The organism is Bdellovibrio sp. (assembly GCF_036384735.1).
In the GTDB taxonomy this organism is placed as follows: Bacteria; Bdellovibrionota; Bdellovibrionia; order Bdellovibrionales; family Bdellovibrionaceae; genus Bdellovibrio.
This window is the reverse complement of sequence record NZ_DASVLT010000007.1, coordinates 1-57,671: the sequence shown is the minus strand read 5'-3', so window position 1 is coordinate 57,671 and position 57,671 is coordinate 1. Positions and strand designations below refer to the sequence as shown.

Annotated in this window: 49 protein-coding genes (1 of these 49 running past the window's edge); 19 read left to right on the top strand and 30 right to left on the bottom strand. The window is 44.6% G+C overall.

Annotated elements, in window-relative coordinates:
• Positions 1-612, top strand: partial view of an ABC transporter ATP-binding protein gene (locus tag VF412_RS00910; RefSeq protein ID WP_331337308.1) — the 3' portion only. The gene continues 102 nt to the left of window position 1, outside the view; the window shows 612 of its 714 coding nt (coding positions 103-714); its start codon lies off the left edge, out of view; the stop codon is at positions 610-612.
• 67 nt (positions 613-679) lie between these two features.
• Here the strand turns inward: VF412_RS00910 and VF412_RS00905 are convergent, their stop codons facing one another.
• The 17 genes from VF412_RS00905 to VF412_RS00825 all read right to left on the bottom strand — a co-directional run bounded on the left by VF412_RS00905 (position 680) and on the right by VF412_RS00825 (position 19,333).
• Positions 680-2,095, bottom strand: a complete 1,416-nt coding sequence (locus tag VF412_RS00905) for an ATP-binding protein (RefSeq protein WP_331337307.1) — start codon at positions 2,093-2,095, stop codon at positions 680-682.
• The gene (locus VF412_RS00900) at positions 2,076-2,750 is read right to left on the bottom strand and encodes a response regulator transcription factor (RefSeq protein WP_142697640.1); all 675 of its coding nucleotides are present in this window, start codon (positions 2,748-2,750) and stop codon (positions 2,076-2,078) included. Before VF412_RS00900 ends, VF412_RS00905 begins: the two co-directional genes overlap by 20 nt.
• 350 nt (positions 2,751-3,100) lie before the next feature.
• Positions 3,101-4,384, bottom strand: coding sequence for a flagellar hook protein FlgE (locus tag VF412_RS00895; protein ID WP_331337306.1), 1,284 nt, complete (start codon positions 4,382-4,384; stop codon positions 3,101-3,103).
• A gap of 167 nt (positions 4,385-4,551) precedes the next feature.
• On the bottom strand, positions 4,552-4,989 hold the full coding sequence (locus VF412_RS00890) for a TIGR02530 family flagellar biosynthesis protein (protein ID WP_331337305.1): 438 nt from the start codon (positions 4,987-4,989) through the stop codon (positions 4,552-4,554).
• 1 nt (position 4,990) lies between these two features.
• A complete protein-coding gene (locus VF412_RS00885; RefSeq protein WP_331337304.1) occupies positions 4,991-6,001 on the bottom strand; it encodes a flagellar hook assembly protein FlgD in 1,011 nt (336 codons plus the stop codon).
• A 108-nt stretch (positions 6,002-6,109) separates the two neighbouring features.
• Positions 6,110-7,987, bottom strand: coding sequence for a flagellar hook-length control protein FliK (locus VF412_RS00880; protein WP_331337303.1), 1,878 nt, complete (start codon positions 7,985-7,987; stop codon positions 6,110-6,112).
• 69 nt (positions 7,988-8,056) lie between these two features.
• The gene (locus VF412_RS00875) at positions 8,057-8,896 is read right to left on the bottom strand and encodes a hypothetical protein (RefSeq protein ID WP_331337302.1); all 840 of its coding nucleotides are present in this window, start codon (positions 8,894-8,896) and stop codon (positions 8,057-8,059) included.
• 4 nt (positions 8,897-8,900) lie between these two features.
• The gene (gene fliJ / locus VF412_RS00870) at positions 8,901-9,350 is read right to left on the bottom strand and encodes a flagellar export protein FliJ (protein ID WP_331337301.1); all 450 of its coding nucleotides are present in this window, start codon (positions 9,348-9,350) and stop codon (positions 8,901-8,903) included.
• A 59-nt stretch (positions 9,351-9,409) separates the two neighbouring features.
• Positions 9,410-10,738 carry a FliI/YscN family ATPase gene (locus VF412_RS00865; protein WP_331337300.1) on the bottom strand — a complete coding sequence of 443 codons (1,329 nt, stop codon included), beginning with the start codon at positions 10,736-10,738 and terminating at the stop codon, positions 9,410-9,412.
• Positions 10,738-11,547 carry a FliH/SctL family protein gene (locus VF412_RS00860; RefSeq protein WP_331337299.1) on the bottom strand — a complete coding sequence of 270 codons (810 nt, stop codon included), beginning with the start codon at positions 11,545-11,547 and terminating at the stop codon, positions 10,738-10,740. Before VF412_RS00860 ends, VF412_RS00865 begins: the two co-directional genes overlap by 1 nt.
• On the bottom strand, positions 11,534-12,568 hold the full coding sequence (fliG, locus tag VF412_RS00855) for a flagellar motor switch protein FliG (RefSeq protein WP_331337298.1): 1,035 nt from the start codon (positions 12,566-12,568) through the stop codon (positions 11,534-11,536). The genes VF412_RS00860 and fliG overlap by 14 nt, the downstream gene beginning before the upstream one ends.
• Complete coding sequence (gene fliF, locus VF412_RS00850; RefSeq protein WP_331337297.1) at positions 12,568-14,220, bottom strand: flagellar basal-body MS-ring/collar protein FliF; 1,653 nt, start codon at positions 14,218-14,220, stop codon at positions 12,568-12,570. The genes fliG and fliF overlap by 1 nt, the downstream gene beginning before the upstream one ends.
• Before the next feature lie 115 nt (positions 14,221-14,335).
• Positions 14,336-14,677 carry a flagellar hook-basal body complex protein FliE gene (fliE, locus tag VF412_RS00845; protein ID WP_331337296.1) on the bottom strand — a complete coding sequence of 114 codons (342 nt, stop codon included), beginning with the start codon at positions 14,675-14,677 and terminating at the stop codon, positions 14,336-14,338.
• A 123-nt stretch (positions 14,678-14,800) separates the two neighbouring features.
• On the bottom strand, positions 14,801-15,244 hold the full coding sequence (gene flgC / locus VF412_RS00840; protein ID WP_331337295.1) for a flagellar basal body rod protein FlgC: 444 nt from the start codon (positions 15,242-15,244) through the stop codon (positions 14,801-14,803).
• A 47-nt stretch (positions 15,245-15,291) separates the two neighbouring features.
• On the bottom strand, positions 15,292-15,705 hold the full coding sequence (gene flgB, locus VF412_RS00835; RefSeq protein WP_331337294.1) for a flagellar basal body rod protein FlgB: 414 nt from the start codon (positions 15,703-15,705) through the stop codon (positions 15,292-15,294).
• Complete coding sequence (locus VF412_RS00830) at positions 15,702-16,541, bottom strand: sigma 54-interacting transcriptional regulator (protein WP_331337293.1); 840 nt, start codon at positions 16,539-16,541, stop codon at positions 15,702-15,704. Before VF412_RS00830 ends, flgB begins: the two co-directional genes overlap by 4 nt.
• Before the next feature lie 8 nt (positions 16,542-16,549).
• Positions 16,550-19,333, bottom strand: a complete 2,784-nt coding sequence (locus VF412_RS00825) for a tetratricopeptide repeat protein (protein ID WP_331337292.1) — start codon at positions 19,331-19,333, stop codon at positions 16,550-16,552.
• A 205-nt stretch (positions 19,334-19,538) separates the two neighbouring features.
• Between VF412_RS00825 and VF412_RS00820 the strand changes: the two genes are divergently transcribed.
• From VF412_RS00820 to VF412_RS00790, 7 genes are all read left to right on the top strand, one after another.
• Positions 19,539-20,030, top strand: coding sequence for a hypothetical protein (locus VF412_RS00820; RefSeq protein ID WP_331337291.1), 492 nt, complete (start codon positions 19,539-19,541; stop codon positions 20,028-20,030).
• Positions 20,030-20,818, top strand: a complete 789-nt coding sequence (locus tag VF412_RS00815) for an ABC transporter permease (protein WP_331337290.1) — start codon at positions 20,030-20,032, stop codon at positions 20,816-20,818. Before VF412_RS00820 ends, VF412_RS00815 begins: the two co-directional genes overlap by 1 nt.
• Positions 20,815-21,567 (top strand): ABC transporter ATP-binding protein, encoded by a 753-nt coding sequence (locus VF412_RS00810; protein WP_331337289.1) that lies wholly within the window; start codon positions 20,815-20,817, stop codon positions 21,565-21,567. Before VF412_RS00815 ends, VF412_RS00810 begins: the two co-directional genes overlap by 4 nt.
• Positions 21,567-22,379: an MlaD family protein gene (locus VF412_RS00805; RefSeq protein WP_331337288.1), complete on the top strand. Its 813-nt coding sequence runs from the start codon at positions 21,567-21,569 to the stop codon at positions 22,377-22,379. Before VF412_RS00810 ends, VF412_RS00805 begins: the two co-directional genes overlap by 1 nt.
• Positions 22,380-22,454: 75 nt before the next feature.
• Positions 22,455-22,976 carry a hypothetical protein gene (locus tag VF412_RS00800; protein WP_331337287.1) on the top strand — a complete coding sequence of 174 codons (522 nt, stop codon included), beginning with the start codon at positions 22,455-22,457 and terminating at the stop codon, positions 22,974-22,976.
• Between the two features lie 7 nt (positions 22,977-22,983).
• The gene (locus VF412_RS00795) at positions 22,984-23,883 is read left to right on the top strand and encodes a hypothetical protein (RefSeq protein ID WP_331337286.1); all 900 of its coding nucleotides are present in this window, start codon (positions 22,984-22,986) and stop codon (positions 23,881-23,883) included.
• A complete protein-coding gene (locus VF412_RS00790) occupies positions 23,883-25,787 on the top strand; it encodes a hypothetical protein (protein WP_331337285.1) in 1,905 nt (634 codons plus the stop codon). Before VF412_RS00795 ends, VF412_RS00790 begins: the two co-directional genes overlap by 1 nt.
• Before the next feature lie 36 nt (positions 25,788-25,823).
• On the opposite strand, the gene VF412_RS00785 is transcribed toward VF412_RS00790, so the two are convergent.
• The 3 genes from VF412_RS00785 to VF412_RS00775 all read right to left on the bottom strand — a co-directional run bounded on the left by VF412_RS00785 (position 25,824) and on the right by VF412_RS00775 (position 29,177).
• Positions 25,824-26,567, bottom strand: a complete 744-nt coding sequence (locus tag VF412_RS00785) for a YiiX/YebB-like N1pC/P60 family cysteine hydrolase (RefSeq protein ID WP_331337284.1) — start codon at positions 26,565-26,567, stop codon at positions 25,824-25,826.
• A gap of 92 nt (positions 26,568-26,659) precedes the next feature.
• Positions 26,660-28,603, bottom strand: a complete 1,944-nt coding sequence (locus VF412_RS00780) for a hypothetical protein (RefSeq protein WP_331337283.1) — start codon at positions 28,601-28,603, stop codon at positions 26,660-26,662.
• A gap of 172 nt (positions 28,604-28,775) precedes the next feature.
• Positions 28,776-29,177 (bottom strand): DUF721 domain-containing protein, encoded by a 402-nt coding sequence (locus VF412_RS00775; protein ID WP_331337282.1) that lies wholly within the window; start codon positions 29,175-29,177, stop codon positions 28,776-28,778.
• Between the two features lie 37 nt (positions 29,178-29,214).
• Here VF412_RS00775 and trmFO point away from each other — a divergent pair, with 37 nt between their 5' ends.
• Positions 29,215-30,537: a methylenetetrahydrofolate--tRNA-(uracil(54)-C(5))-methyltransferase (FADH(2)-oxidizing) TrmFO gene (gene trmFO, locus VF412_RS00770; protein WP_331337281.1), complete on the top strand. Its 1,323-nt coding sequence runs from the start codon at positions 29,215-29,217 to the stop codon at positions 30,535-30,537.
• Positions 30,538-30,635: 98 nt separating this feature from the next.
• Positions 30,636-31,175, top strand: coding sequence for a hypothetical protein (locus VF412_RS00765; RefSeq protein WP_414640825.1), 540 nt, complete (start codon positions 30,636-30,638; stop codon positions 31,173-31,175).
• A gap of 1 nt (position 31,176) precedes the next feature.
• Here VF412_RS00765 and VF412_RS00760 read toward each other — a convergent pair whose 3' ends face one another.
• The gene (locus tag VF412_RS00760; RefSeq protein WP_331337280.1) at positions 31,177-31,791 is read right to left on the bottom strand and encodes a thymidine kinase; all 615 of its coding nucleotides are present in this window, start codon (positions 31,789-31,791) and stop codon (positions 31,177-31,179) included.
• A 411-nt stretch (positions 31,792-32,202) separates the two neighbouring features.
• Between VF412_RS00760 and mltF the strand changes: the two genes are divergently transcribed.
• Positions 32,203-33,525, top strand: a complete 1,323-nt coding sequence (mltF, locus tag VF412_RS00755; RefSeq protein ID WP_331337279.1) for a membrane-bound lytic murein transglycosylase MltF — start codon at positions 32,203-32,205, stop codon at positions 33,523-33,525.
• On the opposite strand, the gene VF412_RS00750 is transcribed toward mltF, so the two are convergent.
• The 3 genes from VF412_RS00750 to glmU form a co-directional block, all read right to left on the bottom strand.
• A complete protein-coding gene (locus VF412_RS00750) occupies positions 33,522-34,529 on the bottom strand; it encodes a hypothetical protein (protein ID WP_331337278.1) in 1,008 nt (335 codons plus the stop codon). The two genes, mltF and VF412_RS00750, sit on opposite strands and share 4 nt — an antisense overlap.
• A 116-nt stretch (positions 34,530-34,645) precedes the next feature.
• On the bottom strand, positions 34,646-36,532 hold the full coding sequence (gene glmS, locus VF412_RS00745; protein WP_331337277.1) for a glutamine--fructose-6-phosphate transaminase (isomerizing): 1,887 nt from the start codon (positions 36,530-36,532) through the stop codon (positions 34,646-34,648).
• A gap of 8 nt (positions 36,533-36,540) precedes the next feature.
• A complete protein-coding gene (gene glmU, locus VF412_RS00740; protein WP_331337276.1) occupies positions 36,541-37,938 on the bottom strand; it encodes a bifunctional UDP-N-acetylglucosamine diphosphorylase/glucosamine-1-phosphate N-acetyltransferase GlmU in 1,398 nt (465 codons plus the stop codon).
• Between the two features lie 57 nt (positions 37,939-37,995).
• On the opposite strand from glmU, the gene VF412_RS00735 reads away from it, so the two are divergent.
• From VF412_RS00735 to VF412_RS00715, 5 genes are all read left to right on the top strand, one after another.
• The gene (locus VF412_RS00735; protein ID WP_331337275.1) at positions 37,996-38,688 is read left to right on the top strand and encodes a DUF2817 domain-containing protein; all 693 of its coding nucleotides are present in this window, start codon (positions 37,996-37,998) and stop codon (positions 38,686-38,688) included.
• Positions 38,685-39,368 (top strand): HAD hydrolase-like protein, encoded by a 684-nt coding sequence (locus VF412_RS00730; protein ID WP_331337274.1) that lies wholly within the window; start codon positions 38,685-38,687, stop codon positions 39,366-39,368. Before VF412_RS00735 ends, VF412_RS00730 begins: the two co-directional genes overlap by 4 nt.
• A complete protein-coding gene (locus VF412_RS00725) occupies positions 39,356-41,212 on the top strand; it encodes a histidine kinase dimerization/phospho-acceptor domain-containing protein (protein ID WP_331337273.1) in 1,857 nt (618 codons plus the stop codon). The genes VF412_RS00730 and VF412_RS00725 overlap by 13 nt, the downstream gene beginning before the upstream one ends.
• 155 nt (positions 41,213-41,367) lie before the next feature.
• Positions 41,368-42,771, top strand: a complete 1,404-nt coding sequence (locus VF412_RS00720) for a sigma-54 dependent transcriptional regulator (RefSeq protein ID WP_331337272.1) — start codon at positions 41,368-41,370, stop codon at positions 42,769-42,771.
• 206 nt (positions 42,772-42,977) lie between these two features.
• Positions 42,978-43,463 (top strand): hypothetical protein, encoded by a 486-nt coding sequence (locus tag VF412_RS00715; protein ID WP_331337271.1) that lies wholly within the window; start codon positions 42,978-42,980, stop codon positions 43,461-43,463.
• A gap of 35 nt (positions 43,464-43,498) precedes the next feature.
• On the opposite strand, the gene VF412_RS00710 is transcribed toward VF412_RS00715, so the two are convergent.
• Together VF412_RS00710 and VF412_RS00705 are read right to left on the bottom strand one after the other, a co-directional pair.
• Positions 43,499-44,542: a hypothetical protein gene (locus tag VF412_RS00710; protein WP_331337270.1), complete on the bottom strand. Its 1,044-nt coding sequence runs from the start codon at positions 44,540-44,542 to the stop codon at positions 43,499-43,501.
• On the bottom strand, positions 44,539-45,354 hold the full coding sequence (locus tag VF412_RS00705; RefSeq protein ID WP_331337269.1) for a TIGR02147 family protein: 816 nt from the start codon (positions 45,352-45,354) through the stop codon (positions 44,539-44,541). Before VF412_RS00705 ends, VF412_RS00710 begins: the two co-directional genes overlap by 4 nt.
• 278 nt (positions 45,355-45,632) lie before the next feature.
• Here VF412_RS00705 and VF412_RS00700 point away from each other — a divergent pair, with 278 nt between their 5' ends.
• Positions 45,633-46,718 carry a hypothetical protein gene (locus VF412_RS00700; protein ID WP_331337268.1) on the top strand — a complete coding sequence of 362 codons (1,086 nt, stop codon included), beginning with the start codon at positions 45,633-45,635 and terminating at the stop codon, positions 46,716-46,718.
• A complete protein-coding gene (locus tag VF412_RS00695; protein ID WP_331337267.1) occupies positions 46,715-48,061 on the top strand; it encodes a vWA domain-containing protein in 1,347 nt (448 codons plus the stop codon). The genes VF412_RS00700 and VF412_RS00695 overlap by 4 nt, the downstream gene beginning before the upstream one ends.
• On the opposite strand, the gene VF412_RS00690 is transcribed toward VF412_RS00695, so the two are convergent.
• The gene (locus tag VF412_RS00690) at positions 48,058-49,767 is read right to left on the bottom strand and encodes a SpoIIE family protein phosphatase (protein WP_331337266.1); all 1,710 of its coding nucleotides are present in this window, start codon (positions 49,765-49,767) and stop codon (positions 48,058-48,060) included. The genes VF412_RS00695 and VF412_RS00690 overlap by 4 nt on opposite strands.
• 54 nt (positions 49,768-49,821) lie before the next feature.
• Here VF412_RS00690 and VF412_RS00685 point away from each other — a divergent pair, with 54 nt between their 5' ends.
• Positions 49,822-50,586: a FecR domain-containing protein gene (locus VF412_RS00685; protein WP_331337265.1), complete on the top strand. Its 765-nt coding sequence runs from the start codon at positions 49,822-49,824 to the stop codon at positions 50,584-50,586.
• A gap of 17 nt (positions 50,587-50,603) precedes the next feature.
• Here VF412_RS00685 and VF412_RS00680 read toward each other — a convergent pair whose 3' ends face one another.
• The 3 genes from VF412_RS00680 to VF412_RS00670 all read right to left on the bottom strand — a co-directional run.
• Positions 50,604-53,171, bottom strand: a complete 2,568-nt coding sequence (locus tag VF412_RS00680; RefSeq protein ID WP_331337264.1) for a hypothetical protein — start codon at positions 53,169-53,171, stop codon at positions 50,604-50,606.
• The gene (locus VF412_RS00675; RefSeq protein ID WP_331337263.1) at positions 53,171-55,678 is read right to left on the bottom strand and encodes a fibronectin type III domain-containing protein; all 2,508 of its coding nucleotides are present in this window, start codon (positions 55,676-55,678) and stop codon (positions 53,171-53,173) included. Before VF412_RS00675 ends, VF412_RS00680 begins: the two co-directional genes overlap by 1 nt.
• 220 nt (positions 55,679-55,898) lie before the next feature.
• The coding region (locus tag VF412_RS00670) for a hypothetical protein (protein ID WP_331337262.1) at positions 55,899-57,671 on the bottom strand (1,773 nt) is incomplete at its 5' end.

Below are 57,671 nucleotides of genomic sequence, written 5' to 3'. Positions count from 1 at the left end.
AGTTTGATTGGAGCCAATGGCGCCGGAAAAACAACGACGTTACGGGCTCTTTCAGGTTTGATACCTAGTACAGGGAAAATCTATTTTCAGGAACAGGATCTATCGAAAGTTCCTACGTTCAAACGCGTCGGACTTGGTATTGCACAGTCTCCAGAAGGTCGCGGCGTCTTTCCACTTATGAGTGTAGAAGAGAACCTTGAAATGGGCGCCTACTCGCGCAAGGACAAGGTCGAAATCAAACGTGACAGAGACATGTGCTTGGAACTTTTTCCACGCCTAAAAGAGCGTTTATGGCAAATGGCTGGCACTATGTCAGGCGGCGAGCAGCAGATGCTTGCGATTAGCCGTGCGTTAATGTCTCGTCCTAAAATCTTGCTTTTAGACGAGCCGTCATTGGGACTTGCTCCACTAATCGTTGCGCAGATTTTCGATATCGTAAAAAAGCTTAATCAAGATGGAATGACGATCTTGTTGGTCGAGCAAAATGCTCGTATGGCTTTGAAGATTTCGCATCGTGCTTATGTGTTGGAAACTGGCAAGATTGTGATGCAAGATTCCGGTTCGAATCTTTTGAATAACGATGAAGTTCGCAAAAGCTATTTGGGCGTTTAGTATTCGCGAGTCGCTTTAAAAGCTATTAATGAAATAAAAAAGCCCCTGCACGAGGGGCTTTTTCTTTTTAGGCCATTTTTTGAAGCGTCACTTCAAACTCTGTTCCGTGCCCGTCTTTGACAGGAGACTTCACTGATACCGTTCCGTCATGGGCTTCGACAACTGCTTTTACAAAGGTCAGGCCCAATCCCATTCCATATTCAGAGCGGCTTTTGTCACTGCGATATAGTTTTTGCCAAATCATCGAGTGTTCATCCGCTGCGATCCCCGGGCCCGAATCAGTCACTCGAAGAATGACATGTTCAGTTTGGTTGATCGTTTCTATTGTTACAACACCACCGGCGGGTGTGTACTTATGCGCATTATCCAGCAAGTTCGCGATCACTCGGCTAATCAGACGAGCATCCACCATGGCCCAGTCATGATTATCCAGCTTTTGTACGACACGGATGTCTTTTTCTTCAAAAGCCATCTCGTATAAACTCATGATCTCGCGAACCAAATCACTGATAAATTTCTTTTCAAGCTTCAATCTTTTACTGCGGTTTTCTGCCTCAGTAATATCAGTCAATACCTGTAGGAAATTAAGAATCTTATCCGAGTTTTCAAAGCAGCTTTGCAAAGCTTCACGGTAAGACTCGATGTCCCCTTCACTTGTCAGAGCAATTTCCGCACGACCACGTAAGCGAGTCACTGGAGTACGAATATCATGGGCCAAGTGATCGAAGGCTTCTTTAAGTCCATTCACCAGGTTTTCGATCTTATCCAGCATCTTATTGAATAGGATTTTTAGTTCTTCCAACTCATCGTCACTGCCACCGATCGGAACGCGAGTATTGAAAGCACCAGCATCGATCTTTTTCATCGAGTTGATGATCTCACGGACCGGGCTTAGCGTAGAGTTCGAAAGCAACAAACCACCTAGGAATCCAATAAAAGCCACCGGAATCAAAGACCACCAGAAAATTTTTTGTAAATTACGAAGCTGGGCCGCCAAGCCCTCGGTGCTTTTTGCAACTACGACACGGCTACCGTCTTTCAAACTCTTACCAAGAATCATAATGGCTTCGTGACCATGTTGTTCAGGCAAAGAAAGAGCAAAACTGCTATGTGCGTTTTGCAGACTCATCTCTTTTTTCAAAGAGTTCATATCGACTTTAAAGCTTGGGAAAGGCTCGTGAAAAAACAGGGTCTCTTCTCGAGGCGAGAAAACACCTACTAGCAAAGCCGCATCTCGATCGTAGTTCGGGATGTACTTAAAGTATTCGTCGAACTCCTTGAGTCCACGAATCTCGATGCGGTTGCTATATTCTTCGAGTTTACTTTGAAGAACCGTGCGCTCCTGTTCTTGAAGCGCGCGGGTAATTTGAAAGTATAGATAACTGAAAATCAGCGTAGAACTAAGAATCAGTACTAAAGAATACGCGAACGTTAATTTAGTACTGATTCGGAACAGCGTCGGCTTAAGACGACTTAAGAACATATCCTACACCTCTGACTGTATAGATTAGGCGTGTAGGGAAATCTTTTTCCAGCTTGTTTCTGAGACGGCATACCAATACGTCTACCACATTTGTTTGTGGATCAAAATCATAATTCCAAACTTCCTTCAGGATAGTCTGTTTACCGATTATCTTGTTTGGATTGCTCATGAAAAGATCAAGAAGAACGAATTCACGCTCTTGAAGATCCAATTTTCTTCCCGCACGGACCACATCACGGTTCAAGCGGTTCAATTTCAAATCTTGGAAAACCAATTGAGTCACTTCGGAAGCTTTTTGAGCGCGCTTCAAAAGATTCTTCACGCGAATTTGCAATTCAGCCATCGCGAAAGGTTTCGTAAGATAATCATCGCCACCCATGCTTAAGCCTTTAAGGCGATCATCAAGCTCACGCAGAGCACTCAAGATGAGGATTGGAGTGTTCACTTCTTTTTCACGAAGAGACTTTGCGAATGTGTAACCATCCATTTCAGGCAGCATCAAATCCAACACGATGATATCGTAATGATTAGTCAAAGCTCTTTCGAAAGCGCGACGGCCGTTGGATTCAACTTCCACTTCGCCTTCAAGCTCGCCAAGGCCTTGTTTTACAATCGTTGCAATCTCATTATCGTCTTCAACAACTAAGCATCTCATTCGGAGTCACCTTTGTTACGTGCGTTTAATTTCTGGCGCCAGTGTATATCAGGAATGTTTCTAAACAAAAGGCCGATTTTTAATTAATATGGCAAAAAGCCCCATTATTACAGACATTTAATCGCTGTGCCGAGTAAGATTGCCGAGAAGAAATCTGAAACCAAACGAAAGGTGATTGCCAAATAAAAAAAAACAGGCTCCGGGTCAGAGAGCCTGTTTCGACATGGTTTGGTTTAGATCTACTAGAGCCTCACAGCGGGAGCTGTGAAGACCCCATTAAAAGCTTACTTAAAATTACTTATCTCAGTTAAAGCTCATCCAATTACAGATGAGCTATTTAACTAATGCAATTATCGTTTCAATTGGATTACTTCGTTAAGAAGCTCATCCGTTGTTGTGATTGTCTTCGCATTGGCTTGGAAACCACGTTGATTTTGGATCATGTTTACGAACTCAGTTGCTAGATCCACAGTAGATCTCTCAAGGGATTTCGCGAACAATTTGCCGCGACCTGCAGTGCCCGGGCCACCGATAGAAGGAGTTCCAGAATCTCTAGATTCTTTCAAACGGTTGTTACCAACTTTAAACATCGCTTCTGGATTTTCGAATTTCGCAAGAGCGATTTGCGCCAAGTCTTGTGCTTGACCGTTAGAGTAAACTGCCGTCAACACGCCTTCGTCAGAGAATGACAAGTTCGTGATTGTACCTGCAGCTGCTCCATCTTGATGCCAAGAGATAAGGTCAGAGTTCTTACCATATTGCTTAGTACCGTCGATACCTTTACCGCCGTCTTTAATAGCGTCACCGAAGTTGATTTTAATTTCTTGTCCTTGAAGAGCACCGCCCTTGAAGTTGAAATTAGATGAAGTCATTGTGTTGCTATCAAGTTTACCGTCAACGGTGAACTCCAACTTACCAGAACATACTTGAGACAGTTTGCCTTCTTCGCCGCCAGTAACTTCTTTACCGTCAACCAGGCCTTTGTATTCCCATTGTCTGTCTGCTGTCTTATTGAAGAACAAGCTCAATAAGTGCTTATTACCTTGAGAGTCGTACATCTCAACACCTGTAGAGTAGTGAGAAGTCGAGTATGGATCTTTGATATCGAATTTCTTATTGGCTTCCATACGAGAATCCAAGTTAAGGTCCAACTTGATTTCTTTAGTAGCTTTCGCTGGAATCAATGCGCGAGGGAATTTGATGTCAGTCAATTTATTCAAGATATTCCCTTTATCATCAGTCGAGAAACCCTGAACTTTTTGATTGTCGTTTGTTACTAGGTAACCTTCACGGTCAAAGTGGAAAGAACCATCACGAGTATAAGATTCACCATCTGAACCTTTTACTTTGAAATAACCATCGCCAGAGATCGCAAGGTCCGTTACTTTTTCAGTTGCATCCACGTTACCTTGAGAAAGGATTGGGTTTACCGCACCGATCTTAACACCGCGACCAATTTGGTTACCACCAAGGATACCTTTTAAGTTTTTAGAGATAATATCTTGGAATTCTGCGCGGCTCGCTTTGAAACCGACAGTGTTCGCGTTGGCGATATTGTCACCGATAACGCCTAGGGCTTCGCCCTGAGCCGTCATACCAGACACACCCGTGTACAATGAAGAAAGAATACCCATGTGACCTCCATGTCGTTGGCAGTTCTAGTCGAGAACCACCGTTTTGGAGGGCCTCCTCTACGAGGACCAGCCCTAATATTTAGTTTTTAAAACCAACCTCAACACATCATATGTTTCGGTCTTTTCCGCTATCTGTCACTTCGGGACAGCTTCGCAGAATTTGCGCCCTAGATCACCACTGTGCTGTCGATGTTCGTGAACACATTTTCTTTCAATGCATTCTTGTCCATCACTGTGACAACAGTGTTGTTCTTCACGCTGACGATCAGTGCAGAGTCATTCATTAACACTAATGAATCCTTTGAACCTTTCGCCGCAGCTCTCGAAATCGCGTCACTAAGCTTCGTGATGTCTTCGGGGCTATAACTAATGCCTCGAGTTCTCATACGCTCAATTGCGTGATTCGAAAACTTCACTCCTTCAGAAGGCTTTGTTAGCCCTTGAGGATTCACTTGATTCAAGCCTTGCGGTTTGTTGACTCCGCCGACTTGCTCCAAGGCGTCCTTGAAGGAAGGTCCCGCTCCGCCAAGGTCAGGTTGTTGAACCTTACCCGGTTGCTTCGGGATGAGTTGATCGAATGTCTGTATCTTCTTTAAGTCAACCATCTTACTTCATCGTCTCCTTAGCGATCTTCTCCATCATGTCTCGGGACAAACCCACGGTATCCATGATCTTAGATTTTGCTACAGGCGATGGAGTAGTGGAAGTCTTTTGTGACTCTACGTTCCCCTCTTTTTTAGTTTGCGCTGTGACATCACCTTTCTTCAAGTCTAGGTTTGTAACATCATTTACTTTCTGGTCGTTGTTCATAAGACGTGGGTCTGTGATCTTTTTTACGTCTCTGAAGCGAATCGCTTGGTTCCCTACGTTCAAGATAGGGCCTTCACCAGAATAGCTGACTCCCGTGATCACTCCTTCGAAGTCTGTTTTGATTCCCAATTTTTTTCCGTCAGAAGTTTTTGCTTCTGCCATGAATTGATATTCTCCTGCCGGAGCTTTCATGCCTCTTTCGTCTTCGCCATTCCAAGTGAGTTTGTTATCACCCTTCTTCAATCCTTTCAGATTGTACGTACGAACAACGTTGCCATCAGAATCGCGCACTTTCACAGTGACTTCGCTTGATTCCATTGGAAGAGAAAAACGGAAATCGTGTTCTTTGTCGTTTGGTCCGCGCATCACTTTTGAAGAGTCACCAGCAACGGCTTTACCAATCAAGTTCAACGCTTGGAAATTTTCAGAAGGCTTTTGTGCGTTCTTCAATTCTTCAAGTGTCTTGTTCATGTTCTGCATTTGCTCGAGTGACGAGAAGTTCGCCAATTGAGCCGCCATCTCATGTGACTTCATCGGATTCGTCGGATCTTGATTCTTCATTTGTGCAAGCATCAATTTGAAGAAAGCATCTTTATCCAAATTTGGATTACCTACAGTGCGAACTTTCTTAGAAGGATCTGTCCAATTGGGATCTGCAAGTTTATTGGCGACCGAGCCAACATCTTCCTCGCCGGTTTTTACTCTATCTTGGGCACTGATTGTATTCGCTGCGTTGTTTGTACTTTCAGGTTTCGCCGAAGTCGCACCGAACGCATTCACTCCCAATTTAGCATTTACCATTGTCATTTCGTCTTCTCCATTTAAAAGTTGCTTCAGCCTTCGCGCCTTCCGGCGCTGTGGCTCTGCCGGCCTCCGCCGTGTTGCTTCAGCTGCCGCTCTGCCGGCTTCCGCTGACTACGCTACCAAATTTAGTCCACTGCCTTTGCCGTTCACAGTGCGAACGCTTGATTTTGCGTTTGCTGTCTCGATCGGCTGCAAAGGATCTGCGCGCTTTCCACCATAACCTTTGATGTTTTGGAAATCTGCCAAAGCTTCACGACGTCCCTGGTTGCCGAAGTTATCATTGAACTGGTTCCAGAATTGACGTTGATCTCTTTGACCGTGTCCGTTCATATTGGTTTGGTTTTGAGTCGCAGTATCTGCCGACGCGGAATTCACCACATCAACCTTTACATTTTCTACCGAGAGCTTGTGGGCAGCAAGACTGGTTTTCAGTTCAGCTAGACTAGACTCAATTGTCTTTTTCGCCTCTTGAGTATCCGCTGACATCTGAAGGTTCACTTTGCCGTTTTCAAGCATTACTTTCAGATGAACAGTTCCCATGCCCTCTGGGGTCATTTGAACTTTCATCTCGCCGCCGCCGTTTTTAATCAAGTATTGAGCTTGATTCATCAACTGCTTCACAGCTGCTTCATTTTCGGCATTGTGTTGACCAGCCACGGGAGCCGCTACTGGAGCTGGAGCCATCGGATCGAACTTCAAAGCATCTGCCTTCATTGGCATACCTTGAAGACCTTGGCCTTCCATTCCTGTCATTGCGGTTTTAAACTCGGCCGCTTTCGCAGTGAGCTTACCCTTTACAAAATCTTTCTCGTGACCCGTCGCTTTTTGCGCGAACTCTTTCTGGTTCTGCATGAACGACTGTCCTTGAGGATCTTGTTGTTGCTGTTGCAGGAACTCTTGCGCCGTCGCTTTTCCTTGAACAACATTTTGAGCTTGCGGACCTTGCAAAGCCTTTCCAGCTTGCGGAGCCTCCACACCCGTCGCCATTTCGCCATTCATTTCTGGAGAGTCCTCACCAGCTTCACCAGCTGCCCTTTGCTGAGCTGCCGCTTTCTTAGCTGCAAGAGCAGCCAAAAGAGCTGGCGACATCGTGTCCTGCATCTGACCTTGCAAATGCGGAGGAAGCTGCGGCACCTTTGCCTGTTGCGCCTGAGGCATCTCTGGAACTTGAGCACCTTTACCCATCACATCAAGAGCGGCCGCATCGGTGCCGTCGGCTGCCAATGCAGAGTCATCCATCGTGATTTTTTGCGCCAAATTGCCATCAAGAGTTGGCATCGCCGTTGGTGCAGCTTGCTCATTCATCCAAAACTTTTTGTTGAGATGCTCAATTGAGGATCCCATCATCGTTTTTTGTTCTTGAGCCGCAGCAACACGTGCTTGGACGCCTTGTTGAGACGCCAAACCACCACCCAGTGCCATTTCCGGCATTGGTCTTTGAGGCTGTTGTGTTTGTTGAAGCTGTAGGAGCATGGATGCATACATCGCACGGGCTTTATCAGCCTGAGCGTCGTCTAAACCCAAGTTCTTCACCACAGCATCTGCTGTTTTCTCTGGGGATTCTTTCAGTTGGCTGTCGTCCAACTTGGCCATCGCTTCCACAAGTCGTGTGGGAGGGATCTCAAATTCACTCTCGAAAGAGTCCATGAATTCTTTTATAGCCTGTTGTCGATTCGCCGACTTCTTTTTTACATTCCCATCCGGTTTTGCAACCTTTTGTTCCGTCTTCCCGTTGTCCTCGGTTGTGGGCTTCTGTTCAGAATCGTCATTGTCTTCACGATCCTTCGCTTTCGCTTCCTGCCGTGGAGAATCTTTTAATTCCTTCGGATCTTTCGGACTCACTGGATTATTATTCAGCTTGTCTTGCAGAGTCTTCCCGAATGAAGATTCAGCTCCGGAACCCTTGAAGTCTTTTTCAAATGTCTTTGCAGAAGACATCGACTTCAAATCGGTCGCACCCACCATTTGGGGGCCGACTGTATTTAACAAACCTTCCTCCTTCCTTGGAACGAAGTTATTTCAGCTTTCGCGACTGCCGTCGCTGCAGCACTGTGCGCATTAGCGCCGTTTATACCCAGCGTACTTCTCAGTGATAATCTGAGCTTTTTCTGGTTTTAATAAATTCATAATATCAGCAGCATTTTTCTTTTTCATACGACCAAGTATTTCAACCACCAAATCCTCGTCCATTGTCTCAAAGACTTTGGCCGCTTGAGGGGGCTTCATATTGGAGTACATCTGTACCAAGGTATCGATCTTCTGGTCGTCAGCCTTGACACGTTCTTCTAGCATTGAAGAGATTTTGCCGCGCATCTCTTCAAGCTCTTTGAGTCGTTTATCCATTTCAATTTTTTGCGCTTGTAGTTCCGCCTCTTGGCGATTCAGTTCTTCTTCACGAGCATCAAGTTCTTTTTTGCGATCATTCAATTTCGTTAAGTGGTCAAGATCATCAGCAGACATCGCCGCTGTTTTATCGGACTTATCATCGGCTGGAGTACGACCGTCTTTGGAATCGCTTGTCGTCGCAGCTTTTTCATCTTTCGCTGTAGATTCTTTGGCAGCTGGCTTAGCGGGTGTGTTCTCCGCAACCGCTTCCCCTGTCAGCGTGAATTCCACACGTTTCGCCAATTGCTCAACTTGCTCGTGGTTGTAAACTCCCCACAAGGCAACAAGCAATCCTAGGAAAGACACGCTCATCATTTTCCAAGGTACCGGCTTTTTCTTTTTTCTTTTTGGAGCTGTCATTTTCATACGACGGCGGATTTGCTGTTCAATGTCTTCAGATGCAAGATCAAGTTGCAAACGAGGTGCAGGATTTTTGTGGAACTTCATTCCACCACCATTTTCGTCAGCAGCTTTTCGAGCATTCTTAAAGAATTGATCGTATCCGTTCTTCATCGACTTATGATTCCTTCACAGCTTTAAAGCGCAGAATGGCTTGTTCATCCATCTCTTTTTGATCTTGGGAAATTCGTTCGGCTTTGTATTCCTCGAACTTATTTTCCCGCATCTTCTCCATAATTTTATAGTCTAGAGCGGCTTGTCGCAAAAGCTCTCTCTTGGCCTCGACCAATTTCTCGACCTGTTGAACTTTTTGCACCTGATGGGCAATGCGAAGTTTTTGTCCATTGAGGAAATCATTGATCTGCGAAAGAGCTGGACCTTGGGCACCGCCCATCTGCGCTAGTGTTCCAGCACGAGCATGGGCCTCTTGAACGTCACGATTCATTTTATCCAAAATAGCTTGCTGCTCATTCAAGATGTTAACAGCATCCTGAAAATCCTTTTGGGCAAGGCTTTCCTTGACCTTGCGATGATCCATAACTTTTTGCAGAGGAAATTTGAATTTCAAAACTTACTCCAGGCATCCTGCCTATCATTTTTCGAGGAAATGGGCCTTTTTTAACAGCCTCAAGCGTTCATTAATATCTGTTGCATCATGCGAACAGTGCTTGTGAAGTTGGTCGGATCTTCAACTCTTTGTTTTAAGAAGTCGTTGACCTGATCGATGACTTTCACAGCTTTATCAATTTTTGGATTCGATCCTGGCTTGTAAGCACCGATGTTGATCAAATCTTCTGCATCTTTATAAACAGCCAATGTTTCACGAAGTTTTTGCGCCAATTTCACGTGTTCAGGAGAAGCTACAGCTTTCATCACACGACTTGCACTTTGCATGACATCAACAGCCGGGAAGTGTCCACGAGCCGCCAACGCACGACTCAAAACAATATGCCCATCTACGATGGAACGAACGGAATCCCCGATAGGATCGTTCATGTCGTCGCCTTCAACAAGCGTCGTATAGAAACCTGTAATACTGCCTTCGCCTTCGAAAGAGCCCGCTCGCTCTAATAATTTTGGCAAAGTTGCAAATACACTTGGAGTATAACCTTTTTGAGAAGGCGGCTCACCAGTGCTCAAACCGATTTCACGTTGGGCCATTGCAAAGCGCGTGATGGAATCCATCATCAAAAGAACATTCTTCCCTTGCGAGCAGAAGTACTCGGCCATGGCTGTCGCCACGTAAGCGCCACGCATTCTAAGAAGAGGACTTTGATCACTCGTCACGCACACCACCACAGAGCGGGCCATACCTTCCGGGCCCAAATCATGCTCGATGAATTCACGAACCTCACGGCCACGTTCACCGATCATGGCAATCACGTTCACGTCGGCACTGGTATTTCGAGCCATCATCCCTAAAAGGACGGACTTACCCACACCGGAACCTGCCATAATTGCGACACGCTGACCTAGACCAGCGGTTAATGCTCCGTTAATAGAACGAATCCCAACATCAATAGGTTCGCGAATAGGTCTGCGAGCCAGGGGATTGCGAACCTCACTGTACAAAGGAATTTCACGGAAATTTTCAATTTCGCCCTTATCATCCAAGGGACGCCCCAAGCCATCCACCACACGCCCCAAAAGCTCTTCACCGGCGCGAACCGTCGCAATTTGGCGAGATAATATGATCTTAGAACCTAAAGCGACGCCTCTCATATCATTGAGGGCCATCATCAATACGTGTTTGTCTTTGAAACCAACAACCTCGGCTAAGAAAGATTTGTCAGTGCCTGCGGGATTGATCTGCACGATACTTCCAACACTAGCACCTGGAAGGTAGCCTTTGATAAGCATTCCATTCACTTCAGTCACTTTTCCGCTATCGCGGGTTAAGTGGATTGAACTGACAATATCAGAATACTTTTCGAGATTGAGTTCGAACTCACTCATTAGCTAGCAACCTTGTTTTTGACCTTAGGCATATTTTCAGAAAGAGTCGCCCAAAGCTGTTGAATACGCTGTTCGGTACGCGCATCGACTTCACCGTAATTGGTTTCAACGATACAACCGCCATCCGTAATATCAGAATTTGGTTCGAAACGGATTTTCTTCGCAAACTCAAACTCGCGAGCCGTTTCTTTTTTAAGCTCTTCCATAAATTCGAATTGAGATTGGGAAACGTGCACGGTGATTTCTTCTTCGTCTTGAGCCAGGCCCACAGCATCACGAAGAATCTGAATCATGGCTTCGTTATTTCCCTCTAGCTGAGTCTTCGCCAAGCGCGCTGCCATTTGGAAAGTCAGCTGCACCAAGTGAGACTCATTGAATGAAGATAATTCTTTTTTTAATTCTTTAATACCAAGAAGAAGAGTATCCATCGTCGCCATACGTTCTGTAATTTCAGCAGAAACCGCTTCGAAAGCTTCTTTGCGACCTTCTTCAAGGCCTAACTGATAAGCTTCTCGGTAAGCCTGCTCTTGAATCTCTTTTAGCTTTTCTAGAGCTGCCGCTTCGACCTTTTCCTCTTCGCTGATTTTCTCGACTTGATCGATCCCCGTTTGCACGCGAACCGCGTCGTTCATGCGGAAGTCCGAACCTTTTTGCTTTTGTTCTAAATAGCCCATCGCTGGATCCGGAGTTCCAAGGTCAAAGCGCATTGGAACGAATTCCAATACGGTTTGATCCGCCAACTCTTTGGACAGAACAGACTTCGCTTTGCGAACAGGCCCATTACCTGGGCTGCTATTAGACCATGGCATCTTCTGAACCGCCTCTTGCAATCAGGATTTTTCCTTCGGCCTCTAAACGGCGAGCCGCATTGACGATCTCCTGTTGCGCAGACTCGACGTCTGACAAACGAGAAGGTCCCATGTTGCCCAAGTCTTCGCGTAACATCTCTGCCGCACGAGCCGAGATATTTTTGAATATTTTGGTACGGATCTCTTCGCTTGAAGTTTTGAGAGCAAGCAAAAGCTTGTCGTTCGGAACCTCTTTGAGAAGAGTTTGAATTCCACGGTCGTCGATTTTGACGATATCGTCGAATACGAACATAAGTTTGCGAATCTCTTCCGCAAGAAGAGGATCTTTTTCTTCCAAGCGCGACATGATCGCAGTCTCTGTGTTCTTGTCCATAACGTTGAGCATCTCTGCCACCGGCTGAACACCACCAAGACTTGCTTGTTCCACAGTTGCTGTATTTGATAATTGATTCTTTAACACGCGGTCGATCTCTGCGATCAACTCTGGATCCACGTGCTCAAGGTTCGCCATACGCAAAACGACTTCGGCCTGCAATGCCTCAGGAAGACGTTTTAGAACCTCACCTTTTTTCTCTGGCTCCAAGTGAGCCAAGATCACCGCAACAGTTTGCGGATGTTCGTTCACAAGGAACGTTGCCAAGGATTTCGCATCCACCATCTCGAGGGATTCCAACGAGCGCGAACCGCCCGAAGTGATATTCAAACCACCCAGGATACCGCGGGCACGTTCTTCACCCAAAGCATCTACGATTGTATCTTTAGCAGAGATATCTTCAGAGAAGATATAGTCTTCAGTTTCCGAAATCATTTCATAGTATTCTTCCAAGACACGTTTTGTAACGTGTACAGGAACAACACGCAGCTTGCTCATTTGATTGATCAGCTTACGAATATCCGCATCATCCATACGACGAAGAAGAACTTTAACAGCATCACGTCCCAAGTAATTGATCAGGATCGCGGCCTTATCAAAGCCTTTTAGATTTTCATACTCAATGTTATCGGCCTTATGAAGTTTCATTAGCCATCCTTCCTAACGAGCCACATACCAAATGCATTTGCTGCTTTTTCTTCATCACGGCTCATCGAAGCCATAATGCGATCTTTAAGTAATTCACTTTCAGCTTTCTCTGGATCTATCGATTCCTGCAGAACAGGAAGGGCTGTAGACATACCAGGAAGTGTGTTATCGACGGACTGCAACTCTTCCAATTCTTCGATGGTACGTGGAAGCATTTCCTCCACAGAGTCTTGGAAGCTGTCCGTGATCCATTGCATGAATGGACGAACCACGATGAAGAAGAACAAAGCCAACGAGAAACCAAGCAAAGCCCATTTGAACAAAGCATGGATCAACTTCTTACGCTCAAGCGTAGTCAGGATTTTTTCTGCCTCCGAGAAGTCTTCAGGTTGGAACTGAATTGTTTCTACTTTGACAGAGTCCCCACGAGCCGCGTTGAATCCGATAGCGCTCTTGATCAAGTCTTCGTATTTTTTTACTTCTTCCGCTGAGCGAGGAGCCCATTTTGTTTCTGTTGTGCCATCCGGCTTCGTCGTTGTCGTGGTTACGCCATCCACAACAACGGCAACACTTACTCGCTCTAGATTTCCGGCAGTTTCGCGGATGTTACGAACTGTTTTAGGAACTTCATAGTTAATTGTTTTAAGTTCTTTTTTTACGTCTTGTTTGAATCCTGTTTGGCCATTGTTATCTTCGGCACCAGGAATATTCGAGCGAGATCCTGGAATTCCAGATGGATTTGATCTTGCACCATCCAAAGATTCCTCTTCAGATTGTTGCGACTTGATCGCCGTTTTATCTGGATCTACAACCTCTTCCACAGAGGAAATCACTCTGTGATTCAATTGCGCATCTACTTTAGCCACGACTTTCGCATGACCTACAACTTTAGACAAAATGTCTTCGATACGATCTTCTAAATCGTGTTCAACTTTTGCTTTTAGGTCCAAAAGTTCGTTCGAACCACCGGTAGAACCGTCAGATGTTCGAGTCAAAACTTTACCGCGTTCATCAAGAACCGCGACTTTATCTGGATCCATACCTTCAACAGCATTGGCAACTAGGTAACGGATACCGCGAACTTGATCCGCACTCAATTCCTTACCCTGATGAAGTTCAACCACGACCGAAGCTGATGGTTGACCACCTTCCTCAAGGAAAGTCTTTTTCGCAGGCAAGGCTAAGATAACTTTAGATTGTTTTACCGCTGTCAAAGTGTTGATGGCTCTCATCAACTCACCTTGAAGGGCACGTTGGTAATTAATTTTTTGTGCGTAAGAGTTTACGCCGAAATCCTGCTTATCAAAAAGCTCAAGACCGATCGTTCCCATTTTCGGAGAACCGATTTCAGCCATCAACGTCATTTGTGTTGAATGTAAAAGCTCTTTAGGAACGGCAACTGTTTTGCCTTCGTCACGAAGTTGGAAGGGGATGTTCTTTTCGTTCAATTTAGCGACAATTGTAGAAACCTGCTCTGTAGGGATATTTGTGAAAAGAGCAACATAGTCCCTACCCGAAGCCATGAACAGCATCGTACACAAAGCCACAAGGGCAATCACTGATACCGCTATGACTGAAAGTCGTTTGGTTGGTCCTAAGTTTTTAAAGAACTCGCGAAACTGGACAACCAATCCACCGAAAATTTTGTTCAAGGCCCACTCCTACTTACGCTTCGAAATCCGCCGAAGCATTAAAGTCTACTTTTCGTCGTTCGCTTTTCCGTACTGGTCACTTGCGACGAAACTTCCCCACGATCAAAACTAAAAACTAAACCTGCATTTTCATAACTTCTTGGTACGCATCAATGATCTTGTTACGTACTTGGACCATCACTCTCAATGCGATGTCTGCGCGTTCGGCAGCGATCATCGCTCCAGCGACGTCGTCTGTTTTTCCTGTCGCAACGTTCTGAGCAAAAGTGTCAGATGACTTTTGCAATTCGTTCACAGAGTTCACAGCGTCTTTCAAGGTGTCAGCGAAGCTCTTACCGCCTTCTGCATTTGATGTCGAACCAACGGATGAAGGACCCTCGACTGTCAAAGATTTGGAATCACGAAGGCTTCCAGTGTCGAGGAATCTATTTGCATTTCCGACAGTAAAACCTTCCATGGCTTCACCTCTTTCCCTTATAAAATAGTAATCTAAACGTACTCAAATTTCCTGCTTTTTCAGCCTGGTCCAGGAATGATTTTCCCTCTCCTAACCAGCCTCGACCGTCAAGTTGCTAGCGGTTTAGCGGCCGATCTCCAGCGCGCTCATTGCCATGTCTTTAGAGGCTTGAAGAGCTGTTACGTTGGCCTCATAGGAACGCGATGACTGTATCATATTGGTCATTTCTTCCATGAGATTGATATTTGGATAGGCCACGTAACCATCCGCATTCGCATCAGGATGATCCGGTTCATACTTAAGCAACGGAGCTTTACGATCCGAGATAACATCGGAAACCTGGACCCTCTGCATGTTTCCTTGCGGGTCTGTACCAGTGAAAATCTCGCCAAAGTTTTTCGCATCAGGCATGGATTCAAAGACCACGTCTTTTCTGCGATAAGGACCACCCTCAGGAGTTTGAGTGGTATTGATGTTAGCAATGTTACTGGCAATCGTATTCATGCGCATTCTTTGCGCCGCCATACCACTGCTGCTAATTCTCATCCCTGTTAAAAAATCTGCCATTTAAGTTACTCCAGCGCGTCCTGCGCTTCACTCTCAAATTCTAAAAATTAACGACCATCGCCGGCCGCGTATTTAAGTGCCGCCATTTTTTTATTAATCAATTGCAGAGCAGATTTGTACATGATGGCATTCTCAGCCAACGCAGACATTTCTTTCTCTAGATCCACAGTGTTGCCATCGTTATTTACGGCGCCCTCTGGATTTTCATAGATATCGGGACGAGTTTTTGCGGCAGAAATGCCACCAACAGCGAAGTGATCCGGGCTGCTGGTGCTCAAAGAGTTCATGCCGTCCATATCCAATGCACGGCTCAAAGCGTCTTCGAAATCCATTTTTTTTGCATGGTAGCCCGGCGTCTCAGCATTCGCAATGTTCGATGCCGTGACGTTGTTTCGGATCTGCCTCATGCGCAGTGAGGTCGCTAAGGCATTCGTGGTTTTATCGAAAAGATCTCCACTCATACAACACCCTCCTTATACTCATTGAGTTTGTTTCTCAAAGTTCTAATGCTGATTCCCAACATTTGAGCCGCACGAGTGCGGTTCTGAGCCGTCAACTCCAAGGTCTGTAAAATGAGACGCTTCTCGACCTCAGAAAGGGACATGCCTGGGGCAAAATCCACAGCCATTTCGTCGGCGACTGCTTCAAATTGAATTGATTCAGGGCCGATCGTTGAATTTTTTGCAAGAACCACGGATCTTTCGATCACGTTTTCAAGTTCACGGATATTTCCCGGCCAGTTCCAACCATGCAAACGCGCGTAAGCATCTGCTGAAAGTACAAGACCTTGCTTGCCGTGCATGATCTGCGAAACTTCCAAAATAAATGCCACAATGTTTTGGAAATCCGCAGTGCGATCTTCCAAACGTGGAATTTCCAAATGAACAACGGCTACTTTATAGAATAAATCCTGACGGAATTGTTCTTGTTTCACCATCGCGCGAATGTCACGACGAGATGTAGAAATGAATCTTGGTCTTGTGCCATCGGTGCGTTCTGCTAGTTTCATCAGCTCGGCTTGAGTTACAGCTGAAGCGCAATCCAAATCTTCTATCAATAAAGTGCCACCGTCGACTCTAGAGAAATCAAAGCCGCCAGCGTTTTTGCACTCCAAAACATACAGACGTGGAGAACGACTCTTAGTGTAAACATAACGAGCCAAGCTTGTTTTACCTACACCAGCATCACCTACAATTAGAAGACTTGCTTGCGTTCCAGCCAATTGAAGACTCAACTGTTTGGTTTCGTTCATTTTTCTGTCTTCGATATGTAGAGCATCAAAATCAAAGTACGACATCTACTCTCCTACTTACTTTCTCTTTCAGACATTGCTGGAATTCGTTTGATATATTTTTTGTATCCGTCACGCCATTCGGAATTCTTAAGTTGTTCCTGGGCCAGATCTTTCCAGAAACCACTTTTTGAGCCTTTGAATTCATTCCAGGTTTCAGCAGCTTGTTGAACGTCGCCGCGTTTGAAATAAATTTGGCCTAACTTGTAACGGATTGATGACAACGGACGTGTCTCTTCATACTTATCAAGAAGCTCTTGGTAAGCATCAATGGCTTGGTCTTTTGAACCTTTCGCCAAATACGTGTCACCCATCATTTCAAGAGCTTTTGCATGAGTCACTGGTGACACATGATCTGAATCTTGCGCCAACTTGTCGATCATGCCCAAAGCCTGAATCGCCTCGTCTTTTTTACCTTGCTTCAATTGAAGCTCGGCCAATTTTAAATAAGGCTCTGCCACAAGTGCCGGTTGGCCTTTCCATGTGCGAAGAAGTTCGCCCAAATAGCGAATTGCTGATTCTGTATCGCCACGTCTTTCAAGCAAACGGACTGCGATATTCACGCGTTCGATCTGTTCCGTCTCGGAAAGCTTCTCCGGTGACTTCACGTTTTTCAAATTTTCATAAGCTTGATTGTATTTTTGTTCCGCGGAAGAAACCGCAGCCAAGCGCAAGTTCAACTCATCCTCAGAAGGTACTTTTTCCTTAACACTGACTTCTTTTGCTTCATTCGTTCCGCGGATTGAATACACGCGATTCAAAACATCTTTATAATATTTTTCTGATTCGACAGGAACGCCAGCCATTTCGAATGCCCGCCCCACATTGAATTTCGTGTCTAGACGTTTCGAGTTCTTTAACCAGCTATCTGAATACTTGCTGTGCGTTTTCAAAGCGCCGATGAAGTCGCCATCGTTCACTTGTGACTCAAGTTTGTTATTGATATTCGCAACAATTCTTTGAGTCATCAAAGGAACATCGACTGTGTTTGGATGCTCTTTATAATATTTAGAAAGAAGATCGATGGACTTATCGAATTCACCACGTTGAGTGTAACCGTCAGCCACCATGACCGTTGCGAATTGTTCCATCTTGGGAAGATCTACTTTCTTCGCCAAAGACATGATTTCCTTTACGGCATTTTCAGTTTCTTTTGGCTTCATGCCCTTCATGCGAGCTGAAAGCAAACGAAGACGCGCAACAACCGCACTTGGATTTTCACCATAGCGGAAGTAAGTCTCTAAATAGGCGCCCATCACGCGGGATTTATCCGCGCCCAAGATTTCAAGCAACTCACCCATACGAGTCATTGCAAATGGAGCATGATCGCTGGATGGGAATTTTTTAACAAAGTCGCGATACAAATCCAAACTTTGCGGATATTTTTCCATACCGAACAAAGACTCTGCTTGGTTGTAGTAGGCATTTGGATAGTAGCTTTGACCTTCAGGATATTTCTTCAAAGCTTTTTGATATTCATCGACAGCCTTTGCATAATTACGTGCTTTGATCCACACGTCACCACGACGATAAGCCGCCTCCACCTTCAAATCACGATGAGTCGAATTTTTCTCGATGTCGTCAAACTGAGCGACCGCATCTTCCCATTTATTCAAACGCATGAAGGCCAAACCCATGCCCATGCGAGCCAGATCTTTAGACAAAGATTCTTTTCCACCAAAATTTTTGTTGTCGATATGTTCTTTGAACAAACGAAGCGCACCCAAGTTATCACCATGCTCTAAAGACAGATAACCCAACTTCAGTGAAGTACGTTCTGCAAGAGGAGATTTCGGATATTTCGTGATCGCCTCTTTATATTTTTGCATCGCTTCGTCATAACTTCTTTGATATTCAGGTTGCTTTGACAACGCCAAGTGAACATCAGCTGTCATGAAATCGATGATTTCGTTGTATTCAGATTTTGGATATTTTTCTTTGAACCACTGTTGGGTCTTAAGGAAAACGCCGTAACGCTCTTTTTCAAAAAGAGTTAAAAGCAAACGAGCTTGTTTATTTTCTTCTGTGGACTTCGGCGCTATTTCATACACCGTAGGAGTTGTCTTGATTTTCTCCCAATAGCTCACGGGAGTTTCCAACATTGGGAAACCAATATAATAGTTGTCTTTAGAACGAATGATGGAGTCTTCTTTGATATCGTAAGGCTTGATCGAGAAGCGTTCGTAATCGGGATCGCCGCCATCGAAAATACCTTTATGTTCTACAGACTCATCATTTTGAGTAACAGCAACACCTTGGTTTGCTATCGTCAATACGTCTGCAGCAGCAGGTTTTCTGCCTTTTTCTGTTTTAGCTTTTGCTATTACTTTCGTGCGCTTATCTTCCTTGGATTTTTCTTCCGTCTCTTTTCTGGAAACCGATTGCTTCTTCGCAGGTTTTGCAACATTGGGATTAACGTAGAAATCCACGATCAAGCGTGACGGTTGATCTGTCAAATAATCGAATGTTTCGATGTTGTTGCCAGACAACGTGAAATCTACCAAGTACTTTCCGTCTGGACCTTTGCGATTCACAGAAACTTCAGTGACCATGTCACTTTTAAATTTATTCAACGACTGAACGGTTGCATCGTCCAATGCTGGAACCGTCATCTCAACAACGGTTTTGCCTTTATTTTCGCTGCGTTTGACGTCGTAATCCCAGTTCTGCTGACCAGATAATTCAAGATGAACGGTATCACCCTGAAAATTAATTGCGCCATTGACCTGAGCCGCCATTGCTGGAGCTAGACCAAAGAACAGGCATCCTGCCATCACTAGATTTCGCAAAGTGTTCACTCCTTGAACCTCTTCTTTTCCCTGACTTGTGCTATTGCACAGACGGTGCCACACCTTGCGAAGGTCTATTGGCAAATATGTTCAAGATGGGCAAAAAGTTTCATAGAATTATTGTCAGGCCTGACAAAGTCATGACAGTGACTTTGGTCCTGATTCAGGTCACACTACTGAATTAGTAGCGAGAAAATTCCGATAGATAGGCGTTATGAGAAACCACCTTGTTAGATTTTGCATCATTAGTTTGCTTCTCAGTAGTTGTGTCTCCGTCCAACTTCCTGGCGGGAAAGTCACACCTGCAAAGGATGTCCAGTATTCAGAACCTGGCGTGCCTTTTGAAAAAATAAAATCCCAGAACGCCGATCGCACATGGCTTAGTAAAAATACTGGAAACACAATTTCTTATCTGTCTGAATGTGGTGGTACTGCCGATCCTAGTTTACAAAGTATCGAGTCTGAATCATTAAGCGCAATGAATGAGCTCAAAATTCTTGCGACAGAAGAATTGACATACAATGGTCGAGAGGCCCGTCAAACAACTGCGCGTGGTGAAATTGATGGCGTACCCGTCCAGATCGCCTTGCTGATATTCAAGAAGAACGGCTGCACTTACACTTTAAGCTACGGTGGTTTGCAAAAACAATTCTCTGTCGAGCAAAAATACTTCGAGAAATTTAAAACAGACTTCAAGGCTCCATAATGATTCAGTTGATGCTTCCTCTTTCAGCGTTTGTGATCGAGATGCTGCACTTCTTGGGTGGCATAGGTCTATTGACGCGTGAAATCTGTAAGGAACTTTTCACAACAAAAATTTATTGGAAACTTTTAGCAGAGCAAATCTATCAAGTTGGTATGCGCTCGACGCCCCTGGTAGTTATTACCGCGGTAAGCACGGGCATGGTGATGAGCTTGCAGTTTGGTCTTGGCTTAGAAAAGTTTGGTGGCAAGCTTTATGTTCCAAAGCTTTTAGCAGTAACAATTCTTCGCGAGATGGGACCGGTCTTTACAAGCTTGATGCTGGCGGCTCGTGTGGGAGCAGGGATCGCTTCTGAAATCGGCAGTATGGTAGTGACTCAACAAATCGATGCAATTCGTGCATTGGGTACGTCACCAATTCGCAAGATCGTCATTCCTAGAGTTCTAGCTTGCCTAATCGTCCTTCCCATTCTTGTGGGTATCACAAATGTCGTCGGCAATGCCGGCGGCCTTTTGATTGGCGCGACAGAACTTCGCTTGGATCCAGGATTTTATGTTCTAAAAGTTCTAACGACTTCAACTCTCTCGGACTATCTTTCAGGATTCGGAAAAAGTTTCTTCTTTGCTTTATTCATTTCGATACCTTCATGTTACTTTGGCTTAACCGTAAAAAATGGAACTAAAGAAGTTGGCATTGCGACAACAAAGGCCGTGGTTGTCTCTTCTATTTTGATTTTGATCGGCGACTTCTTCTTATCTAAACTTTTCTGGATTGTGGAGAAAATGATATGAGTAGCAATCCACAAAAGAGTTATATTGAAGTTATCGACTTCCATAAGTCATTCGGTGAAAAAAGAGTTCATGCGGGCGTTAGCTTTTATGTTCGCAAAGGCGAATGCTTGGGCCTTATTGGCGGATCAGGTACAGGCAAGAGCGTGCTTTTACGCAGTCTTGTCGGTCTTGAAAAACCGGATAAAGGCCAAATCATCATTGATGGCGAAGACATCGTGCCAATGAATGAACGTCAGCTTGTCGAAGTCAGAAAAAAGGTCGCTTATGCTTTTCAAGGCGGTGCTCTTTTCGACTCGATGACTGTTTATGAAAATCTTGCTTATCCTTTGCGCGAACATACGAAGATGACTGAATCTGAAATTGCCGCACAAATCCGTGCGCAATTGGAAGAGTTCGGTCTTGATGCCACAGCAGAAAAACTTTATCCCGGCAGTCTTTCCGGCGGTATGCAAAAACGTGTCGGCCTGGCTCGCGCGATGATGATGCATCCCGAAGTCGTTCTGTACGATGAACCGACCGCAGGTCTCGATCCATACAATACAAAACGTATTCAAGAGTCGATCTTGAAAATGAAAGCCAAAGGTGTGACTTCGATCTTGGTAACTCATGATATGCCAACAGTTTATGCTGTTTGTGACAAAGTTGCGTTACTTATAGAGGGTCGCATTGGCGAACAATATACTATTGATAAATTAAAAACGGAGCCTTCAGGCGTGATGACACAATTTATAAACGGGGAAAGTGTCTAATGGAATCACACTCCAGCACACAACTTAAAGTTGGGATTTTCTTAGCCATCGGGATCGTCGTGATTCTGGTATCGATCTTTTTCTTGGGCGCCGACAAAGCGTTCTTTAGAAGATACATTAAAATCCATGCACATTTTGAACAAGTTCAAGGTTTGGCTGTCGGTAGCGTCGTTTCATTGTCAGGTGTGACAGTGGGCAACGTTCAAGACATCACATTCTTGCCTTCCGAAGACAAACTTGACGTGGCAATGAGCATCGATTCGAAATATATCGAGCGCATCCGCAAAAATTCTGAAGTTGAAATTCGCACACAAGGAGCCCTGGGTGATAAGTTCGTCTTCATCTTCCCCGGCGACCCTAGAGATCCTGTCGTTACTAGTGGTGATGTTCTTCCTATCGCGAAACCGTCCGATCTTTTAGGCGTGATTTCAGAGCGCGGTGGTGAAGCAGGTAAAATCTTTGACGTGATCAATGAGCTTTACAAAATGACGAAAACCATCAATGCGGAAAATCGCATGGGCAAAATCATGAACAACTTCGAAATTGCTTCTGGCAATTTAGCTCAAGTCAGTAAAGATGCTCAAAAGATGGTGAACTCTGTTAATGCCGGAAATGGCGGCGAAAAACTTCACCACTCGATCGAGAAATTGGATTCTATTCTAACAAAGATCGATCGCGGCGAAGGAACCCTGGGCCTCTTGATCAACGATCCCTCCTTACACAACCAGTTAAAGTCTTACTTAGGTGGCACCCAACGTAAAAACCACGTAAAGACCCTTCTTCGCACCTCTATTGAAAAAGAGGAAGAGTAAGGCAATTTTTATCTGACAGGCCCCCTTTTTGCTTTTTAGACCTCCAAACGATTTAAATCCATTTTGGAGGATCTAATGAGCAAAAAGCTTCTGGCCGTAGCCCTATTTTGTCTCCATGTCATTCCTTTAAACAGTCATGCAGCAGATGTTTCCCCGTCTGATTTGGACGTCTTAGTCGAAGGCAGCCAAAGTGATGCAAAGGCCGCCATTCGCGCCAAAATCCAAGAAAATCAGCGCCTGGCTGTCGAGATCTCTCGTGTTCAAGATCAAGTGACTGCGATTCAAAAAGACATCGCCCTTCATGGCAAAAATGCTAAGAAAAATCTAATTATCGCTGCTGGAACTGCGTTGGGGACGGCCATCGTTTCCGGTGCCTTGTATGCAACAGCAAAAGGTGAAATCGGTGCCGAGCTTAATATCATGGGCGCCCTGTTCACTGGATTAACAGGTGCTTCTTATACCATCATCCGCGGAGGCAATGCTGGCTATGAATATCTTCTTCTTAAAGTAGATGAGTCAAAACTTCCGGGTTTGCAAATGCAGTTGTCTGTTTTGAAGCAGCAATTAGATCAGCAAACTCAGGAGCTCTTGAAGTAGGTAGTTCGTGAAAGCAATTCTGCACATCTTCATCGCAATAGCCATCGCGACAAGCTCAGTTAGCGTCCATGCCGCTGAGATGTGCAGTTCTGTCTTTTTTGAAGGACCTCATCACCTTGAGGCCTTAAACGAAGCTCTACAAAAAGCAATTCGCTCTGATGGCTCAGTTAAGGGGCTTTCTTCAAATGACCTTGAATATCTTGTAGAGAAAGTCTTCGATCGCCAAGAAGCCCCTCTTTATAAAATTTCTGATTATTGGCGCCTCAATAAAGAACAGCGTATTCTTAAAGTTGTATCCCGCGAGGTGAACGAAGAGCTGACTCATCAAGGCTTGCTTCGTTATTTCGAAAATCACAATCTTAAGGTTGATAATGATCGTCTGATGACAAAGCTTCATATGATCAACCGCAGCCCCATTTTCCATGCGGGACAAGCCGTATGGTCTACTGTAACAGCGTTTACTCGCGGCATCCCACCGCTTTGGTTGCCAAGCATCTTCTTTACGATGAAAGAATCCGATCGCACTACTTTGATCCTAAAGGGATTAGATTCTAAAGAGGGAAAAGCTATCACAGCAAGCTATGGACTTAAACAGGAAGCAATTCGCGGCTACACGGTGTTTTCACGCAACTATACTTACGTGATGTTGGCGGCGCTGACGTACATCGTTTTTGATAAAACCCTCGATTTCCTAAAGCAGAAAGATCAAAAAGAAAGTGTGGATGCTTTCGACTTCCTTCTTCGCCAATTCCAAAAACTCTACGGAGTGAATACTTCGGAAACCAAGGAAGACTTCCTTTTTGAAGCAGTCATTAAAAATTTTCAAGAAAAGTACAACCGTCTTCCAAGTCCTCTAGAGGAAAACATGATTTGCCATAAAGTTTATGGCGCCAAGGGATGTCCCTAATGAAAAAGCCATCTATTATTCTCGCTTCGGCTTTATTAATTATGAACGCGCTGGCTCCAAGGGCCTTCGCTCAGACACAAAATTCAAGCTTCGCCAATGACGAAACTTTCCTTGAGCGATTGGGTTTTGAAAAGTACACTCAGGAAATTCAATTCACTTTAGATCATGAGCAACTAAATGCTGTTTCCCAAAAAGTTTTGCTGGGAAATAAAGATCGCTACCAAATAGTCGATATCGCCCGCGACATGTCTCTACAAATTTATGAGGCGATCAAGTGGCAACTCTATAACCCGCAAATTCGAAAAAAAGCCGTGCGCCTGACGGGACACTTATTACGTCCTCACGCATTGCTGACGGACGTGCCATTGCCTGACAGCTTGAAAACACTATCAAAAGATCAGTTTTCAAAAGCACGCGAAGCGTATTTAACTCAGGTCGCGACTCAACGTTTTGAAGAAGAGCGTACAAAGATTCTTGCAACGATTGTGGATCTGATGATCTCGTCTCAGCAAGTTTCGGGACAAAGTACGTTCACAGAACAAAACATCATGGATATGTTCCAGGCGAATGTGTCCCAGTACTTGCGCATGAAATATCAGTATATGGAAATGCAAAATACCCAATATTGGGGTCGTGCGATGGCAGCGCTATTAGTTCACCATTCTCGTATGGACAAGCAACCTGAAATCGAAAAAGATCTTCAGTTTGTTCTTTCCAAACAGAATGATTCTTTAGGAAATTATCTGAGTGATGTTCAGTCGCTGCGCAACAGCGATCAAAAAGTCCAAACTTTCACTCTGCAATCAGGAGATTTTGCCAATGAATATTCTCATGGGACTGAAGCCTTCTATATCACGATTGGCGTAAGGCCTGGCGATTCTGCGAATCAACGTATCGCCAGCAAAAACAAGCTGATGGGATCTTTATGGCAAGTCGCCATGTATGCAACGCCTTCCGATGAAGAAGCGATCGTAGCAAAAGTTCGCACGAATCAGCCGCTCACGAGCAGAGAAAAACGTAAATTTTCTCGCATGAAAAAAGCTATTTCAACAAATGGCTGGTCCCATGTGGGCATTGTTGAAGTAAAAAAAGATACCGAAAGCGGTATCAGTATGCCCTGGATTTGGGACATTTACCCAAACAGTGACGTTGGCGGCATCCGTTTCATCGGCCCAGAAGGATTTGCTTTCCAAGAGCGTTTTCAAAAAGTAGGTTATGCCCGCTATGACAGCGCCAAGTTTATGAGCTATTACAAAGACTCCATTGCGAAGCGTGGTTATCAAGAAAATGTGTGGAGCAGTTTTGATTCTGTTATCAACGATAATAACGAAATTGCTTCTGATCTGCAGAAGCCACTATGGATCAAGACTCGTGCAAGTGCACAAGATGTCGAAATGTTGGCAAGCTATCCTTTAAGCCAAGCAGATCAATGGTATAAGGGGTTGATCATTCCTCGCGTCTTGAACATGATGAAAAACTATCTTGTGTCTAAAGATGCTATGGGGTTTGCTTCAGGGTTTGCAAATGCCAAGGGCGCAGCTTATTGCTCTCAAGCCCTGGTTCTTGCTTATCTTCAGTCCATCGATGTGGACCCTCAGGAAACTCAAGATAAATGGAGCAACTTCTTATTAATGACAAAGAAGTTCAACCTAGATGCATCCAATTACTTTGACTTAAGTGCGCGCATTATTTCGCCTAGCGGTTTTGCATGGCAAGCGAAACTTGTTCAAAGCGAAACCACTGTGCTTCTTGATTCACAACATCGCAGAACGAATTACTACGACATCAACATGGACTTGCTCACTTCAGATAAAGAAATTAGCAAAGATATCAGTTCGCTGGTCACGAAGGACGATACGGCAAAAGTCAGCTTGGATCCAGTCCTTGATGACGACGATCTTTAAAACAAAAGGCGCACTTTCCGGTGCGTCTTTTTCCCTCTAAGGTTGAGCCATCTTTTCGATTTGTTGTGTTGTGACTCCCCACTCGTCAGCGATTCCCTTTAAAGCCGACTCCTTCTTCCACTGGGCTACTAATTGAGCGTCAGTCAAAGGCACATTGGGGTCAACGCTGCCATCAATCTTCGACCAATCTGCTGTCTTCATAACGGACGCCGGTGTCAGCACGTGATCTTTTAAACTCGTATCTGGACTTGTTTGTTGCCAGATCTTCCAAAGATAGCCGTGGAATGTTTTAAGATTCAGATCTGCAACCGTCTGTACTTTTCCAACTTGAAGTTGTGCCGCTGCAAAAATTGAATGGATGAATTCAGAGCAATTCATGCTGTCGTTATTGCTTGTTTGTGAATAGTTGTACGGTACGCCACGCTTTACGATGTCTTGGGCCGATGCCCTCACTTGTTGCAGCTGAGTTGCTGTCAAGGCCTGCCTTCTTCGAATCACTGTGTACGTTCCATGACTGCGAGCTAAGAAATCCTTTAAAGTCACGATCTGTGCCTTCGGCGGATATTCTTCATAAACAACCCACTCTGTCTTTCCTCTTATGATCACGCCAACATGACCATAACGACTTGCCGTTGCAGCTTCAAAGAAAGACGTCGAAGCATCTACTGTAATTTCGGATTCACCGACAATATCACCTTCGAGATAAGTCACTGCAGCGACAGAACGAAGTGATATGAGCATCGTCAAAAAAAGAATAGAACTAGACAGAATTTTTCCCATGAATGAATCAGATCGCATTTTACAAGATGAAGTCAAGATAGGTCCCAGAATTAGAGACTTAAAATAAAGGGGAAGCCTAGGCTCCCCCTTTATTAGTTTACACCTTTTAATTCGCCCGTCGACGAATCTGTCAAAAGACGTAAGTCGAAAGAGCGGTCATTAATAATGTTTTGGATGTACATCAATGATCTATAAAGCTCTTCATTAATGAACGTACCGAATTTATAGTTTACAGCTTCAACACCCTTCGCAGAGAACGTCATCTCATAGCTGACTAAAGAGTTTCCTCTCCAGTCCGGAATCATCGACAAGATGAAGCCAATGCCACGCTCTCTCCACAACGCGAGCTTTTGCATCGCTTTGAAATTCTGATATATCTGCGCGTTTGAACTTAGCGGGTTCACAATTGCCGCCAATCCCAGTGAAATAGTCATCAGATCCGAGTTATATCCATCAGTCCAATAGTTTTCATGGGAAGCCCCACGCGAAGGAGGTGCGCCTGTCTTATCAACATAGTCAACAAACGCATTATAATAGAAGGTCGTGTTTTGTACCGGTAACTGATGTATCGCCTCTGGGTTGATAAACAATTGCTGACGGAAGTAGCCATTCACAAGATGACCTTTATTGAAGTTCCAATCCTTCCAATCAATTTTTGCATACTGATCTGGTGGAATCGCACGACGAACTTGATCTTGAACCTTGCGATAATCTCGAGAAGAAACATCACGCATCTTCACTTCGCGATATGCCGTCAAAGTTAAGAAACTGCCAGGGGCCCAAGCCGCATTGGAATTAAAAACAAGATTATTGCCATCCGTGATCTTGTCACCAAAAAGACCGTAAAGGATCTTAGATTCAACCTCTTTTGAATAGGTATCCAGAAGATAGTGTTGTTCATTATCGTTACGGTCATAGTTCATCAATTGATTCTGGCTATACACCAATTTTGAACTCAACTTCACAATGCTCAGGCCCAATTTGAAATTTGCGTTAGAGTCATTAGAGCTGTTCGATCCTTTAAAGATCCTGTCAACACGTCTTTGCTCTGGCGGAAGATCACGATCTTCAACAAACAATTGCTCGACACCTGACATGTCCGTCATCAGATCATTTTGCAAATCAGGACGAGATGCCGTTGGATCAATCACTTTCAAATCTTTGAAACGAACTTTCTTAGACATAAAATCATCATAAGCCTGTGCAGCCTGAGGATTTTTCAAATCAAATACATAGTCCAACATGAAAACGTCATTCACACTTCTGCCAAAGCCTAAAGATGCCGGCGTCAAATCCACCCATCTTTCGATTTTATTATCGATGAACTTAAAGCCGATGATTTTAAATTTGCCCGCGTAGTCCACTGCCGCGTCAGCACCAGCGCCTTGTTTACGCATTGTGATCAACTTCACGCGGATCTTGTCGTTCTCCATACGGAACAAATGGATCATGAAATCGCCAGACAAGAACACGTGTGTCGATCCCCCCAGAGAAATCGCGCCGTTTAAATCAGAGTTGGTTCCGACAGAGAAAACAATTTCCAAATGTCCTTGCAAAGCCACAAAGTCCCCGACGTGCAAATTACGAAGCGCTCTATTTGCATTCAAAGGAATGTTCTTGATTGAATATGGCATCGCCAATAAAGACTCTTTTTGTGTCTTAAACTGACGAGCAAAAATAACGTCCGTTCCCGATTGCATGTTAAATCCAATCGGACTGTCATTGCCATCGATCAAATCACCAGGGTTGACGTCTGCCTGCAGAGTGTATTTATCGACACGAGTGTAAAAGCCATCAAGATAAGAAGGCTCTGATTCCAAGCGATAGCGAAGCGCTGTCGAGAAGCCGTTTAAGATATCCGCATCGATCAAACCAACACCCACACCAATATCTTGTTTCGCGATTTGCTGACGAATTTTCTCGATAATTTTTGCGGGCTCTAAAAACCCCCACCCCCATCCGGCTTGGCTGGGACGAGGAACTGCGACGAGGGACAAGGAAAGTGCGGTGGCACTGATCAAAGATGCAAACTTCAAGATGAACGCTCCAGTGTAATTGCTAAGATGTGCTTACGATTATGTTGAGTGAAGACTCTAATGACAACTGCTGAATGACAAATCGCAGGTCGTCATTTCCATAAGTCAGCGGGAGCACAGAACATTTGCAACTGAGCTGTCGATGAAAATCGTGGAAATGAGGGTTCGAAGACTACTCTGAGTCCTCTTCTTTTGGGGCCAATTTCTGAATCATCTCTTTGAAATTGGAGTCATCACTTTGCGGAACCTCACGGCGGTCCAAAGTGAACTTGATATATTTTACAAAGTTGTTCTCAAACTTCTGATTGATGGTTTCACGGATGGGATCTTTCATGAAAACCATTTGCTGCATCCAGGATGAGTTTCGCACCCAAACATACAAAACTCCGCGCTGAAATCCGACGGGTTCTGCATTTTTCGCGATGGTAGGACCTACAACCTCCTCCCATTTCGCCCACAGCTTCCAACGCATAAATTGCTCTGACAATGGCGACTTGCCATTTTCAAAAAGACTTTGTAGTACTTCCGATCCAAGCGAAAGCTTCTTTTTAGAGTTGGGTTTATTCTGATTCATGCGATTTCCGTTAAGTTAACAGAGGAATACCAAAAAAATGACCAATTTCACGCAAAATCAAAAAATTTCCGTCGTTGGCGCAGGGCTCGCGGGCTCTGAATGCGCTTTGCAGCTTGCTGATATGGGTTATCAAGTCGTTCTGTTTGAAATGCGCGACAAGACAATGACTCCAGCTCATAAAACGAACAAATTTGCAGAATTGGTATGCTCGAATTCTTTTGGCAGCATGAACGAGGTGTCAGCTCCAGGCCAACTGAAATGGGAAGCTCAGCACCTGGGTTCACATATCTTGAAAATTGCCCACGAAGCGTCGGTTCCTGCGGGACAAGCTCTGGGTATGGACCGCGAGGTCTTCTCGGCCCTGGTTACAGAGAAAATAAAAAAGCATCCGCGCATTGAAGTGCGCACTGACGTTATAAAATCTTTGAACGAGGTCCCTCGCCCAGCAGTTATCGCGACAGGGCCGTTAACTCACGAAGATTTGGCAGAAGATCTTCGCAAACATTTCGGTGACGAGTTTTTGTATTTCTTTGATGCCATTGCACCGATTATCGATGCGGAGACAATCAATACAGAGATCGCATGGAAGGCCGATCGTTGGGGTAAAGGCACAAACGATTACTACAATTGCCCAATGAACAAAGAAGAGTACAACCGCTTTGTCGAAGAAATCGCGAATGCAAAAAAGATCGAACCAAAACACTTCGAGACCACTGAGTTCTTTGAAGGCTGTATGCCGATCGAAGTGATGGTGGAACGGGGCCCGCAAACTTTGCGCTTCGGCCCAATGAAACCTATTGGCTTGGATGATCCACGCACAAACCGATACCCATGGGCTGTCGTGCAACTCAGACAAGATAACAAAGAGGGAACTGCTTACAACATGGTGGGCTTCCAAACTCGCATGGCCTATGCCGAGCAAGTTCGCGTCTTCCGCATGATTCCTGGCTTGGAAAATGCCGAGTTCTTAAAACTTGGCAGCATCCACAGAAATCTATTCATCAATTCACCAAAGCGCTTAAACAAAGATCTTTCCAGTAAGAACGATCCATGGCTGTTCTTTGCAGGGCAGATCACGGGCGTTGAAGGATATTTCGAGTCCACCTGTGTCGGACTGCTTGTATCTCGCTTCTTGGATCAAAAATTAAAGGACAGACCATTCAGTGCACCACCACGTGAATCAGCACTGGGCTCTTTGCTCGAGGCGATTACAGATCCTACCCGGGCAGAGCATTTCCAACCGACAAATATCAACTTTGCCTTGTTCCCACCTTTGGCAGAAAAAGAGCGCGACAAAGAAACTCGCAAGAAAAAACAAATCGGCATTGCTCGCGAGGCCATGGCGAACTGGACAAAATAGGCGCTGCAGCTCAACAGCACTCGAGCGGTTGTGCTTTAATTCGCACGGGCTGCGACTTTGATGCTGTCGTAGTCAATCGATCAAAGCTCTATCAAGAAATGGCAGCAACACGAATTGATTTGGCTTTGGTAACCATTCGCAACGATCGCTTTGATAAAATTGCCAAGTTCTTTCCCATCGCCCCGAGCACTCGCGAAGTCGCCGCTCACAGAACTACTTTAAAGACCCATGCCAATGTTCGATCATTTATTAAAGATACTAAAATCAAATTCATCATTTTGCCCGGCGCTTCTTATTTCTTCACTAAAGATGAATCCGAGAAATTAGAAAAAGAAAGGCGCTTTATAACTACGACCTCCCTACAAGAGGCTTACGGTTTACTTGCCCGAACAACTAACACGGCCGTTATGCAAAATGATTTTGTGAATGAATACTTTTTTAAAACAAAAAAAATGAAAGACTTTGCTCGTGTCGTTGATAAAGGGGCACCCTTTTATGTTGGCGCTTATTATATTCCTCGGAAAGGTGCAGAAAAAGCAGCCGACTTGATTCAAAAAAATTTGGCAAGCATCGGGACCGACGGCACTTGGCAAAAGATTCTCAAGCGCTACACCGATCCCTCGGACTCTTTAAAATAACTTACGCTAGATCCATTTCGCGCTTCAATTTCCAATCCATCGTTGGTTGATCCACTTCCGGCTTGAAGTGCTGACGACAACGGGCTTCATAAGCATCGTGAGTTCCAACCAAAACTTGGCCATCTCCACCGGCGGTTCTCTGAGTGCGGCTGGCATGAGCTCCGCAAACAACGCAGACAGCGTGTTGCTTCGTGACGCTTTCAGCGACCGCCATCAAAGTCGGCATCGGCTCAAAAGGCTTCCCCTGCCAATCCGTATCAAGACCCGCGATAATCACGCGAAGTCCACGCTCTGCCAAATCTTGAGCTACCTTAACTAGATTATCTGAAAAGAATTGGCCTTCATCAATACCAACAACTTTAGTTCCAGGCTTTAAGTGCTCCCAGATTTGTTCGGCATCTTCGATAGGCAAAGATTCGATGGTCGTCAAATCGTGAGAAGTCACAGCCATCTCGTTATAACGTTTATCAATAATAGGTTTGAAAACTTGGATTTGCAGGCGTGCGAACTCGGCCCGACGCAAACGACGAATCAGCTCTTCCGTTTTTCCGCTGAACATGGAACCAACAACGACTTCAATCCACCCTCTTGGTGAAACATAGGAAAACTCAGTCACGCAAAACCCCTCTTTTTGCTATCGCTAGAAAGGATGAGCCCGCCTGTTCTTACTGTCAATTGATGGTCCCCGCGTCTTGAAAGTTTGCGCTGCAACAGCTCAAAACCTGCGAAACCAGCACCAGTCTTATGTTTCAAGGCAGTTGATATTTCACATTTTCATAGCGCTTGCGTCGTAAACATGAGGCTCTGGCGACTTAATTCCCGCCTGCATCAAGGCTTTGCGGATACTGAACTTTTTTCTGATTCACCGTTTAATTTGTGCAAAAACCGCCAATTTTTCACATTTAAAGAGTGAAAGGGGGTGCTTATTGCTTGCACAAGCGGTGCGCCAAAGGATACCTAGGCTCAGAGTATGAGCAGGAATTTAAGATTTAGACAGAAACTAAGCCAGTTCTGCATTTTCGGTAGTTTGGCAATCACAGCAATTATCATGAATGGTTGTGATGCGATCTACTGGACCGAGAATCAAAGCTTAGCCAAAGTTCAAAACCGTGGAGAGATCACAGTTCTCACCACGGAAAGTCCTCTTATATATAGTCAAAACAGGAAGGGTGATGTTTCGGGCATCGATCATGACCTTCTTCAAAACTTCGCCGATCACTACAACCTCAAGCTTAAGTTCGTGGTTTTACCGGATGAGGCCGCAATTTATCGCGCCCTCTCCAAGGGCGAAGGCGACATCGCGGCAGCTCGCCTAAGAACTCCAGAAAATCGCTCCGGTTATCTCACAGGCCCCGCTTTGGAAGAAACGGTTCTAAGCCTTTACTGCCAAAAGAAGTCGCACATTCAAAATATCAAAGACCTAGGCGGTAAATCTGTGGCGATGCTTCGTCAGGATAATTATGACGGTTTCTCGTCTCGACTGACACAGTTATCTCCGCTGGCAAAACTTGAATTAGTAGACGCGGTTGAAACCCCTGAACTTTTGAAGTCCTTGAATTCACGCAAGTATGATTGTGCGATCGCAGAAAATGCGACAGGTGATTACTATGTGCGCTTCCACACTCGCTTAGAGAAGGTTTCAAATTTAACAGATCCTTATTCCTTAAGCTGGCTGCTGACTCCGGAAAATCAGGATCTTCTTTTGTTGATGCAGTCTTGGTATCAGCAAGCATCCCGTGAAGACGAAGTGATGCGTATTATGGATCGCTATAAGTCGACCTTGAACGAGCTTGATACGAACGATATCTCTAAGTTCTTTAGAAACATTCAAGAAACTTTGCCGATGTATAAGCAAGCCTTCAAAGAGGCTGCGAGTGAACACAATCTGCCTTGGCAATTAGTGGCTTCTGTTGCTTATCAAGAATCTCACTGGGATCCGACAGCTCGCAGTTTCACTGGTGTTCGCGGTCTCATGCAATTAACAACAGACACTGCAGATCATATGGAAATCGAAGATCGTAACGATCCACTGCAAAGTATCTGGGGCGGCTCTAAGTATCTTCGTTATTTGATGGATAAACTTCCGTCGTTCATGAATTCAAAAGACCGAGTGGCTTTAGCACTAGCTGCCTACAATATTGGTTATGCGCATTTGCGTGACGCTCAGAAATTGGCAGAACAAATGGGTCGCAATCCCTATTCATGGCACCATATGAAAGAGATTTTGCCTCTGTTAGCAGATCCAAAGTATGCGAGCAAATTGGAATATGGTTCTGCCCGTGGTTACGAAACTGTTGAATTCGTAGAGCGCGTGAAGTCATTCTACAATCTGATGACCCCAGCAAGCTAGTGCTGCGGGGCCGACGTCGGAACAGAAAAGCTGTTCACTCCTGATTCAGAATCAATCGTTACAACTTTATCCTCGTCTTTATTGATTAATATAATGGCGGTAGCTCCAATGGCCAAAGCCGTTCTCAACACCATCGGGTGCAAGAAAAATCTTTTCGCTGCGATTTGCTTGCGCAAAGAAACAGCCACCGGATCTAACCCTTGAAGCACAAGGCCTTTGATTTGATGATCCCAGGCATAGGACTTGGCCTTATAGACAGCGAAGCTCATGGGCGTATAACCCATTCTATAAAGAGCTTTCACTTCCTCATCCACGGCTAAGGTTTCATCAATGGCCAGATTAGAGAACCCCTGTTTCTTCATTTTATAGATCTTCTTTGCGATCTTTTGTGCCTCGGGCGGAAGGACTTGGTTTTCAAAGACAAAGTTCACGTCACGGAAACCCATTCGATCAAAATTCAGATGTTGGTATTCATGAATGAAGACATCCCAGTTCGCATTCGGAAGCAGACGAATGGTCTTTGTAGCAGCCCTGTAAGAGCCAAATACAATCGAATAGTCATCTTTCACAGCCAAAGAAGGATCAATATACAGATGATAACCATCAGCATTCATCTTTTCCAAAATTGTCTTCATTCGTGGATGAGTCAGTGCCGTCGCATAGAACGTGACCAAAGCACTTTTTGGAAGCATCTCTGGCGTGATCTCAAGCCCCCCGTCAGGAATCATCGCGGGAACATATTTAACACCAAGATCACGTAACTCTTGAGCACCTTTAAGACTTGCTAAGCTGATGGCTTTCGGCGAAGCCGCCTTCCACTCTTTTAAAATACTACGCAGATGACTTGTGGCTTTTCCAAAGCGCATGAAATTAGGAATCGGCAAAGAGACTCGATAAATGTCTTCCTCAGTAAAAGCGTCCTCACAGGCCGGTCCCACTGCATGGGCTGCGTGCATTTGAAGATTGAAAATCAGTATAAAGGCAAAAAGAAAACGCCAGGGCATTGAGCCTCCTGGCGTCTTCTTTTGCTAATTTTATTCCTATCAGTTCATTCACATTTCATCTGTCGCAACTTTCAGTGTCTCAGTTTGAGATTGTGACAAATTCAGTCTGTGAATGCTTACTCTACAGTCACAGACTTCGCTAAGTTGCGCGGTTGATCGACGTCGTAACCCAAGTTGCAAGCAAGGTGGTAAGACATCAATTGCAATGGAATCACTGACAAGATCGTGCTTACAGTCCAATGAGCTTTCGGCAATGCCAAATAATGCTCGCTGATACCGCGCAATTTATCGTTTTCACCTGTGCCGATAGAAATAATTTTTCCACCACGAGCACGAGCTTCCTCCAAGTTGCTGATTGTTTTTTCGTACCAGTGATCTGTCGGCGCAACCATGACAATCGCCATACGCTCGTCGATCAATGCCAAAGGGCCGTGCTTCATCTCACCGGCGGCATAGCCTTCCGCGTGCATGTAAGCAAGTTCCTTCAATTTCAAAGCACCTTCCATCGCAATTGGGAAGCTTGTGCCACGTCCCATGTACAAGAAGCCGCGGAATTGCTTCAGATCGTTCGCTGCTTCATTGAAGTATTTGTCAAACGCAAGAACTGATTCCATTTGGCTTGGCACTGCCAACAAAGATTTCACAAGCTCTGCTTCTTCTTTGTTGTTCAATGTACCGCGCGAACGCGCCATTGCTATCGCCAAGCAATTCAATACCGCTAAAGTACTTGTGAATGCCTTTGTTGAAGCTACACCGATCTCTGGGCCTGAGTTCATGTATAAATGACCGTGAGCTTCACGATCGATCGTTGAATTACGAACGTTACAGATACTCAAAGTCGTCGCACCCATCTCTTTCGCAAGACGGATTGCCGCCAATGTATCCGCTGTTTCACCTGATTGAGAAATTGTCATCACCAATGTTTTTGCAGGGATCACCGGATTGCGATAACGGAATTCAGAAGCGATATCCACTTCAACTGGGATGCGCGCCAATTGCTCGATCAAGTATTTACCAACGGTGCCGGCATAATAACTTGTACCGCAGGCAATGATGAATACGCGTTCGATCCCCTTGAACACTTCCTGAGTTTTTGCCCAGTCTGTGGCAATATCTAGCTCTTCTAATTTTTGAACTGGTTGGCCACCGAAGCCTACTTTTTTCAAAGCGACCGCGAATGTCTCTGGGTTCACGTGGGGTTCGATCGCAGAAGCTACGGCACGTGGCTGCTCATAAATTTCCTTAAGCATGTAGTGTGCGTAACCTTGTTTTTCGACCATCTCGGGGTTCCAGTTCAATTCAACAACTTTCTTTTGAATTGGGAAACCGTTTGCAGAGAAGAACTTCACGTCTGCGCCTTTGATTTCAGCGATTTCGCGGTCATCAAGGTAAACGAATTTTTTAGTGTACTGAATCAACGCCTGAACGTCAGATGCCACGAACATTTCTTTTTCACCAAGCCCCACAACCAATGGTGGACCGTCTTTGAAGGCAATCAAACGCTCTGGTTCTTGTTCCCACATCACAAGGATCGAGAACGCGCCACGAAGTCTCGTCAAAGTTCTTTCGACAGCTTTGAAAAGATCTTTGGTATTTTCCACTTCGTTCGCAATCAAATGTGCCACTAGCTCTGTGTCAGTGTCAGACGTGATGTCTGCACCTTGAGCCAAAAGCTCCTCACGGATATCAAGATAGTTTTCGATAATACCGTTGTGAACAAGGTTGATGCCGCGAACTTGGTGAGGATGGGCATTGCGCTCTGACGGTTTACCGTGAGTCGCCCAGCGAGTGTGACCGATACCAAGATGTCCGTTAAATTTTTCACCTTGAAGCTTGTCTTCAAGAGCTTTCAATTTACCTTGCGCACGAACACGCTTTGTTTTTCCGTTATCAAGCACAGCAATACCGGCGCTGTCATAGCCGCGGTACTCAAGTTTTTTTAAACCGCTAATGATAATGTCTTTGGGATTTTGAGGGCCAAGATAGCCTACGATTCCACACATATTCTTACCTACTCTTTACTTTCAGTGTCTTCTGAAGACTTAACTGCATAATTCTCTTTTACGAATTGTTTGCCACGAGCTACAGCCAAAGCTTTTGCCGGGACATCTTTCGTGATCGTTGAACCAGAACCAATCACTGCGTCGTCGCCGATTTGGATAGGAGCGATAAACTGAGTATCGCTTCCAACGAAGACACGATTGCCGATCTTGGTTTTATATTTCTTTCTGTCAGCAGCATAGTTGCAAGTTATAGTTCCGCAACCCACGTTCACCTCTTCACCGACTTCCGCATCGCCAAGGTAAGTCAAATGACCTGCTTTTGATTTCTTTCCAAATTTGGTTTTCTTCATTTCGACGAAATTACCAACGTGCGCCTCTTCGAAGATTTCAGTTTCAGGACGAAGACGTGCGTAGGGTCCCACGGAAACTTTGTTATGAAGTTTTGAACTTTCCAAATAACATCCACCGCGCACTTGAACACTGTCACCGATCTCACAATCAGAAATGAATGAATTAGATTCCACAACTGAAAAGGAGCCGATGTTTGTGCGACCACGAATGAATACGTTTGGATAAAGCACTGTGCCAGCACCGATATTCACAGATTCTTCCACATAGGTTGTGCGCGGATCGATCATCAACACACCATCTTCCATCAAACGCATTGCTTTGCGTTTAAAGATCAAGCGTGTGGCTTTTGCCAATTCAACTTGATTGTTTACCCCAACGGCCACTTTCGGTGTGGCTTTGATAGCTTGCACTCGAAGTTTGTCTTGAATGCACAATGCGATCAAATCCGTGATGTAGAATTCTTTTTTTGCATTATTGTTTTTTATCTGCGGCAAGTATTCGGCAAGTACCGAGCCTTTTGCGATGTAAATGCCTGTGTTAATCTCTTTGATTTTCAAGGTTTCTGCGGAAGCGTCTTTTGCTTCAACAATCGCAGCCAGATCCCCTTTGTGACGAACGATACGACCGAACTCTCCTGGAGTTTTAATTTCTGCTGTCACAACAGCCAAATCACATTTCTCGTCACGGAAAATGCGCAAGAAATCTTTGATGTCTGAGGCCTCGATCAACGGATGATCGCCATTCATGATAACAACATCGCCTTCGATGTTTTCTGGTTTCGCACAACGAACGGCGTGAGCTGTTCCCAGTTGCTCGTCTTGAACGTAGCAGGCGACGCCCATGGGTTCGACCACTTGACGAACTAGGTTTTGGCCATGACCTACGATCACGCGCACTTCCGAAGCGCCCGCTTGTTTAGAAGCCAAAATCACTTTTTCAATCATCGGACGGCCGGCAACAGGATGAAGGACTTTAGGAAGAGGAGACTTCATACGAGTTCCTTTTCCAGCCGCGAGTGCGATAACCGTCAATTTCTCAGATGCATTTGCTGACATGTTCAAAGTTCCTTTTAAAAGCTTTTCTTCTCTGAAAAAAACAGGCTTAATTGTCTCATGCAAGGAAACATTTTTCACCAATCTTCTTGGGCAAAAACATCTCTGGGTACGCCCATCGAGCTGTATAGAAAAACACACACCGAAAGTGGTTTTTCTGAACGACCTATCCTTCTGATTGGCGGGGTTCATGGCGACGAACCCGAGGGAGTTCGCCTGGCTCAGGAACTCTTGAAATGGCTTTTTGAAAACGAGAAAACTCTCAAAACTCGCTCTTGGATTCTTATTCCCTGTATCAATCCCGACGGATACTCTCAAAATAAGCGCACTAACGCGAACGGGGTTGACCTCAATCGCAACTTCCCATGTCGTGATTGGACCCCTGAAGCAAAGGCATCCCGATACTATCCCGGCCCTTCGCCCGGCAGCGAGAGCGAAGTGCAGGCCTTGATAAAACTCATTGAGGACGAAAAGCCACAGCTTATAGTACACTTTCATTCGTGGGAGCCTTGCATTGTTTACACAGGTCACCCTGGACGGAAGGCTGCGGAGCTTCTTGCGACAGACACGAACTATGAATGCCGCGAGGATATCGGCTATCCCACACCGGGAAGCTTGGGTGATTTTGGATGGATCGAGCACCAGATTCCTGTGATTTGCATCGAAGAACAAGAGTCCATTGATTTGAATCTTGTGTGGCCCCATTTCAAAAAAGGTCTGGAACTTTTGCTTACGGAAGGAGGTCATAAGTGAAGAAATACAAATCCATCGTCTTCGATCTTGATGACACTCTTCTTGATACATCAGGTTTGCTTGTTCCTATGGCCTCGCTGAAAGCCTGCCAAGCAATGCTCAATGCGGGATTGCAGTGCACCCTGGAAGAATGCATGAAGATGCGCCATAATCTGGCGGCCGAGTTTTCCCACACTGAAATCTTCACGCAAATTGCCAATCACTACGGAACAAATCAAAAAGGAAAAGCCGTTCACGATGCTCTTGAGGCTTTTTACAATCCTGATATTCCAATGTTTCTTCCTTTGATGGCCGGTGCGACAGAAAATCTTTTGCATCTTAAAGAGCAATATAATTTGTATCTTGTGACAATGGGATCTTTCCAAGCACAAGTTGATAAAATCCGCGCTTTGCAAATCGAAAAGTTTTTTAAAAAGATTTATGTTTTGAACGGATTCATTGGCGAAAAAAAAGAAGTCGCCTTCCTGGATATTTTAAAAAATGAACCCCATGGTGCCGAAGAACTTTTAAGTGTTGGCAACCGTCTTTCCAGCGAGATTCGCGATGCCAAACGTGTCGGTTCTGACACTTGTTATTTTGCCCATGGCGAACACATTGGCGAGAAAGCGCAATACCCAGAAGATCATCCCGACTTTACTATCTATCATCACAAGGATTTGATAGGAACATGCGGACTTTAAAGGCAAGCTTCCTCTTAATTGGACCGTGGGATCCTCGCTTGCAAGAACTTGGTGCACATATCGCCACGGACTTGAATCAGGCATGGCATTGGATTCAGGATTCCACTTATAACGTTGTCGCTCTTTCAGTGACCCTAATCCTGGGAAAAAAATTTGCCGAATTTTATGAAGAGCTGAAGAAGTCAAATCCGGCAACACAGTTTATCGCCGTCGTTCCCCAGGATTTTTCTGCCAATCAATTGGCCATCATTCACCAAGAATATTCATTCTTCCGCGTGATGGCGACATTCCAAGATCCTGACATCGAGTCGCACTTATTCGCGGCATTGGAAGAAGCCAATCAACGCAAGCAAGATGAAAATTTGGCTTTGCTAATTCGTGAACAAACAGCCCAGCTCAAGCGATTACAAATTGAATTAGAAGAACGTGTTCAAAAGAGAACTCGTTTCCTGACTGAGGCTCGTCGCAAATTATACCTAACGAATTCGCGCATTGAAGGCTTTAAACACGCTTTAATGGCGGTGCACCAGGCAAGCTCCGTCGGTGAGATCGAACAGTTCTTAAACGAATCTTTGGCGACAACAGTGCAAACATCATGGATTCGCATTTTCTTTCACCCACAAGATGAAATTTTCAGCCGTCAAATCACGGCGCAATTGGACTTCACCCAATTGCAAGTGCCGCTGTTTAGATTGAACGAGCGCATTGGCTCCATTTTCTATTTACGTGCTCCCGATCATCCATTCAATCGCGATGAAAGTGATTTCTTAACCCGCGTTGCTGAAGCAGTGGCGTTGGCATTAGATCGTATTCAGAAAATGAAAGAATCTGAATCATTAAAAGAGCAATGGGAAGCGACCTTCAATTCGATGTCGGACCCCGTCGTCTTGATTGACGAAAATTATGATGTGATTCAGTCCAATAAAGCTCTGGAAGAACGCTTGAAAGAACGCGAACATCCTCAAAACGGTCGCAAATGCTATCAGCTTTTGTACAACCGCGAAGATGTATGCCCGGGCTGTCAACGGGGAAAAAACTTCCGCGTACAGTCACGCAGCTCTTCGCCGCGGACTTATGAAGTGTATTCTCAAAGTATCGTGCTTGAATCTGAAAAACCCGCAGTGTTCGTAAACCTGTATCACGACGTGACGGCGCAGTTAAAAATGGAACGTCAGATTTTAGAATCTGCAAAAATGGCAGAGCTTGGAACAATTGGCTCCTCTATCGCGCACGAATTGAACAACCCGCTGGGCGGCATTCTTTCTTTCACCCAGTTGATTAAGATGGAAATGAATCCTGCGAATCCACTGTATCCAGATATTGTCGAGATGGAAGCAGGCGTTCAGCGCTGTAAAGAGATCGTGCAAAATCTTTTGGGTTTCACAAGAAATCCAAACTCTGACAAAGAAGGCCCCGTCAGTTTGAAGGAAGTTGCCACTCGCGCACTTAAAATTGTTGAGCTGCAAACGAAGTCTCAAGGCATCGATGTGAAACTGCATTTTCCTGGCAATGAAGTTCAAGTCATTGGTCATTTAAATCTGTTGGCCCAGGCTTTGAAGAATTTGCTGCAAAATTCTATCGATCGTTTGAATGACCGAATTCGCAACCAGAAAGGGTTTAGAGCCTTTCTCAACATCGAAATTTCTGCCGGCGATGACTTTGCCCACATTTTAATCAAGGACAACGGGACGCCAGAAAAAAATCCAAGTCTTCCTATAGGTTTAGGTGTTCCTGTGGCCTCTCAGATCCTTCGCGACCATGAGGCGGACCTCGAATTTTTCTCGGGTCTAGATCATGAAAACGTGGCAAAAATTTCCTTCACCCGTCTAGTTTTGAGGTCCTGAAAGCCTTTACAGGCGCGGATTTTTTGACAGTCCAGTCAAAATCAACTTATCCTAATCTTGTCTACACTCTGACCCTATCAGAGTAGAGGGCATCACTTCGGATGGATTTCGAAGTGGTTAGGAAAAGACCAGAACCCACCATGGAAGGAAGGTTCATGCGCACTCAACGCGTCCTTATATTAGATGACGAATCCTCGCTCCGCACCGCACTTTTCCGCGTGTTGGATCGCAAAGGGCTGAACGTCATCACAGCAAACAAAATCGAAGAAGCAAAAGTTCTCTGCCAAGGTGACGTTCCTGTTGATTTGGCCATCGTCGATTTGAATCTTCCGGACGGAGACGGCATTGAGTTCATGACTCATTTGAAGTCTTTGAATCCTGCTGCTGAAGTGATCATCCTAACGGGTCACGCTACTATTGAATCAGCCATCCGCGCGACACAAAAAGGTGCCTTCCACTTTGTGACGAAACCCTTCAATCTTGAGGAACTAATGAGCTTGATTGAAAAAGCTCTGACTCATAAGAAGTTGCAACAAGAAAATCAGCAACTTCGTTCTGAACTCAATAAGAAATATAAATTCGATCAAATCATCGGTTCCAGCGAACAAATTCAAAATGTTTTGCGTTTGATCGAACGTGTTGCTGATTCTGATTCTACAGTTTTAGTTACTGGCGAATCGGGAACAGGTAAAGAGTTGATCGCTCGCGCGATTCACTATAATTCCCCTCGTGCAACAGGCCCTTTTGTTCCAATCAATTGCGGCGCTATTCCTTCTGAGCTTTTAGAAAGCGAATTGTTCGGCCATATGAAAGGCGCTTTCACTGGTGCCATTGCAAATCGCGTTGGCCGCTTTGAAATGGCTGATGGTGGAACTATCTTCTTGGATGAAATTGGTGATCTTGAACCTTCATTGCAAGTGAAGCTACTCCGCGCATTGCAAGAGCGTAGCTTCGAACCTGTAGGTTCAACAAAAACAGTGTCTGTGAATGTTCGAGTGATCGCTGCGACAAATATTAATTTGGAAGACGCAGTTGAAACAGGTCGCTTCCGTGAAGATCTGTTCTATCGCTTGAACGTCATTCCTTTAGTTGTTCCTGCTTTGCGTGAACGTAAGTCCGATATCCCTTTGCTGTTAAATCACTTCATGGACATCTTCAATAAAACAAAGGGTCGTGGTTTAACGGGCGTTGCCTCCGATGCTTTAGATTGCTTGAGCAACTATGCGTGGCCTGGAAATATTCGTGAACTTGAAAATCTTGTAGAGCGCATGACGATTCTTAAAGGCCAAGGCACGATTGAAATGTCAGATTTGCCTCCGAAATATAAATCAGGAAAGACAGTATCCACAGATGCTGGCGCTTTAGAGATTCCTGATAGCGGCATGGACTTCAACACGGCCGTTGATAATTTCGAAAACACGTTGATCCTGAAAGCTCTGGAAAAAACAGGCTGGAACCGCAACCAAGCGGCGGCGTTGCTTCGCTTGAACAGAACAACGTTGGTCGAGAAGATCAAGAAAAAAGGTCTGACTCCTCCGAACGAGATCACACCATCCTAATTGAATTTGTTTTCAAAGCCCCTTCACTCAGTCTTCCCCTCCTCAACCCGAAGACTCTGTGAAGGGGCATTTTTCGTTTCTGGACTGTACCTTACTCTGTATGATGGACTGCCGTGGACCATTTAAATCCTAGCCTTTCATGAATCCCTGTTGAGCGGCACCCGGCAACAATAAAAAATTAATTTATTTAGATGTGGAGTTTGTTCATGGAGATCAAAGTCGTCGGCACCCAACATCAGTTATTCTTGGAAGGTCCGATCAGCGAAAAAACGGCCATCTATGAATACGAGCTAAAAGGTGCGACCGAGTTACTCATCAACATGGAAAAGGTCACGTTTATCAACTCAATCGGGGTCAAAAACTGGATCACTTGGTCGATGAAAATTCCCAGCATCTGCAAAATCCGTCTCGAAATGTGTCCGTTTGTCATCGTGAACCAGGTGAACATTGTTCAAGGCTTTCTGCCACGCCAGGGCTCGATAGAATCATTTATTGCGCCTTACATGTGCGAAACATGCGGGGTCGAAAAAACGACTGTCTTAAAGCGCGGAGAACACTTTCAATATGCCTCTTCAGAAGGTCCCAAATTTTTGAACCTTCCCGAAGATATTTTCTGTCCTAAGTGCAAGATGAACATGGAACCGGATTTTTTGATCGAGCGAGTCTTTGCTTTTCTGACACCGAAGGTTTAAGTCGGCATCACCAAAGTGCTTATAGCATTTTCTTTTTACTGAGCCTTTTCATTGTAATCGAAGTACAAGCTGCCACGCCCGAAAAGTCGAACCACATTGAGATCGTCATTAAAGTCATTGATAGAAAAATCAGTGTTATCGATATAATCTTGATACTGTCGACTGTCGTTTTTATCCGCATAAGTAACGATGGCGATAGTTCCATCTCGCTTAATAAAATCGATCAAGCCTTTAAGAATAATTGAATTCGGATATTTTTGAGACTTTACAATTAAATCAGAAAGCATCGCACGACTGCAATCGCCCGTTAAATATTCATTCGGGCGGAATTTCATACTGCACGCCATGAATTTTTCGCCGAAAATATCTTTTAGATAAATATTGTAAGGATGGCGATCTGGATTCTTAGCAGCCCATGGCAATCCAGACTCAAGCTCACGCTTCATTATCGGATAAATCAGAACACTTCTAGTTCCCGTCAATCGACTTAGCAGAGAATAGAAGTTATAAAAAGCTTTGTTGTCTTCTGGGTGTTCGAAAAATGCCTGCGCCGATTGTTCGGCAGCCACGATTTGATCGTAAGTCGAGTCGGGGTTGTTAATCCATAATGACTCGTGGAAAAGAATTGCAGCCTTTTCAGAGGGTTTTAGCTTGAAAAATGCCGGCATTAAAAACGTTTCTAGAGTTTTAGGGTCCGTCATCGCATAGATAACAACATGTTCCTTCGGAACCCCCATTGTCTTCGAATACTGTTCCTTAAGTTGATCTAAAACCATCGCATCTAATTTAGACTCGTCGACAGTGTAGTAAGCTCGATCACCTGAAGGGTAAATTTGGAATAAGATATCTGATTTTTGCTTTTCAGGAATATCCAGTTGAGAAATTTTATTTACAAGATAATCCAAACCCTGAATTTCAGAGGCCTCTATTGGATCAGGCTTTACTGGAATATTTGCTGAGAAGAATGTCGAATAACGACCATCGGGCCCAAGGATGCCCCCTCCTCCGTTGCCAACTTCACGCCACGCTAATGCATTTACTGAAATCAACAGACCAAGGATCAAGGCACACTTGTTCATTTTCTCTCCGTTAACTCGAAAAATTGCAGGGACAAGCAGAACACACTATCTTTACCAGGAATTTCTTCCAATTCATTCACAAGATTTCTTCTGAACTCTTGTATACGACTTCGTGCATATTCCATCTGACTTGAGTTCAGAGCAAATACCATCGAAGAGAAATCCCTCATCTCGACAGGCTTTTCTACAAGAGCTTCTTTTGCTTTGTCCAAAATTTGATTGTGATAAGCGCGAATCGCCGAGGACGGAACATGGCTGTTTGTTGCCAACTCAGGATCGCACGGTACCAATCGACTGTCTTGCCATGCGATATATCCGAGCTTCAAAAGTCTGTCGACAGTTTCTTGAATAATCTCTTCACGAATTCCCAATTTTTCAGAAAAGCTGCGCGACGAGTGCTCAAGACCGTCCACATACAGAAGCTCCATCAATGCCAGATTATACCAATCAGAGATCGGTAAGAAGTCATGTTCAGCGATACTCTTGGAAGCGGGAACCCGAGCTTGCAAACGTTGCTGGGCTGCCTGCCGTGCGATTGTACTACGAGCATGTTCGCTCTGAACAAGATCGACGAACAGAGAACGCTCTGATTCAGCTAACTGAAGACGAAGCGCTAAGCTCATCGCTCGCTCTTCAGACAAGCCCACCTTGCCATTGATAATTTCACTTAGGCGAGAAGATCCGATTCCTAAGTCTCTAGAAAAAGCTCTCATAGAATATGCTGGATTTCGTTTTTGACGGCGTTGGAGCTCGTCTACAAGAAATTGGCGATAATCTAAAAAGTTCCGGGTGCCAGTTTTTTTACTGCTCATGCTTCAGAAGTAATAAGAATTTCACTCTATGTCACTACACAATGATTATGTTTTTTTTACAGGCTGCTCCTTGAACGTCCATGATTTTTGAACATCAAAAATCTGTTTATATCTATAAACTCTGTTTTATTTTCACATGCATCCAATTTTAAGCGCTCCAAAAAAGATGGAGCTGTTGCTCAATCTTCAATAATTCAAATGCATTGATCGCTCCATGAACGAACATCAACGCATTTCACGACTATCAATGTGTTTGCCATTCGGCTTACTATTTTTGAATGACATTAAAGAACCTACTTCTTGTTTTTGCTATCTGCTTTCTGAATGGATTTCTATTTGAATCTGTTAGGGCAGCCGAGATTGATGCAAACGACCTCAGCAAAGAGGCAGATACGCATCTTGGCAAAGACTGGAAAGGCATTTTATACGTCTGCAATCCATTTTGCGAATTTATCTCGCTTCGTGAAGATAAAGTGTGGAATCCACCACTCAATAGAGCCAAGATCGATTGGAATCATTCAAAAGGTATTGCTGAAAGTGATCCTCTTTATCCTCTCTTAATTGTCAAAGAACCCGTCTTTCCTTTTGTGACAGGTAAAGTCGCCAAGGAACAACAGGATAAGAAAACAGACTTAGTGAAACCTCCTAAGTATGCACAGTTCGATTTCAATTGGGGAATCGCTATTTCCGGTGGTTTTATTTTTTCGCAAAGCAATTGGTCAGGGAATACAGCTCTGCAACAAGATCTTTCTTCTCAAGGTATCCAATACACTCCTACCGCATTGTTTCAAGTGATGAAGGGGCAGCCGACTCATTTATTCAATATTTGGACTCTTCATCAATTTGATCTGCAAGCGGCGCTTTCGCCTAACTACAAATCCAAAGACGATTATCTCCATATTCAAAATCAAGAATTTTCGCTGGCGTACCAAATGTGGTTTCCTTTTCCATCGTTTAGAATTGGTCCACGTCTCACATACGATATGGAATCATGGAGTGTGCCGACAAACTCACTTCAGCACTTCTCTTTCACGCGTCAGTCATGGCTTTTAGGCGTCACGGCTATATGGAATCATTGGGAAGTTTTGTTTGATACATCGCTCATTTCGCAAATTTCAGAGCAACAGCAATTCCGCCAAGAGCCCTTCACTTTGAATTGGTATCGCTTGAAACTTCAGAAATGCTCGCCCGACCTTACTCTGTTTGACGTGCCCTATGGAATTTGTGGTGGTGTAAGTGCTCTATTGGATCAACAGAAGGCGGCGTTTGCAGACAATTTGTTGATTCAAGGTCAAAGCAATTTGAATCGCACGGACCTTGGAGCGTATTTCCTTATTCGTATCGGAGAGGATCTTTACCAATGATGTCGATAGCCTTCCTTCTTCTTCTTGATTATTCGGGTTCGATGGATCAACCCCTCGAGAAATCTCCAAAAATTCAAACGGTAAAATCCCAGGTGGGTGCTTTATTATCGACGCAAGCTCCACAGGACAATGCCGAAGCAATTGTTTTTGGTACCCAACCTCAATTCGGTTGTGATGATATTCGTGCTTTCAAATTGCCGCTTCCACAAATGTCGAAAAAGATTTCTGAATTGAATCCTGGGGCATATGGCAAAACGCCATTAACCCAAGGCTTTAGATTATTGGTCGATCGACTCAAGCACAACGACATCACCAAAGCCATTGTCATTACGGACGGTGCGGATACATGCGGCGAAAATCCCTGCGAGTACTTGCAAAAAGTCGATAAGACATTCAAGAAGGCACAGCCTTACGATATCTATCTGGTTGGTTTGGATCTAAAGGAAGATCGGCCTCAGATGGAGTGCTTTAAAGATCTTAAGTTAAATAATTTCAAAATCCATTTTGCTGACATCAACTCGAAGGAAGACCTTTTAAATCAACTCAAACAGTCACAGTTTTCCGAAAGCGAAATCTTACATGAGATTAAAGACTCACAAAGAACCGGCGATACAAAAATCAAAATATTTAAACTAAAGAACCAGGCTCAACGCAAGAACTCTCAATCCACCGATAAGCAAAAGCCAGATCCAACAAAGATGGCGCGACTGGAAATCACGGGTGCGCCTAATGAAGCTCAATTCCATATTGAAGGCGCCAAGCATGTTCAAGACTGGAAAGGGCCTTTCGTTGTATCGGTTCCTAGCGATACCTATAAGATCAGATTCGTCGATAATGAGAATGGATCGGAAATCACCTTTAAGCTTGCTGAAGGAACCTTGACGAAAATTCCCTGGGCACAACTGATGAAATACTCTACTGGCGAAATGCAGATTTCTTCGGCATCCTTAACGCTGCGCTGGAAGCCAACCGCTTCAACGCAAAAAATTCACGGAGACCTAAAACCAATCGAAACCACCGCGACACTTGGAGTTGCAAGCGTCGATATTCCAAAACTTCAATTTGGCCAGTGGGATGTGGAAGTGATATCTCCTCCATGGCTAGCCAAGCGTCTTGGTCCACGCTCTATCAAAGTTGAAAATCATCAGAAGAATTCTTTAGATTTGAAATCACTCTATGCAGAAGATATCGCATGGGTGAAAGCTCCACCAAGTAAAACAGGACAAGTGCTAGTGATTCAAAGCAAAGATGCCCACGAAGAGCGACACTTTATTCCTGCGGGACAGGATCAATTCGATATTCCAGTTCCAGCGAAATTTGAAATTCGTTGGCTCAGTCCTTAGAGTTCGCTCTTCACATAGAAATAAGAAAGATCATCGACCAGAGGAGTTCCTTGGCGCCACTCCTCGACATATCCCATCGTTGAATCTAACACTTCTTTTGTTGTGACTTGTGTATCTCGGAACTTTGCCAGCAAACGAAGAATTCTTCGTTCATCAAAAGCCTCACCCGCTGGGCTTGTGACATCTTTAAGTCCGTCAGAATAGAATAAGAACACATAAGGCTCATTACAGGTAACGACTGTCTGTCCAAATGTTGCATCCACTTTCTCTCCGAGTCTAGGGCCATGAACGTCAATAAAGGCGTTGATATCCGCCTTCTTGAGCTCTGGCTTGGGCGAGAAATAATATGTCGGTTCGTGACTGGCGTTAGAATAAGTCACTGTGCGGTTTTGCTTATCAAAAGCCGCTATCAAGCACGTCATATTTAAAGAGCCACCGGATGTTTCATAGATAGCACGATTCATTCTCGCCATGGCATGTGCCGGACCTTCGAAGTTTGTCTTGAATTCAGCAACTACCGCCCTTGCCGCCGAGGTCAGAAGCGCCGATTGAAGACCATGTCCTGTCACATCACCTATACACACTATGAAATGCGTTTCTGTATCTGTATATGTCCACCAATCACCACCACATTGACTTGCAGGTTCATAGAAACCGGTAAACTGGAAGGAACCTGTACGATAATTGGCTTCGGGAAAGAACTTCTGTTGAAGATCGGCGGCCAAACTCATCTCGGCATCGACTTTGGCTTTCTCTTCGTGGATACGCATCAACTCGCGAATATGTCCCACCATTTTATTGAACATATTTGTCAACTGTCCAATCTCGTCCTTGGATTTTGTTTCTATATTTACATCCAAATTTCCATCACCAAAGGACATCATGGCATTGCGCAAGCCAAAGATATTCTTAAGCATCGCAGATGAAATCAGCAGACTTGCAAGCAGAGCTATGATCAATAAACCAGCTGCAAAGATAACGCCTTGGTAAACGAATAACATCGCGGCCCTCTGCGGAGCTGACCTAGGCGTTAAAGAAACAATCAATAAATATTCATTTGGAATGCGATAGAAGTGAGTCAGATACTTAATGTTATCCTTCTGATTTTGCAGTTCAAGACGTCCCTGCGAGGTATTAATCGAGTCAAGAATGTCATTTACTCCTGATCCAACAATAGATTTCAGTTCTCGACCCACAGGATAGCCACTAGGACCTGCAATAATGTATCCGTCCTGTCCGACTAAAAGCGTGTCGCTGATTCCATGTTCAGAAAATAAATCAGACAATTGCGAAGTTTTAAACACATAGAGATCGTAGTCTTTCGCATTCTTACTGCAGTATCCATAGATCAAGCGGTTCTGAAAGTACAACCATCCCAGATGACGGACGTTAGTACATAGAGCAGCTCCATATTTTTTGGTGACATCTAAAACTTGTTCTTCTTTAACCGCTCCATGAATGTCCGCCACCTTATCAAAGGTATTATTCACACGAGCCGTAAAGACACTTTTTTCTGGATCCGCTTTGATTTGCGAGATTAAAAGATCAATTTTTGTCGACAGATATTTAGATTGAAGCTGATTCCACTCATAAACAAAGGTCACCTTGTCAGCGATAAAAGCCTTCACTGATAGAGAGAGAAATACTGCCAAGCACATCAGCGGCAGCAACACCATTACCAATAAAAGTTTAGATCTAAGACTCATGGTTGAAATTATCTCAACAGGGTCCGCATTCTTCAATATGATAGAAGGACAGGTATGCCTAAGAAATCCAATCTCATTCTTCGTCTTTATATGATTGTTTCAGGAATTTTATTTCTGAGTCTTTTTGTATATCTGCTGACGGACGGAAAAGTTCTTCGCGCTTTCCTTCCCACACCTGCGAGAAAATATTCAGCCATCGGTTTTATCGAGTCCTCTTCAGGCGACGTCCGCGTGAGATCTGCAGGCGAACTTTTGTGGGTGCCAAGCAGTGCGAACGATCCAATTTATGATAATGATTCAGTCTTCACCGGCGACACAGGAAAATTAACGATTCAACTGGCGCCGAATACTCGCTTGCAGGTGAATAAAGATTCGCTATTTAAAGTCAGTCGGAAGAATCATTTAACGACAATCGATCTTGTTCAAGGCGAGATGAAAACATCCAGTTCCAATAAAGACAATATGAAAATTCAACGTGAAGGAAAATCTAAATTTTTGAAATTGACTGAGGTCGAATTGAAAATTTCGGCTTCAGCTTTAGATGATCTTGTCGTGACCACTTCACCCCCAGGAACGCTAGATCTTGATGAGGCCTTAAATGAACCCGGTGAACAGTCTAGCTCTGCGCCGACTGATGCGGCCTTCGATCCGAACTATAAGGAAATGGATAAAGATCTGAACGCATTGAAGCCCCGACAGTTTCAATCTTTAAGCGAAGGCGAAAACGGCAAGATTCTATGGGTGCTAGTTTTTGCCTATATGATTTTCTCGATCATTGCTTTAAGAGAAATGATCAAATCACGAACAACATCCACTTAATAGAACCTGTAGAGAAACTACTCTGCAGGAAGCACGCATCTTGTCTCGGCCGTATAAGTATCAACCATCGTTCCAGAGACGAAAGTTCCCCATCGTGCACCGGCTCTGACAGACTTCATTGCTAATGAAGTATTTGTTAACAATGGCGTTTGTATTGAAGAAGAATAGATCTGTGTCCACAAAGCCTTGGGCCAGTAATCAGCGGAATATGTCGTCGTCGTCAAAGGCCAACCCAACGTTGGAATAAAGGCCGTTAAGAATGTGGATCCAGATCCGACATAACCATATCCATTAGTAGTATCCTGAAGAAACATAGACGTATCCATAACGAACCCGGTTGTTCCGCCATTTATGTCCTGTAAAAAGTCACGATTGCCGTTATCAAAAGGTGACATCATTCCTGTCATCTTACCTGTGGCCTTATCGAAGTACATGATATCGCTCGTCGCCTTCGTGCGCATCATATCCTGAACTCCATACCGTGATTGACAATCAATTGTTGCAACAGAACCGATCATGAACTGAGCACTATTATTAGCGCCAAAATAATTTGTATACCCTGTCGAATCTGTCGCATTCGTTAACATCAACATCTCTTTATAAGCCGGATAATTTGTGTAATCCAAAAGCTGTGAAATTGTTGGCGCACCGACATCTGAATTGCTTCCGTACTCGCAGCCATAAGTGTAAGAAGCGTTATGATATGTATTTACTTTGTAAACCTTGTTCATGAAGTTCGTATAAGTCGAATAAGTATATGGTTCGCCAGACAACAAGGCTGGGGCTGAGTAAACGATGTATTCCCTTTTGCGAGACAGACGTTTGGTACCATAATTAGTATCAACTTGCGAAGCGCAGGAACCAGCGGACGAATACTGGTTCACATATGCATTCGTCTTCGCGCGTTTTCCTGGAATATTTAAATTATAATTACCAGTTGAATCTACATAAGCAGGGTCATTGGTCCACATCGTCTTATAAAGACTAGCGGCATTGGAATATGCACCGTCAACAATGTCGGCGGGTCTCAACCACGTGATATTTCCCGAAGAGTCTGCACTAGCAGCTACTCGACAAGAAGCACCCCCTGGGTATAACCACAAGAAGACATCTCCCACTTTTCCCTGAGTCGCGGCCGGAGCCCCTACAGATCCTGTGTAATTTCCATAGCCAATGCAATCACCACTTGTGTGATTAGCTCCGCACATACCGCCTTGAGACGCCATCGTCCAATTGCAGGCAAGTTCCCATCGATCTACAAACAAATTGTAACCAAAATCATAATATCCCGTCGGTAAATTCAAAGCAGGCTTATTGTTGCCAGTACTGTAAGGCTGCCCTCCAATACCGCTATAAAGACAACGATTATGATTTTGTGGATCTGACGCTTTATTCAGCTGCAAACACATTTCGTAATTGGCAGCATCCCTTTGAACCAACACCATGTTTTTCGGTGGGATTGGTACTAAGATTGAAAACTGCGCTAAAACATCTTTATCCGTGGGCAAAGGCTCGGGCCATGTATCACCAGTGGCAGAATCTGTCTGCATAATCGAAAGCGAATAACGATAACGCGCCGGAGAAGCCGCAACAGCCGAGTCCGTGCAATTCACAACATCCGAAACCGCGGTGACCTGATCACACACACGGCATGAGGTAAACGTTGTATCCGAGCAAGCAGTTGTCACTGAACTGTCCATGGTAAAACCATCAATAACACGAGTAACAACATACTTTGCACTCGAGCCCGCCGAACTAAATGCATTAAATGCTAATTCAACGACACGCGCATTCGGAGATTTCGCGGGAGTGTCTGGATGAACGGGCGCTGCGGGTGCTTCACCAAAAGCGCGAACGGCCATAACATTTGCCCACTGCGAACTACTAGATCCATCCGTGTCATAACCGACAGTGTATGTATTAGCATTGAAAGTTAAATCATTGCCGTCTTCTTTTCCCAATGAAGCAACATAAGCCTGAGCACTGATAATATAAGTAAAACCGGTGCGAAGTCCCGCCAATGTGACAGAATCATCACTTCCCGTTGCAGTCGCCAATAAAGTTTTAGTTCCGCCAATGGTCAGCTGACCATAAACGCGAATTTCATCTGCGACAGCAGTCGTAGACTTAAATGTCACTACCAAACTAGAACGAGAATCCGCTGCAACAGTGTCGATCCCAGCCCATGCTAGCGCGCTTATCGTTTTTGTATTTCCATCCTCGATGTCATCTTGATCAACGGCGTTTACCGTATATGTATAAATGGCTCCAGGATCTACAGTGCCATCCATATATGAATTTAAGCTTGGAGCTAATGAAGCGATCAAAGTCTTTGTTGCGCCTGAAACTCGATAGACTTTATATGCTTTCACTAAAGAGGCATCACTGACAGCAGGCCAAGTTAGCATTATACCGGCAACTTTATTTATCGCTGATGCAACTCCCGTAAACTGGGCGTCAGTGATCGAACTCGCTTTATTTGCGCTGGTCGACTTCTTGTTGGCGGGGTTTAGAAAATCAAAACAGCCCGTCAGTGAAAATAAGTAAATGATCAAAATTATTTGCGTGATAATACTTTTTCTCATTATTCCGCCTCAATACCGCAAAGAAGACTTGTAGAATAATTGGAATAGGCAATTCCACTTGGCGTAAAACCAAAGCTCCAGCGACCTGCATTAGATGACGATGAGCCTACAGTCATCACATACGAATTCCCAGTCGGCCCTGTTGAAGTGGGGATGTAACCAACATGATACACACCGCTAAGACCTAGCGGCGCTCCACCAACTGATCCAGTAGATTGAAATTCCGGCAAAGAACGCAGAGTCTGCGCGCCTCCAGACCAAGTACAAATCGGTATACCCAATGATGGAATGAAAGATGCCAGCTCTTTACTGCTATTGCATGGATATCCAGTTGTAGCGCCACCACGATACGAGGCAAGAACGAAATAATACCAACCGCCGCTAACCACCCCTTGGTTCGGCCCCAGTGTTCCGTTGAAGCTGAAATTAGAAAAATCTAAATTTCCAGAATCGTACGGTGATGGCGAAGCTTGAAGGGTCATCGGAAATGTTGTGCCTGAAGTTTTTGTGAAGGTATCGGACACCGGAATTCCTGATAAACCAAAACCAAATGGATCCTGGATACCGAATCGCGATGTACAGAGTGTGCTCGAACGATTTCCAATCATATAATAATGGTTGGCCTCGTTACCTAAATTGACTGAATTGACCGTAATAATATTTCTGATGATTGAAGAGCCCAACCAGTTCGCAATGGCCTCGGATGCAGTTGCCCCAGAAGCGATGTCCGTCGTAAATCCATTACAAACCCCTGTAAATTGAGGCGCATCGAAAACCCGCAATCCACTGACATAGGCATTGTCCTCGCCACTAATATAGGGAAGCGGAGATGCCGCAAGATATTCACGACGACGCAAAAGTCGCTTAGATCCATAATCTGTAGAATGCGCTTGGCAAATATTGCTTGCTTGTTCTGGCGAGAAATATCCAATTGCCGGTTGATGCTTATCGGTACCAGGATCATTCGTAGTCATTGTCGCCAGATCACTGCTGGATAGATTTGCGCTGCTTAAAGAAATCCAACCAGAGCTTCCATTCAAACCAGTTGTTTTCATATAGCAAGTGTCAGCGCTTGATGCATACTGAAAGCCATAAAAGACGTCGCCGGTATTACCTAAAGAAGCATCTGGAGGCACCGGAGATCCCGACGTACTTAAAACTCCTACGCATCCATTTGGTCCGCAAGTGGATGAGTTTCTCGTCCAATTGCAGGCCATTTTATAGCGATCCACAAATAAGTTGTATCCAAAATCATAATATCCGGAATCATATGTTTTGGCTGGTTTGCCAGGACCCGTTGTCGACGGAACTGCACCCAATCCAGTGTAAATACACCTTTGCTTGTGCCGAGGATCACTTGTCGCATTGATATTGAGACACATTTCATAATTGGCAGCATCACGCTGAACCAACACCATATAGTCAGGCGGCACGTGTGCCGTAACGATGAAATCCGTTGGCGAACAAATATTTGTACCGCTTCCTGTACCATTCAAACATGGCAATTCTTCGGTGTATTCAACTCCGCTCGTATCAGTTTTCATTTGCGTGATTGCATAATAATACGTCTGTGGAGGTGCCGAGACATTCGTGTCGATACATTTCTGTGCACCAGTCACTGTGCAAACCATGCACGAAGTTGTTGAAGTTGATGTACATGCCGTACTGACAGTTGTATCAATTGAAGTTGTTGTCGAGCGAACAACTTTGTATTTCGTGGAACTGGACGAGTTACTGAATGGCAGCCAAATCAAATTAATTTGTCTTCCTGTTGGACCTGCCGTCGCATTCGGAGCCAAGCCATAACCTTGTACATTCAAAATACCACGATAAAAATACGTCGTATCCGCAGTTAAACCACTACCGAAACTATCAGACCAAGTTTCTCCATTTACAGTTCGAGTATTGCCATCTTCGGCAGACAAATAGGTCATGTAAGCGTTTGCCGTGAATTTATAATTCACACCTGAACGTAGCCCAGTGATATCAACAGACGCCGGGTTACCCTTCACCGTTGCAAGAAGAGTTTTACTTCCCCCCGTCGGAGTCGCGTAAATATGAATAGCATCATAAGCACCAGACAACCCACTCAACGCAATAGTGGCTGTTGTCTTTCCTGTTATAGCGACTCCACTGATACCATAGAAAGTCACAGTAGATACTTGCTTAGAGTTTCCGTCCTCTGAACCAGTCAAAGCATCGATAGCTTGAACTTTATATGTGTAGACTGTTCCATCTGAAAGATTCTGGGTATCCACATAAGAGGTTTGTGAATCATCGACCTGTGCAATATTAGTCCACTCATTCACACCTGTCGTCGCATTGGGACGAAGTGAATAGACTCTGTATCCAGTAACAGAGCGATCCGCACGCGCCCATGTGACTTTAACTGAAGTAGGGTAACCGCCAACATTGGCAGCAAGAGCGGCGCCTGCAAACCATGAACTGGAAGCCGAAACCGCCTTAGCGCTTTCTTTCGTTTGAAGACATCCTGAAAAGCATAGCACGAAGAATAGACCGAATATCACGATCGATATTTTACTCTTTATGTCGCCATAAAAATTTCGCATAACCTTAAGAATCCTTCCATAGGTAATGATGTCTTTCTACACGCCCAATTTCAGTATTGGCTAAAGCAGTCAGTTTTATGAATGCAAAGTCTTTAAACGTCGCTATTTTAGACTTCTTAATGCTCCATGGATGCCCATGTCCCCGACGCTTCCAAAACTACAAACAAGTTGTCGCCGCAAAGCCTTTTTGGATCGTGAGATTAATGGTTCGAGTGACTGTTCCGCCCCGTCCATCACTTAACTCCAAATTATAGGCTCGATTGACAGTTGTGGTTCCTGAATACAAACAAGTCGGTAGCCTTATCGTCCATGTAACGCCTGAAATAGTTCCAGGTGCATTGGTCGGTAACGAGTATGAATAACTGTCGTTATCACCATCTGGATCTACCGAACCTAAAGTCATCGAGTAAGTCTTTGTCCAAGTAGTTCCTGATTTAGAATTCTTTGATAAATCAATACAGATTGTGAATGCTGTCGTCAGTGAGTTAGCACTGCTGCCTGTACACCCCTGACTTCCGCTAGAAAGTGAAATAGCCGTCGGCGATCGATTGGTATTATTCACGGTCAACAGGACTGACACTTGCGATTGAACGGTGGAATCATCTGCATTAGTCACCGTAAAAGTGATGATATAGGATTTACTTGAAGCGGGTAATACCGCATTTCCATCCGTGTAACTAGGATTCAATGTAAAGACAAAATCTTGATCTCCGTTACCTTCCAATGAAGATGGCGATTGAATCATCGAGGCACTGCATGAACCAGATCCCGACGTCGAACTTACATAGCAGGTTGGAGCTGACACATTATAAGTGTATTGATTCACAGCTGCAGCGCTCTGCGCCCTCACTTGCAGCGTCACCTGTGTCGGTACGCCCTCACTGGCGGTCAAGGTTGAAACCGAAGATCCCCCCTGAGCTAGCGACAACACCATTGGCGCCGGACTTGCTGCAATCACAAGTTTGAAAGCATGAGATGCTGAGGTATTCCCGCTATCGGTGACCGTAAGATTTATATAATAAGTTCCAGCACTGCCATAAGGAGGATACCAACTTCCTGAGAAATTCGAAGTCGACAAAGTAAAATTAATTCCCAATGACAAGCAATCTGAAGAGTAGTTTGTAGAACCATCTGTATTAGCCATACAAGTCCACGTCAGACTTTCTCGGGTATCCCCTGCATCGACATCGGGATCTGTGAACATATCACTCAAAGGCAATATTAAAGATTTATTTTCGAATCCATCTACTTCTGTAACTCCGGTCAGCTCGGTGACTGGACGATTGGTATTCGCAACGTTATAAGTAACTGTTTGTGATGTCGTCTTTAACGAACTCTGATCTTGAGCAATAATCTGAAATGAACACGTGTCTTTCGAAACGTAACTTGGATACCCCGTTAAAAAGACATTTCCCGAACCATCGACAGTCAAACTTGCAGTATCAGACCAATCGCACTGTCCATCGGCAGATTGAAAACTATAAGTGACTGCTGTCGAATTTGGATTTGGATCGTAGGCATGTCCCACTGGAATATTGAACGTCTGCCCCTCAACTAAGTCATAGCTCTGAGGGTTCACGTCCCAAACCGGGGGATCATCCGTATTAATAACACCAAAAGTTGCATCCATAGACGCTAACGTCTGCGAGCTATCCAAAGTTGAATCAACCGCCGTATTGTACTTTAGCGAAAATCGCAGAGTCATCGAGCCATTGCCACCAATTGTCTGAAGATAGCTAGGCATGAAGTTCCAATTAAATTCCGGCGCCGTCGTCGTACCGCCTGTCGTGTAAGATGTTAGAAGTCCCCCGCCAGCAGGGCTTCCTGTTTTCACTGAAGTGACCGGTGAAACCACCAAGACCAGAGGATCCCCTTCAGGATCATTGACCTCAATCGCAGTTGTAGAAGAGCTTCCTTCAGTAAAGTTGAT

Coding starts and splice junctions, on each gene's coding strand:
- VF412_RS00905 (WP_331337307.1), bottom strand. CDS start 2,095: ATGTTCTTAAGTCGTCTTAAGCCGACGCTGTTCCGAATCAGTACTAAA.
- VF412_RS00900 (WP_142697640.1), bottom strand. CDS start 2,750: ATGAGATGCTTAGTTGTTGAAGACGATAATGAGATTGCAACGATTGTA.
- VF412_RS00895 (WP_331337306.1), bottom strand. CDS start 4,384: ATGGGTATTCTTTCTTCATTGTACACGGGTGTGTCTGGTATGACGGCT.
- VF412_RS00890 (WP_331337305.1), bottom strand. CDS start 4,989: ATGGTTGACTTAAAGAAGATACAGACATTCGATCAACTCATCCCGAAG.
- VF412_RS00885 (WP_331337304.1), bottom strand. CDS start 6,001: ATGACAATGGTAAATGCTAAATTGGGAGTGAATGCGTTCGGTGCGACT.
- VF412_RS00875 (WP_331337302.1), bottom strand. CDS start 8,896: ATGAAGAACGGATACGATCAATTCTTTAAGAATGCTCGAAAAGCTGCT.
- VF412_RS00865 (WP_331337300.1), bottom strand. CDS start 10,738: ATGAGTGAGTTCGAACTCAATCTCGAAAAGTATTCTGATATTGTCAGT.
- VF412_RS00860 (WP_331337299.1), bottom strand. CDS start 11,547: ATGCCATGGTCTAATAGCAGCCCAGGTAATGGGCCTGTTCGCAAAGCG.
- fliG (WP_331337298.1), bottom strand. CDS start 12,568: ATGAAACTTCATAAGGCCGATAACATTGAGTATGAAAATCTAAAAGGC.
- fliE (WP_331337296.1), bottom strand. CDS start 14,677: ATGGAAGGTTTTACTGTCGGAAATGCAAATAGATTCCTCGACACTGGA.
- flgC (WP_331337295.1), bottom strand. CDS start 15,244: ATGGCAGATTTTTTAACAGGGATGAGAATTAGCAGCAGTGGTATGGCG.
- flgB (WP_331337294.1), bottom strand. CDS start 15,705: ATGAGTGGAGATCTTTTCGATAAAACCACGAATGCCTTAGCGACCTCA.
- VF412_RS00830 (WP_331337293.1), bottom strand. CDS start 16,541: ATGTCGTACTTTGATTTTGATGCTCTACATATCGAAGACAGAAAAATG.
- VF412_RS00820 (WP_331337291.1), top strand. CDS start 19,539: ATGAGAAACCACCTTGTTAGATTTTGCATCATTAGTTTGCTTCTCAGT.
- VF412_RS00815 (WP_331337290.1), top strand. CDS start 20,030: ATGATTCAGTTGATGCTTCCTCTTTCAGCGTTTGTGATCGAGATGCTG.
- VF412_RS00810 (WP_331337289.1), top strand. CDS start 20,815: ATGAGTAGCAATCCACAAAAGAGTTATATTGAAGTTATCGACTTCCAT.
- VF412_RS00805 (WP_331337288.1), top strand. CDS start 21,567: ATGGAATCACACTCCAGCACACAACTTAAAGTTGGGATTTTCTTAGCC.
- VF412_RS00800 (WP_331337287.1), top strand. CDS start 22,455: ATGAGCAAAAAGCTTCTGGCCGTAGCCCTATTTTGTCTCCATGTCATT.
- VF412_RS00790 (WP_331337285.1), top strand. CDS start 23,883: ATGAAAAAGCCATCTATTATTCTCGCTTCGGCTTTATTAATTATGAAC.
- VF412_RS00785 (WP_331337284.1), bottom strand. CDS start 26,567: ATGGGAAAAATTCTGTCTAGTTCTATTCTTTTTTTGACGATGCTCATA.
- VF412_RS00775 (WP_331337282.1), bottom strand. CDS start 29,177: ATGAATCAGAATAAACCCAACTCTAAAAAGAAGCTTTCGCTTGGATCG.
- trmFO (WP_331337281.1), top strand. CDS start 29,215: ATGACCAATTTCACGCAAAATCAAAAAATTTCCGTCGTTGGCGCAGGG.
- VF412_RS00765 (WP_414640825.1), top strand. CDS start 30,636: ATGGCAGCAACACGAATTGATTTGGCTTTGGTAACCATTCGCAACGAT.
- VF412_RS00750 (WP_331337278.1), bottom strand. CDS start 34,529: ATGCCCTGGCGTTTTCTTTTTGCCTTTATACTGATTTTCAATCTTCAA.
- glmS (WP_331337277.1), bottom strand. CDS start 36,532: ATGTGTGGAATCGTAGGCTATCTTGGCCCTCAAAATCCCAAAGACATT.
- glmU (WP_331337276.1), bottom strand. CDS start 37,938: ATGTCAGCAAATGCATCTGAGAAATTGACGGTTATCGCACTCGCGGCT.
- VF412_RS00735 (WP_331337275.1), top strand. CDS start 37,996: ATGCAAGGAAACATTTTTCACCAATCTTCTTGGGCAAAAACATCTCTG.
- VF412_RS00725 (WP_331337273.1), top strand. CDS start 39,356: ATGCGGACTTTAAAGGCAAGCTTCCTCTTAATTGGACCGTGGGATCCT.
- VF412_RS00720 (WP_331337272.1), top strand. CDS start 41,368: ATGCGCACTCAACGCGTCCTTATATTAGATGACGAATCCTCGCTCCGC.
- VF412_RS00715 (WP_331337271.1), top strand. CDS start 42,978: ATGGAGATCAAAGTCGTCGGCACCCAACATCAGTTATTCTTGGAAGGT.
- VF412_RS00710 (WP_331337270.1), bottom strand. CDS start 44,542: ATGAACAAGTGTGCCTTGATCCTTGGTCTGTTGATTTCAGTAAATGCA.
- VF412_RS00705 (WP_331337269.1), bottom strand. CDS start 45,354: ATGAGCAGTAAAAAAACTGGCACCCGGAACTTTTTAGATTATCGCCAA.
- VF412_RS00700 (WP_331337268.1), top strand. CDS start 45,633: ATGACATTAAAGAACCTACTTCTTGTTTTTGCTATCTGCTTTCTGAAT.
- VF412_RS00695 (WP_331337267.1), top strand. CDS start 46,715: ATGATGTCGATAGCCTTCCTTCTTCTTCTTGATTATTCGGGTTCGATG.
- VF412_RS00690 (WP_331337266.1), bottom strand. CDS start 49,767: ATGAGTCTTAGATCTAAACTTTTATTGGTAATGGTGTTGCTGCCGCTG.
- VF412_RS00685 (WP_331337265.1), top strand. CDS start 49,822: ATGCCTAAGAAATCCAATCTCATTCTTCGTCTTTATATGATTGTTTCA.
- VF412_RS00680 (WP_331337264.1), bottom strand. CDS start 53,171: ATGAGAAAAAGTATTATCACGCAAATAATTTTGATCATTTACTTATTT.